Source organism: Phyllobacterium sp. TAF24 (assembly GCF_052113785.1).
In the GTDB taxonomy this organism is placed as follows: domain Bacteria; phylum Pseudomonadota; class Alphaproteobacteria; order Rhizobiales; family Rhizobiaceae; genus Phyllobacterium.
In genome coordinates this window covers 1-57,671 of the sequence record NZ_JBFRDN010000012.1, presented here as the reverse complement: position 1 = coordinate 57,671, position 57,671 = coordinate 1, and the positions used below count along the sequence as shown (strand labels likewise).

General features: G+C 54.3%; 46 protein-coding genes (1 of these 46 running past the window's edge). 21 read left to right on the top strand and 25 right to left on the bottom strand.

The genetic code is table 11. The annotated features are described in order from the left end of the window. The 3 genes from AB4Y96_RS12545 to tssH all read right to left on the bottom strand — a co-directional run. Positions 1-129, bottom strand: partial view of a Dyp-type peroxidase gene (locus AB4Y96_RS12545; RefSeq protein ID WP_441917815.1) — the start only. 855 nt of this gene lie to the left of the window's left edge; 129 of the gene's 984 nt are visible here — the first part of the coding sequence; its start codon is at positions 127-129; its stop codon lies off the left edge, out of view. 241 nt (positions 130-370) lie between these two features. Further along, the gene (locus tag AB4Y96_RS12540; RefSeq protein ID WP_113262909.1) at positions 371-847 is read right to left on the bottom strand and encodes an Hcp family type VI secretion system effector; all 477 of its coding nucleotides are present in this window, start codon (positions 845-847) and stop codon (positions 371-373) included. An 81-nt stretch (positions 848-928) separates the two neighbouring features. Continuing rightward, complete coding sequence (gene tssH, locus AB4Y96_RS12535; RefSeq protein ID WP_441917714.1) at positions 929-3,571, bottom strand: type VI secretion system ATPase TssH; 2,643 nt, start codon at positions 3,569-3,571, stop codon at positions 929-931. 281 nt (positions 3,572-3,852) lie between these two features. On the opposite strand from tssH, the gene AB4Y96_RS12530 reads away from it, so the two are divergent. The 8 genes from AB4Y96_RS12530 to tssG all read left to right on the top strand — a co-directional run bounded on the left by AB4Y96_RS12530 (position 3,853) and on the right by tssG (position 12,771). After that, entirely contained in the window at positions 3,853-4,968 is a 1,116-nt protein-coding gene (locus AB4Y96_RS12530; RefSeq protein WP_441917712.1) for an ImpA family type VI secretion system protein, read from the top strand. Between the two features lie 119 nt (positions 4,969-5,087). After that, on the top strand, positions 5,088-5,609 hold the full coding sequence (tssB, locus tag AB4Y96_RS12525; protein WP_441917710.1) for a type VI secretion system contractile sheath small subunit: 522 nt from the start codon (positions 5,088-5,090) through the stop codon (positions 5,607-5,609). Then, positions 5,610-7,091 (top strand): type VI secretion system contractile sheath large subunit, encoded by a 1,482-nt coding sequence (gene tssC, locus AB4Y96_RS12520; protein ID WP_091886552.1) that lies wholly within the window; start codon positions 5,610-5,612, stop codon positions 7,089-7,091. A 128-nt stretch (positions 7,092-7,219) separates the two neighbouring features. Then, positions 7,220-8,668 (top strand): type VI secretion system contractile sheath large subunit, encoded by a 1,449-nt coding sequence (gene tssC, locus AB4Y96_RS12515; protein WP_441917707.1) that lies wholly within the window; start codon positions 7,220-7,222, stop codon positions 8,666-8,668. Continuing rightward, entirely contained in the window at positions 8,665-9,477 is an 813-nt protein-coding gene (locus AB4Y96_RS12510; RefSeq protein ID WP_112530572.1) for a type VI secretion system accessory protein TagJ, read from the top strand. The genes tssC (AB4Y96_RS12515) and AB4Y96_RS12510 overlap by 4 nt, the downstream gene beginning before the upstream one ends. Positions 9,478-9,480: 3 nt before the next feature. Beyond that, complete coding sequence (tssE, locus tag AB4Y96_RS12505; protein ID WP_091886546.1) at positions 9,481-9,972, top strand: type VI secretion system baseplate subunit TssE; 492 nt, start codon at positions 9,481-9,483, stop codon at positions 9,970-9,972. Then, the gene (gene tssF / locus AB4Y96_RS12500; RefSeq protein WP_441917704.1) at positions 9,965-11,767 is read left to right on the top strand and encodes a type VI secretion system baseplate subunit TssF; all 1,803 of its coding nucleotides are present in this window, start codon (positions 9,965-9,967) and stop codon (positions 11,765-11,767) included. Before tssE ends, tssF begins: the two co-directional genes overlap by 8 nt. Continuing rightward, positions 11,764-12,771, top strand: a complete 1,008-nt coding sequence (tssG, locus tag AB4Y96_RS12495) for a type VI secretion system baseplate subunit TssG (RefSeq protein WP_441917702.1) — start codon at positions 11,764-11,766, stop codon at positions 12,769-12,771. Before tssF ends, tssG begins: the two co-directional genes overlap by 4 nt. A 6-nt stretch (positions 12,772-12,777) precedes the next feature. Here tssG and AB4Y96_RS12490 read toward each other — a convergent pair whose 3' ends face one another. From AB4Y96_RS12490 to AB4Y96_RS12480, 3 genes are read right to left on the bottom strand one after another with little or no spacing between them, the layout of a single operon-like run. After that, entirely contained in the window at positions 12,778-14,742 is a 1,965-nt protein-coding gene (locus AB4Y96_RS12490; RefSeq protein WP_441917700.1) for a protein kinase domain-containing protein, read from the bottom strand. After that, positions 14,742-15,524 (bottom strand): PP2C family protein-serine/threonine phosphatase, encoded by a 783-nt coding sequence (locus AB4Y96_RS12485; protein ID WP_441917698.1) that lies wholly within the window; start codon positions 15,522-15,524, stop codon positions 14,742-14,744. The genes AB4Y96_RS12490 and AB4Y96_RS12485 overlap by 1 nt, the downstream gene beginning before the upstream one ends. A gap of 56 nt (positions 15,525-15,580) precedes the next feature. After that, complete coding sequence (locus AB4Y96_RS12480; protein WP_227988483.1) at positions 15,581-15,955, bottom strand: DUF1036 domain-containing protein; 375 nt, start codon at positions 15,953-15,955, stop codon at positions 15,581-15,583. 194 nt (positions 15,956-16,149) lie between these two features. Here AB4Y96_RS12480 and tagH point away from each other — a divergent pair, with 194 nt between their 5' ends. After that, a complete protein-coding gene (gene tagH, locus AB4Y96_RS12475; RefSeq protein WP_441917696.1) occupies positions 16,150-17,247 on the top strand; it encodes a type VI secretion system-associated FHA domain protein TagH in 1,098 nt (365 codons plus the stop codon). Between the two features lie 15 nt (positions 17,248-17,262). Here the strand turns inward: tagH and AB4Y96_RS12470 are convergent, their stop codons facing one another. Next, a complete protein-coding gene (locus AB4Y96_RS12470) occupies positions 17,263-19,545 on the bottom strand; it encodes a peptidoglycan DD-metalloendopeptidase family protein (RefSeq protein ID WP_441917694.1) in 2,283 nt (760 codons plus the stop codon). 74 nt (positions 19,546-19,619) lie between these two features. Then, the gene (locus tag AB4Y96_RS12465) at positions 19,620-21,020 is read right to left on the bottom strand and encodes a caspase family protein (RefSeq protein WP_441917692.1); all 1,401 of its coding nucleotides are present in this window, start codon (positions 21,018-21,020) and stop codon (positions 19,620-19,622) included. A gap of 226 nt (positions 21,021-21,246) precedes the next feature. Here AB4Y96_RS12465 and AB4Y96_RS12460 point away from each other — a divergent pair, with 226 nt between their 5' ends. The 6 genes from AB4Y96_RS12460 (at position 21,247) to tagF (ending at position 31,025) form a co-directional block, all read left to right on the top strand. After that, complete coding sequence (locus AB4Y96_RS12460) at positions 21,247-22,602, top strand: type VI secretion system-associated FHA domain protein (protein WP_441917690.1); 1,356 nt, start codon at positions 21,247-21,249, stop codon at positions 22,600-22,602. A gap of 111 nt (positions 22,603-22,713) precedes the next feature. Further along, positions 22,714-23,232: a type VI secretion system lipoprotein TssJ gene (gene tssJ / locus AB4Y96_RS12455; RefSeq protein ID WP_441917688.1), complete on the top strand. Its 519-nt coding sequence runs from the start codon at positions 22,714-22,716 to the stop codon at positions 23,230-23,232. A gap of 18 nt (positions 23,233-23,250) precedes the next feature. Then, positions 23,251-24,588 carry a type VI secretion system baseplate subunit TssK gene (tssK, locus tag AB4Y96_RS12450; RefSeq protein WP_441917686.1) on the top strand — a complete coding sequence of 446 codons (1,338 nt, stop codon included), beginning with the start codon at positions 23,251-23,253 and terminating at the stop codon, positions 24,586-24,588. 4 nt (positions 24,589-24,592) lie between these two features. Then, the gene (tssL, locus tag AB4Y96_RS12445) at positions 24,593-25,972 is read left to right on the top strand and encodes a type VI secretion system protein TssL, long form (protein WP_441917684.1); all 1,380 of its coding nucleotides are present in this window, start codon (positions 24,593-24,595) and stop codon (positions 25,970-25,972) included. Beyond that, positions 25,969-29,547: a type VI secretion system membrane subunit TssM gene (gene tssM, locus AB4Y96_RS12440; protein ID WP_441917682.1), complete on the top strand. Its 3,579-nt coding sequence runs from the start codon at positions 25,969-25,971 to the stop codon at positions 29,545-29,547. Before tssL ends, tssM begins: the two co-directional genes overlap by 4 nt. Positions 29,548-29,627: 80 nt before the next feature. Beyond that, positions 29,628-31,025, top strand: a complete 1,398-nt coding sequence (gene tagF, locus AB4Y96_RS12435) for a type VI secretion system-associated protein TagF (protein ID WP_441917680.1) — start codon at positions 29,628-29,630, stop codon at positions 31,023-31,025. Between the two features lie 57 nt (positions 31,026-31,082). On the opposite strand, the gene AB4Y96_RS12430 is transcribed toward tagF, so the two are convergent. Beyond that, positions 31,083-31,901: a hypothetical protein gene (locus AB4Y96_RS12430; RefSeq protein WP_441917678.1), complete on the bottom strand. Its 819-nt coding sequence runs from the start codon at positions 31,899-31,901 to the stop codon at positions 31,083-31,085. Then, positions 31,898-32,917, bottom strand: coding sequence for a hypothetical protein (locus AB4Y96_RS12425; protein WP_441917676.1), 1,020 nt, complete (start codon positions 32,915-32,917; stop codon positions 31,898-31,900). Before AB4Y96_RS12425 ends, AB4Y96_RS12430 begins: the two co-directional genes overlap by 4 nt. A gap of 345 nt (positions 32,918-33,262) precedes the next feature. Between AB4Y96_RS12425 and AB4Y96_RS12420 the strand changes: the two genes are divergently transcribed. Next, a complete protein-coding gene (locus AB4Y96_RS12420; protein ID WP_441917674.1) occupies positions 33,263-33,634 on the top strand; it encodes a DUF3592 domain-containing protein in 372 nt (123 codons plus the stop codon). A gap of 227 nt (positions 33,635-33,861) precedes the next feature. Here AB4Y96_RS12420 and AB4Y96_RS12415 read toward each other — a convergent pair whose 3' ends face one another. The 7 genes from AB4Y96_RS12415 to AB4Y96_RS12385 all read right to left on the bottom strand — a co-directional run bounded on the left by AB4Y96_RS12415 (position 33,862) and on the right by AB4Y96_RS12385 (position 43,452). Continuing rightward, on the bottom strand, positions 33,862-34,848 hold the full coding sequence (locus AB4Y96_RS12415; protein WP_441917672.1) for a bifunctional helix-turn-helix transcriptional regulator/GNAT family N-acetyltransferase: 987 nt from the start codon (positions 34,846-34,848) through the stop codon (positions 33,862-33,864). A gap of 111 nt (positions 34,849-34,959) precedes the next feature. Beyond that, positions 34,960-36,975, bottom strand: coding sequence for a putative 2-aminoethylphosphonate ABC transporter permease subunit (locus tag AB4Y96_RS12410; RefSeq protein ID WP_441917670.1), 2,016 nt, complete (start codon positions 36,973-36,975; stop codon positions 34,960-34,962). After that, positions 36,959-38,128, bottom strand: coding sequence for a putative 2-aminoethylphosphonate ABC transporter ATP-binding protein (locus AB4Y96_RS12405; protein ID WP_441917668.1), 1,170 nt, complete (start codon positions 38,126-38,128; stop codon positions 36,959-36,961). The genes AB4Y96_RS12410 and AB4Y96_RS12405 overlap by 17 nt, the downstream gene beginning before the upstream one ends. 69 nt (positions 38,129-38,197) lie before the next feature. Continuing rightward, positions 38,198-39,220 carry a putative 2-aminoethylphosphonate ABC transporter substrate-binding protein gene (locus AB4Y96_RS12400; protein WP_091886570.1) on the bottom strand — a complete coding sequence of 341 codons (1,023 nt, stop codon included), beginning with the start codon at positions 39,218-39,220 and terminating at the stop codon, positions 38,198-38,200. A gap of 272 nt (positions 39,221-39,492) precedes the next feature. Continuing rightward, on the bottom strand, positions 39,493-40,950 hold the full coding sequence (phnY, locus tag AB4Y96_RS12395; RefSeq protein ID WP_441917666.1) for a phosphonoacetaldehyde dehydrogenase: 1,458 nt from the start codon (positions 40,948-40,950) through the stop codon (positions 39,493-39,495). Between the two features lie 18 nt (positions 40,951-40,968). Continuing rightward, positions 40,969-42,225, bottom strand: coding sequence for a phosphonoacetate hydrolase (gene phnA, locus AB4Y96_RS12390; RefSeq protein WP_441917664.1), 1,257 nt, complete (start codon positions 42,223-42,225; stop codon positions 40,969-40,971). A 27-nt stretch (positions 42,226-42,252) separates the two neighbouring features. After that, a complete protein-coding gene (locus AB4Y96_RS12385; protein ID WP_441917662.1) occupies positions 42,253-43,452 on the bottom strand; it encodes a 2-aminoethylphosphonate--pyruvate transaminase in 1,200 nt (399 codons plus the stop codon). A 167-nt stretch (positions 43,453-43,619) separates the two neighbouring features. Here AB4Y96_RS12385 and AB4Y96_RS12380 point away from each other — a divergent pair, with 167 nt between their 5' ends. Then, positions 43,620-44,492: a LysR substrate-binding domain-containing protein gene (locus AB4Y96_RS12380; protein WP_441917660.1), complete on the top strand. Its 873-nt coding sequence runs from the start codon at positions 43,620-43,622 to the stop codon at positions 44,490-44,492. Here the strand turns inward: AB4Y96_RS12380 and AB4Y96_RS12375 are convergent. The 8 genes from AB4Y96_RS12375 to AB4Y96_RS12340 form a co-directional block, all read right to left on the bottom strand. Then, positions 44,489-46,966 carry a GcvT family protein gene (locus AB4Y96_RS12375; protein ID WP_441917658.1) on the bottom strand — a complete coding sequence of 826 codons (2,478 nt, stop codon included), beginning with the start codon at positions 46,964-46,966 and terminating at the stop codon, positions 44,489-44,491. The genes AB4Y96_RS12380 and AB4Y96_RS12375 overlap by 4 nt on opposite strands. An 86-nt stretch (positions 46,967-47,052) precedes the next feature. Further along, on the bottom strand, positions 47,053-47,847 hold the full coding sequence (locus AB4Y96_RS12370; protein ID WP_441917656.1) for a DeoR/GlpR family DNA-binding transcription regulator: 795 nt from the start codon (positions 47,845-47,847) through the stop codon (positions 47,053-47,055). A gap of 116 nt (positions 47,848-47,963) precedes the next feature. Next, positions 47,964-49,037 (bottom strand): ABC transporter ATP-binding protein, encoded by a 1,074-nt coding sequence (locus AB4Y96_RS12365; RefSeq protein ID WP_441917654.1) that lies wholly within the window; start codon positions 49,035-49,037, stop codon positions 47,964-47,966. 8 nt (positions 49,038-49,045) lie between these two features. Continuing rightward, positions 49,046-49,858, bottom strand: coding sequence for a carbohydrate ABC transporter permease (locus tag AB4Y96_RS12360; RefSeq protein ID WP_441917652.1), 813 nt, complete (start codon positions 49,856-49,858; stop codon positions 49,046-49,048). A gap of 11 nt (positions 49,859-49,869) precedes the next feature. Then, positions 49,870-50,772 carry a carbohydrate ABC transporter permease gene (locus AB4Y96_RS12355; protein WP_441917650.1) on the bottom strand — a complete coding sequence of 301 codons (903 nt, stop codon included), beginning with the start codon at positions 50,770-50,772 and terminating at the stop codon, positions 49,870-49,872. Between the two features lie 66 nt (positions 50,773-50,838). Next, positions 50,839-52,050 carry an ABC transporter substrate-binding protein gene (locus tag AB4Y96_RS12350; RefSeq protein ID WP_441917648.1) on the bottom strand — a complete coding sequence of 404 codons (1,212 nt, stop codon included), beginning with the start codon at positions 52,048-52,050 and terminating at the stop codon, positions 50,839-50,841. Positions 52,051-52,172: 122 nt separating this feature from the next. Further along, on the bottom strand, positions 52,173-53,069 hold the full coding sequence (locus AB4Y96_RS12345) for a sugar phosphate isomerase/epimerase family protein (protein WP_441917646.1): 897 nt from the start codon (positions 53,067-53,069) through the stop codon (positions 52,173-52,175). 11 nt (positions 53,070-53,080) lie between these two features. Then, positions 53,081-54,103 (bottom strand): Gfo/Idh/MocA family protein, encoded by a 1,023-nt coding sequence (locus tag AB4Y96_RS12340; protein ID WP_441917644.1) that lies wholly within the window; start codon positions 54,101-54,103, stop codon positions 53,081-53,083. Between the two features lie 164 nt (positions 54,104-54,267). Between AB4Y96_RS12340 and AB4Y96_RS12335 the strand changes: the two genes are divergently transcribed. The 4 genes from AB4Y96_RS12335 to AB4Y96_RS12320 form a co-directional block, all read left to right on the top strand. Beyond that, positions 54,268-55,296 carry a LacI family DNA-binding transcriptional regulator gene (locus tag AB4Y96_RS12335; protein WP_091886457.1) on the top strand — a complete coding sequence of 343 codons (1,029 nt, stop codon included), beginning with the start codon at positions 54,268-54,270 and terminating at the stop codon, positions 55,294-55,296. A gap of 508 nt (positions 55,297-55,804) precedes the next feature. After that, positions 55,805-55,981, top strand: a complete 177-nt coding sequence (locus AB4Y96_RS12330) for a DUF4167 domain-containing protein (protein ID WP_441917642.1) — start codon at positions 55,805-55,807, stop codon at positions 55,979-55,981. Positions 55,982-56,451: 470 nt separating this feature from the next. Continuing rightward, positions 56,452-56,760, top strand: coding sequence for a hypothetical protein (locus AB4Y96_RS12325; protein WP_175540750.1), 309 nt, complete (start codon positions 56,452-56,454; stop codon positions 56,758-56,760). A 489-nt stretch (positions 56,761-57,249) separates the two neighbouring features. Next, positions 57,250-57,671: histidine kinase dimerization/phospho-acceptor domain-containing protein (locus AB4Y96_RS12320; RefSeq protein ID WP_441917639.1), on the top strand; the 422-nt coding region annotated here is incomplete at its 3' end.

The window sequence follows — 57,671 nt, the reverse complement described above, 5'->3', positions numbered from 1 at the left end:
TGAGAATGTTTTTGCAAGAGCGGTGGGATCGCTCGCAACGGTGACTACAAGAAAGACTGCCGCCTGTGACAGCGGTGCGTCGATACTCTGCGCGTCGATTGGCACTCTGTCCCAACTCTTGTCCGACATCCAAGACTCTCCGCTTTCTTGTTTAGCGGGTCTGATTATCAAGAAATTCCGATAATTGCACTACGCATGGAGTGCGAATGACAAACAAGATTTCTATCTGCCTTTTGAAAAGCCAGGGGGTGATCCATCGCCTTTGATGAATAGTGGAACAACGTCTATTCAGCACCGGCCTAAAGTGGATGATTTGTCCTCTGAAGAAGCGAAGCGGACACAGGTCCGCTCCGCTTTCTCGTGTCTGTCTTTACGCAGCTCGTGTTGTGGCGAGATCGTAAGAAGCAATCATTGGCGACTGCGGGCTCTGGTTTGCRTCGTATGGTGTGTACTTCACTTCCAATTTGGTGAAGTTYAGACGCACTGTTTCAACCGGACGATCACCATTGGAATCGATCGAATAGTTGGCGATCAACGTGTTGGTGAGCTTATATTCGATATAGGTCTGACCAGGATTGCCCGTTGTAACCAAATGAATGGTTGCAAGCTTTCCTGCGCTGCCGGAAACGGCTTCCTGAAACAACTTCGTTGAAGAAGAATCACTGACCTTGGTCAGGACAACTTCACTGATCGTTGGTTCAGATGCTTCGCGGTTCGCTGCCGAACCAGCCGAAGTGCTCATTCTACGGCCCACGTTAAAATGAATGGCTTCGATGTCCATCCACTGTTTATGCGTTTCCTGGGTCGCATCACCCTTGATTCCGTCAATCTGCAAGTAAATCGGCATTGTCTAAGCTCCTTGAGTCAGTAGGACTTGCGGGATATACCCTCTCTCTGGAATTGCCCAAGTAGAACGCGGGCAACATATTCACCCCCTACCATCCTTTTGTGACGGATGTTCAGGCGGATCCTGCAATAGTTTCACCGGGTCAATGGAAACAAGAAACCCCCCGGCATCATCTGTATCTACATGTACAACTTCCGGATGTAAATTCTCCAGTGTCAATTCCAATATATTGCGAGAAAGTTTTGGAAGCAACTCACGTGATATTGTTGATTCAATCGCTCTCGCACCAGTTTCCACAGCCTTGGAACGCGCAATGAGCGCCTCTGTCGCTTTGTCGGAGATGGAAAGCTCAGCCTTGTAAGAATCACGCAAGCGTTTGCGGACCTTGTTGATCTGCAATTTCGCAATCATGGCGAGAACTTTATCATCCAGAGGCTTATACGGCACGATTGTTACCCGGCCAAGGAATGCCGGCTTGAACTGCCCAAGTAACTCAGGCTGCAACATATCAACCAAAGCTTGGCCTTCCGGCATCGTATCGGGATCAGCGGCAAGAGCTGTCAAAGTATTCGTGCCTGTATTGGCTGTCATCAGGATGGTCGTATTCTTGAAATCGATGTCCCGGCCTTCACCGTCCTTCAACATACCTTTGTCGAAGACCTGATAGAAAATATCCTGAACGCCCGGATGTGCCTTGTCGATTTCATCGAGAAGCAAGACACCATACGGCCGTTTGCGCACGGCTTCGGTGAGTATGCCGCCCTCTCCATAACCCACATAGCCGGGCGGCGAGCCAAGAAGAAGTGAAACTTTATGCTCTTCCTTGAACTCCGACATGTTGATGATCGTCAGATTCTGGTCACCGCCATAAAGCATCGTGGCAAGCGCAAGAGCTGTTTCAGTTTTACCAACACCTGACGTTCCGACCATCAGGAAGACACCTGGCGGGCGCCTGTCGTCACCAAGATTGGCGCGCGCTGTGATCATTGCATCCGAAATGAGGGCAATAGCCTGATCCTGCCCGACGACGCGCTCCTGAAGGCGCGCTTCAAGTGTCTGCACGGCTTCAACAAGACTGCGCACAAGGCGGCCCACGGGAATGCCGGTCCAACGGGCAGTCACGGCGGCAACCGTTTCGCGGTCAACCACGCGATGGATCAGCGGTGACTCTCCCTGCAGCAAGCGCAGTTCCTTCTCCAGCAACCCAAGCTTTGGCCTGTTTCCCGGCTCGTCAAAGGCATTTTCGACCTTGTCGGCGACATCAACGAGAGACTTCTCCTGCTCAAGCCGCGTGGTAAACGTCTTGGCTGTTGCCTCCAAAGTCGCAAGCTGGGTCTCAATCTCCACAAGACGTTCACGACCGGTCGTTGTTTCCGGTTCAAGCTCTAGCCGCTGTTTCTCAAGATTCAGCAGATCAATCGCCCGATTTGCATCCTCGATCTGGGCTGGCACAGTGGCGCGGGAGATAGAGACCGCTGCGGCAGCCGTATCGATCAAACTAACCGCTTTATCAGGCAACTGCCGCCCTTGAATATAACGCATGGACAGCGAAACAGCCGCCCTTATCGCCTCATCGCGGATTTTGACCTGATGGTGCTTTTCAAGCGCAGGTACGAGACTGCGGACCATGCGCACCGCCGTCTCTTCGTCAGGCTCATCAACCTTGACGACCTGAAACCGGCGGGTCAGCGCCGCATCGCGCTCGAAATACTTTTTGTATTCTGCCCATGTGGTTGCCGCGACAGTGCGAAGCTCGCCGCGCGCCAGAGCAGGCTTCAACAGGTTGGCAGCATCGCCCTGCCCTGCCTGACCGCCCGCACCAACCAGACTATGTGCCTCATCGATGAAGAGAATCACGGGAACAGGCGAGGACTTGACCTCTTCGATAACGCCCTTCAACCGGCGCTCAAACTCACCTTTGACACCGGCGCCCGCTTGCAGGAGACCAAGATCAAGCGTCAGCAATCGAATATCACGCAGCATTTCGGGAACGTTGCCAGCAACCACCTCAAGGGCGAATGCCTCAACGATTGCTGTCTTGCCCACACCTGCTTCACCAACGAGAATGGGATTGTTCTGTCTGCGGCGAACCAGAATATCGATCAACTGGCGCAATTCTGCCTCGCGGCCAACAACCGCATCAATTTCGCCGTTGCGGGCCTGTTCCGTCAGATCAATGGTGAAGGCTGACAGGAACTCTTCGTCTCCACCACGCGCCTGTGCCGTGTCCCCCGACTGGGCTTTTGGTGCCAACGGCTGCTCTGCGCCGCGCTCTTCCATCTGGCGTTCCAGCTCGCCAAGCCTGATATCTCGGGCCGAGGGCAAGGAATTGATGGTCGTGGCACGCAACGTGCTGTCGGACAGCAATGTGTGGAGAAGATCGAGTATCCCGATGCTCGTACGTCCGCTTTGCAGCGATGCGGCAATCCAGGCCTCCCGAATAACGTCAATAATGCTGGTGGAAATGGCAGGAGCAGCGGTGTTGTCTCGCGGATATCGCCCGAGAGCACGATGAGCCTCGGCTTCCAACGACGCCAGATCGCCTCCGCTACGCTGAACAACCTCGCGAAAACGATCGCTCTTGTCATTCAAGGCAAGCAGCCAATGTTCGATCTCGACATTGGAATGATTATTCCTGACCGCAATAGCAACGGCCTCTTCCAGCCCGACAACCATATCGCCATCGAGCTTTTGAACCAGCCGCCTCAGATCCAGTTTTGGCATGAATTACAACCCTGCTCCCGCTTTCGTCGCATGCACAATAGAAAAATCCACAGCAGGAAATCAATCGCCAAAGCGCGATAACTGGAAATGCCAACCATGAAATAACAATGCCCCACGATATATGACATATCCATATCACTAGTGCATTATTGTTCGCACATCGGCACTATGGGCCTTTGAAACCAGTGGCGATAGCTGTCATATGCCAATGTTCCATTTGACATATTCTTCCCTTAAGGTCCAAAACGACGTTACAGAGTTTGTGTATTTGGGTTTTGCGAATGAATAACTATGAAATTCTCGGCGTGGCGTTCGCAGGAGACAATCCTTGCGGAGTTAATTTAAGAACTGACAGTACACTTGTCTCTGTCTATCAAGCCATCCGGGATGCCCGCTCAACAGCCCGCTCCGAAGACAGGACAATCGAAAACCCCGCTATCATCAGCCAGGATGATGAGCGCAATGTGAGAAACGCTGCACCTTTTGTCCATAAGCCATCGAGCCAATGGCGCAACGTCCACGACCTCTCTTTCGAAGCCTTATCCCTGCATACGAAAGATATAGAAGTATTCTCGTGGCTCATGGAGGCTGCTGTACGCGTCGAAGGGATCAACGCTGTCGCCGAAATACTTGTTGCATTCGACAGGGTGATCAAGGAGCATTTCAACCAGATCCATTCTATTGATGATGAAGATATATCGGACAAACTCGCCCCGTTGACCGGCCTCAACGGTAGTCAGGATGACGGAACGCTTGTGCGCCCGCTGCGGCTGGTTTCACTGCTTCCAAACGAGAGTTACGGCAGACTCAGCCTTTGGGCATATGATCAGGCCTTCCGCGATCTTTCGGGACCCGATTGGGGTGAATTCCGCGACGCGCTCGAACATGTGGATGTGCACGGCTTCAGCCGCAACAAGAACGATGTGCTGCGCTCGCTCGCAGCTCTGGCCTCGATTGATGAATTTCTGACGCAGGAAAGCGGCAGCAATGTCGGCGCATTTTCCGTTTCCAGGATACAGTCGGTTCTGGACTCTATCAGTGGAGCTTATCACGAGATGGAAAAGTTCATCACGCAAGCGATCCCAAGTACATCCGCGGTTCCAGAGGTCTCGGCTTCAGCGCAGCCGGCCAAATCCGGCGTACAAGCACAGGCTCCTGTCGCTGTCGGCGTCATTCAAAACCGCGAACAGGCTTTTGATCAGCTCTTGCAGATTGCTTCGTTCTTTCGCACGAGCGAGCCAAATTCAGCTATTCCGCTTGCCTTGGAGACACTCGTTCGCCGAGGACGGATGGACTTTCTGCGCCTTCTGGAGGAACTTATCCCCCAAGATGACCTGCGTCGCGATGTTCTTCTGCGCGCTGGCATAGACGCCAATCAAAGACGAGAAGGAAATTGATTGGTTAAGCTGTCAAAGTATAAGCCGCATCCATTGGTTGAGAAAATAGTTGCTAACTCGAAATGGTTTGCAATAATCCCCCCACTTCTTAAGAAGCACACATAGGCAGGAGGCATCAATTGGCCAGCGTTCACGACAAACTCGAAAGAGTCCGCAAGCCGAGGGTACACATCAAGTACGAAGTTGAAACCGAAGGTGCCGTTGTCGAAAAGGAACTGCCTTTCGTTGTTGGCGTTCTTGGCGATTTCTCGGGCAATCCATCGGAGCCGCTGAAACCATTCGGCGAGCGCAAATTCGTTCAGATCGATCGCGATAATTTCGACGATGTGATGCGCCGCATGACCCCGGGGCTGAATATCCGCGTGGAAAATACCATCGAAGGCACGGGCCGGGAGATGCCGATCTCGCTCAAGTTCGAAAAACTTGACGATTTTGAGCCCGCATCCATTGTCGATCAGGTACCCGCGCTCAAATCCTTGCTGGATGCGCGCAACCAGCTGCGCGATCTTCTGACCAAGGCTGACCGTTCGGAAAACCTGGAAGTTCTGCTTGAACRCATTCTGCAGAACCAGGCGGATCTGAAAAAACTTGCTGCAGAGCTCGACGAACGTAAGCCTGACAGCGAAAAAGGGGCGAAATAAATGGCGACCTCCAAGAGCGCACCGCAAGGGACGACAACGACCGTTGTGACGGAGAGCCTGCTTGACGAAGCAATCTCCGCAACCAAGCAGACGTCCGCAGATCGCACGGAGCAATTGCTGCGTACCCTGACGAGCGAAGCTTTGAAGGGTACGGTTTCCTACAACCGCAATCTTTCTGTTACGATCAATAACGCGATCAAAAAGATCGACGAACTGCTGTCAACGCAGGTCGCCGAGATCATGCACAATGAGGCTTTTCGCAAACTTGAGGGCAGCTGGCGTGGCTTGCGCTATCTCGTTTACAACAGCGAAACCAGTGCAAATCTCAAGATCCGCGTATTGAACGCCAGCAAGCGTGATCTGTCCCGTGATCTATCCAAGGCGGTTGAGTTTGATCAGAGCAAGATCTTCAAAACCATCTACGAAAGTGAATTCGGCATTGCCGGTGGTGAGCCGTTTGGCGCTCTCATTGGCGATTATGAGTTTGGCAATTCGTTTGAAGATATCGAAACACTGCAGAATATGAGTTCTGTTGCTGCGGCAGCATTTGCTCCGTTCATTGCGGCAGCTGGCCCGACACTTTTTGGCTTCGACGATTTCACGGAACTGTCCAAGCCACGCGATCTGGAAAAGATTTTCCAGACCAAGGAATATATCAAGTGGCGGTCATTCCGCGAGAGCAGCGATTCCCGCTTCGTCACGTTGACGATGCCGCGTGTTCTCACGCGCATGCCTTACGGCCCGGCAACATTGACCATTGATGAATTCGACTTCAACGAAGCCATCAAATTCGGTGACAATGCGATGGACCACGGCAGCTATTGCTGGTCGAACGCCTCCTATATCCTTGGCTCACGCCTTACCGATGCGTTTGCCAAAAATGGCTGGTGTACAGCTATCCGCGGCGCGGAAAATGGCGGCAAGGTCGAATCCCTGCCAGTTCACGTATTCCAAAGCGATGACGGCGACACGGACACAAAATGCCCGACTGAAATCGGCATCACCGACCGTCGTGACGCTGAACTCGGAAAGCTGGGCTTCCTGCCGCTTTGCCATTACAAGAACACTGATTATGCCGTGTTCTTCGGTGCACAGACGACACACAAGCCTGCAAAATATGATCGTCCGGAAGCCACGGAAAATGCCGCGATTTCGGCTCGCCTGCCTTACATGATGGCGACGTCCCGGTTTGCGCATTATCTGAAGGTCATTGGCCGTGACAAGATCGGCTCCTTCATGGAAGCGGAAGATTGCCAGGCATGGCTCAATCGCTGGATCAACAACTACGTGAATGCGAACGACGATGCCGGCCCGGAAAATCGTGCGGCCTACCCGCTGCGTGATGCCCGTGTTGAGGTCAAGCCCGTTGCCGGCAGCCCCGGTTCCTACGAAGCAATCGCATGGCTTCGTCCATGGCTGCAGATGGAAGAGCTGACAACCTCGCTGCGCATGGTCGCGCGTATCCCGAAGGCGCGCAACTAAGCAATATCCCGGCGCACACACATTCGCGCCGGGAACCATGGCATTGAATGAATCGGCCGCCTTGCACAAACGGTGTACAGGCGGTCTTTCTTCCCGCGCATTTGGAAGAATTCAGGAGTGATGATTTCGTGATATCCGAGAGTCTGACACCGGATTCAAAACGATATGAGACTCGTCAACCATTTTCGGATGCCGCCGCGCCGGTTGCGACCGCTACACCTGATATTCGCTTTCAGATTGACAGCCTGATTGATGCCATCGATCAAACTTTGACCGCGCAGGTCAACCGGATCATCCACCATCCCGAATTTCAACGATTGGAAGCGCTTTGGCGCAACCTCTACCAATTGATTCAGCAGCCAATCGGTATAAGCCCGGTGCAAATCCGGGTTTTTTCCGCCAAATGGAAAGAACTTGCCCGCGATATTGAACGGGCTGCGGATTTTGATCAAAGCCGTTTGTTCGAACTGATCTATTCGCAGGAATTCGACATGCCGGGCGGCCAGCCTTACGGCCTCCTGATCGGGGATTATACGATTGCCGCAGGTATCAATCCGACAACCGGCACTGACGATATCGCCATTATCGAAGGTATTTCCAGTGTCGCCGCTGCCGCGTTTTCTCCATTCATTTGTGCGGCTGATCCATCGCTTCTCGAAATCGAGAGCTTTGCCGATCTCGACCGCCTGCCTGATCTCTCCTTCCTGCTCAAACCACAACGATCCGCCCGCTGGAATAGGCTGCGCAACGCATCCGACACGCGATTTCTTGGGCTGACATTGCCCCGGATTTTGGTCCGCCGACCTTATCGGACCAACGATATTACGCGTAAGGATGGGTTTTTCTTTCGTGAGGAGATTGACCCGAAAGGCAATAATCTGCTCTGGGGCAATTCCTCCTTTGCCTTCGCCTCGTTGGTCCTGAGAGAATATGCCTCGTCGGGCTGGTTCGCGGATCTGCGGGGGGTGCGGGAAGATGAGCTCAATGGCGGTCTGGTGGATTCGCTACCCTACATTTCGTTCCCCACGGACAAGCATGATTTTGCCGCCCAGCCGCCGGTCGAGCAGCGCCTCAATGCCGAGCAGGAGCAGATATTAAGTGAAGCCGGCTTCGTGCCGCTTGCCACTGTACCCTACACGCCGCATCTGGTGTTCAATTCCAATCAGTCCGTCCACAAGGCGGCAAGATATGAATCCGAAATTGCCAATCGCAATGCGCGCATAGCTTCCATGTTGCAATATGTGCTGTGTGCCTGCCGTTTCGCCCATTATCTGAAAATGATCATGCGCGAAAACGTCGGCCAGATTGCAACGTCCAACAGTTTGCGCGACACGCTTGAGAAATGGCTGTTTACCTATTGTATCGGCAACGACGATGCCGACAGTGTCGTCAAGGCGCGGCATCCGCTGCGATCAGCCTCCGTTGAAGTCCGGGAAATACCGGGGCGCCCGGGTGTTTACGGCTGCGTTATGCGGCTACAACCGCATTTTCAGCTCGACGACGTAACAGCAAGTTTCCAGCTTCTCGCCGATATGAACAGCAAATCTGACCAGTCCAGTAAGGGTAAAGCACAATGACGAACGCAACAGGAAGCGTTTCCAATCTCATCGAGTCCGGCGACCTTCAAGGCGCGATAAACGTAGCGCTGTCGATCGCCAAAATACGACCGACGGATGATGCTGCCCGGCGACTTCTGATCGATCTTCTGATCGTGAGCGGCGACTTTGAACGCGCCGATAAGCAAGCCGACATTCTTTCAAAAACGATTCCTGATTTGGCTATGGGACTGGCCCTTCTGCGCGGCCGCCTGCGCGCATCCGATGCACGCGCCGCCTGGTTTGAAACCGGTGCTGTACCGGCGTTCCCCGATGGCCCAAGCGAACATGATCAGCTGGCAATGAAGAATGCACTGGTTCTCGAAAAAAGCGTAACGGGGACAAATGGCGAGGCCACCACCCCCTTTCCTGAAAATGTCATTCACGGTTCGGTCAAAATCGATGGCCGCACTGCAACGTCCTTCCGGGACCTTGATGATCGCATTCCGCATGCCATCGAAATTCTCAATACGAACGGCACCTATATGTGGATCGATTTCAACCGGATCAACCGGATCGAATTTCAGCCGGTTCAGAGCGTGCGCGATCTGACGTGGCGACAGGCCTTGTTGACCCTTCGCGATGACTCTCAGTCCGAAGTCATCATGCCAGCAACGTATTTCTCACGCGATGTCAGCGATGCGATGAAGCTTGGACGGGAAACCGACTGGGTAGAAGCCGGTGGCGGCCTGTTTGCGGGCAAGGGTCAGAAGTGCCTGCTTGTCGATGATGATGTCATTGGACTGCTTGATATCATGTCGATCGAATTCATTCCTGAGCCGGCGAACTAGAATATGGCCGTAAGCAGCAGGATATCCTTTGAATCTGTTCTCGATCGGCTTATGGATCACGACCCTGATATGACGGTCGATCAACCTTTGACGCCGCGTGAACAGATCAACCGCGTGCGGGAGAATATCCGCCGGGATATCGAAGCGCTGCTGAATGCCCAGCAATGGCCCCGCAGCATCGAAAAGGAATTCGAAGAGCTTCAGACCAGCCTTCTGCGTTTTGGCACGCCGGGATTCCATGGACTTATGCTGGCAACGACCCAGCAGCGTCTGCATCTTGCCGAAGCGATCAGAAAAGTCATCGTTGCTTTTGATCCGCGATTGGCGCGGGTGCGCGTTGGTCTCGGCAAGAGCCGCGGCGATCAGGATCGGGTTCTCGATTTGCGCATAGAAGCGGAGATGCTGCTTCCTGACGGTGTGGAAGCCATTGTTTTCGACACGTCGCTTGATCCGGCCACGCGGCATTTCCTGATTGGCGGCGCACATCATGGCTAACCGCTTTCTCAATTGGTACAACAGTGAACTTGGTTCCCTGCGCAAACGTGCAGCAAGATTTGCACAGCAACATCCAAAGGTGGCCGGACGTCTTCGTCTCACGCCCGAGGCTGTTGACGATCCGCATGTGGAACGCCTTATTCAAGGCTTTGCCTATACCGCAGCCCGTATCCGGCAGAAGATTGATGATGACTTTCCGGAACTGACCGAAACGCTGCTTGAAGCCCTGTATCCGCATTATCTGGCGCAGCTTCCTTCAATGTCGATTCTGAAATTTGACCCTTCCGCTCAACAGGATGAGTCAATTGTTCTGCCGCGGGCGATGGTCGTCGATTCTGAACCGGTTCGGGGGGATACCTGCCGCTTTTCCACGACACAGGAACTGACGCTAAGCCCCGTCGCAATAACCGATTGCAAACTTGCGCAACCGCCATATGTTGCACCGCCCGTGCAAGATCTGTCTCCCATGTCATGCCTGTCAATCAGTGTAGCGACAACGGGACCGGTGGATAGCGTTGCAAGCCTTGATCTGGACCGGCTGACATTCTTTATCCGGGCGCCTTTTGCGACGGGGGCCGCTCTTTACGAACTGTTGTTCAACCACACCATAGGCATAGCAGTCGGACGGCACCGCGAAGACAAAGCAGCCTTGCGCCTACCTCCCAACGCTCTGAAGCCAATCAGCTTTGATTACGACAAACGGATGCTTCCCTATTCCAAACGAAGCTTTCCGGGTTTCCGATTGCTGGCCGAATTCTTTGCCCTGCCTGAGAAATTCCTGTTTTTTGAGCTGAGTGGATTGAAGTCTTTTCTCTGCAGTATACCGGGAAAAGAGTTCCACCTCTTTTTTTACCTCGATACACCGGCAAATACGCTTGTTAATGCGGTGGATTCGACGAGTTTCGATCTGCACTGCACACCCGTGATAAATCTGTTCGAGCAGCGTGCTGAACCGATTTCTGTCAACCATATGCTTGACGAATATGATGTGCTGCCTGACGCCCGCTACAATTCAACCCGCGAGATATACGCCATTGAGCGCGTTGACATTGCTGACCAGAAGGGCCAGCGCAAGGAGGTCCCCCCCTTCTTCGGCCGCAAGAAACAAACCAATGAAAGCCGGGCAGACATATTCTGGCAGTATAAACGCGACATTGGCGAGGACAATAAATCGTTCAAGGCAAAGCTGCGGTTTGTCGATATGAACCTCAACCCGGCTATGCCGGAGGATCATCTCGTAGCCTCCGTCGATACATTATGTATCAATCGCGGTTTGCCCGAGCTTCTGCCATTTGGCGGCGGACAACCCTATTTCAAGACGCAGGCAACAATCAGTGAAATCGGCAAGATCAATTGCCTGCTTCCTCCGACGCATACACACCGGTTTGAATCAGAGGGTGAATCCTACTGGAAACTCATATCGCATCTATCCCTCAATCATCTTCCGCTCACCAGCGGTGATCCTGAAATCCTGAAGAGCATGTTGCGGCTCTATGATTTCAGGCATGCCCCTGAAATGCGCTCGATGATCGAGGCGATATCCTCTGTGACCAGCCAGAAGGCAACCGCACGCCTGAAGGACGGGACCATTGCCAGCGGCGTCGACGTGACGATCGAATTCAACGAGGCCCTGATGGATCGCGGTGTCGCCTATCTTTTCGGATCAGTCCTGTCGCACTTTTTCGGGCTCTACGCATCAATCAACACATTTGCACGACTGACGGTGCGGCTCACCGGTCTTGCATTGCCTGTTGTTCGCTTCCCGCCCCGCACAGCCGATGAGGTGCTGTTGTGACAGACGCACAACCGGGATCTCTTCTTGATCGGCTGAAAGCAGATCCACATCTTTTTGACCCAGATGCGGCGCATCTGCTTCTCGAATTGGCGGGCGAGAAAGCCACGTCCACAATCTCGCTGACATCCCACGCAACCCATAATCATGCCGCAACGGCACTTTCGGGGGCTGAAAGCCGGGGCGAAACGGTGAGTATTCATGCAAACTATATCGGACTGGTTGGTCCGGTAGCAGCATTGCCATCGGTCTATACGGACCGGGCCCTAGACGAGAAGCGCCGACGCAGTTCGAGCTATTTCGATTTTCTCGAGGTTTTTGCGGCCGAGCTGCGCGGCATGTTCTTTGCTAGTTCGAGAAAATACCGGCTTTCCAGCCTGATCCAGCTCTTTGGTATCGGTTCGAAAAACAAGGTTACACGAAGCATTTACTCGCTTCTGGGGCTTGCAGCGCCAAAGCTGATCGAAGGGTTGAAGATTGAACCCGAAGTACCGCTGTATTTCTCCGGTTTCTTCGCCAATCAGCGGCGAACAGCGGTCAATCTCAGACTTATGCTGTCCGAATTCCTTGGCTACGAAGTTGCCGTTCATCAATTTCAAAAGCGTTGGCTTGCGGTTGACCCCTCGGAGCAAACGCAATTAGGCAGCAACAGCCGGGATAATGCCCTGCTGGGCATCACAGCAATTGCTGGTTCTTCCTATGCGGACCGCAGAAGTGCGATCCGGATTTCCATTGGTCCGTTGCGATACGGCGAATATCTCTCGCTTATGCCAGCCCGGAAGAAGTTTGCCGAATTGACTGAATTGGTGCGCCTGTATTGCGGACCTTCCCTGTCATTCGAAATTCAGCTTATTCTGGCCAAAGAGGATATTCCCGAGGCACGCTTGCAAGACGGATCACCGGTTGGCCGGCTTGGATGGGATTTGTGGGTCAGACAGGCCCCGGCCGCCAAAGACAGCGCAGATGCAGTATTTGATCCTGATAAAACCCTCCAGACATCAGCCTAATACGGCTCATCCCTGCTGGCGGAAATATTTTACAGTCACAGCAGGCTTTCCGGATTGTTGTTGCAACTTCGCCGCAAGCCCTTTGAACGTGTCCTTGCCGCCGATCAAGTCGAGCTTCTCATCGGATTGAATCGCAATGAGCATATAGGGAACGGAGGCGTCCTTTTGCGGCGCAGCGAGATTGAGATTGATGACCGTATTATCTCCGCGACGCGTTGTGTTGATTGTATCAACAGTACCGTCTTGGCGCACGAGAAGCACCTGAACGTTTTTCTGCTCGATTCCGCCAAGGGTTGCGGCTAACGGATCAGCAGGCCCCAGAACCTCGTTTTTAAGGATGAAGGCCGCTTTGCCCGCATTGACAGGCACGGCAGCCAGAAATGCCAAGGCATCACATTGTGCATCCGCAATCTGCCGCACATTGATCGTCGGCTCGTAACCAAACTTGCTGATGAAAGCGCGCTCCATCTCGACGAATGGGCCAACCCTCTGTGCAAAACCTTCAATATTTATTGTTCGGGGTGCGGCAATTGTGCCGTGGGCAAAGAAGCAGGGGCCACCGGCAAACTGTTTTATCCAGTCCGCTTCCGTCATGGCGAATTGCGGCTGCGAGCCACCGCTGCCTGGTGGTGGTTCGTCATGCTTTTGCTGCTCACCGGACGCCAAAGTTTCTGGCTTTTGCCCCGCTTCAGGAAGCGTGTTAACCGGCTTTTCGTCGCCTGCACTCTTTACATCCGGCTTGGCTTCCACTGTAGCCGTTGGCGGTTTTTCCGTCGTGGTTCCAATTGGAGCTTCCGGCTCTTTTACAGGTTTCACCTGATCGGCTTTTGGTTCCGGTTTAGGTTTGACGCTGTTGGGATCGGCATCAAGCTTGAATTCGGATTTGCCTGATGGCGTTGCGGGCTTGCTCGTCTTTTGCGCCGATAAATAGGCTTTAATTTTCTCCTGATTGACATAGCTGTACCAGCCTGCGCCACCCAAGGTGACCAGCAGGCAAGCAAGAACAACCCATTTACTGGAGGTCCCTTTGGCACCGGCCTGACCGGAAGGTGTTTGTCCACGTCCGTCTCTCAACGATGCTGAAATCTGCGAGCGCCGTGAGTAGGTATCTTTTGTTGTTGGAATCATCGGCCGCAACGCGTCGATGATTTCATCCTTCTTGGGTCTGAGCGCAGGACTTGGCTGCAACATTCGTTGAATGATGGAACGCGCTGCAGGGTGGATTGTCGAAAGGTCCGGAACCGATTGACGTTTTCTGACCACATCGGCATGGGTACCGCTCATATCGAGCGGGGTGCCACGAAGGGCTGCGGCAAAGACCAGTCCCAGACTGTAGATATCACTCGGCTCGTGTACATCGCCGCCGAACAATCCCAACTGCTCGGGCGAAACGTAATTGTACTTTCCGGCAAAGCTCCCGGCCAGAAGCGTGCGGTCTCCGCCAATGCCGAGCCTGGCAATACCGAAATCGATGAGTTTGGCGCCCTCGACATTCCCGCCGGACAAAATGATGTTGTCGCAGGAGATATCGCGGTGAATGACGCCGCGTTCATGGGCAACCTTGAGGCCCGAAGTGATGCGACTGATCAGCTTCGCAGCTTCAGCCAGGCTCAAGGGCCGATCCCTTATGCGTTCATACAGGGATGGCCCCTCCACGAGTTCCATCGTGAGATAGGCGGTATTGGAAAGCCTATCAATCGAGAAAACGTGATAGCGAACAATTGCATYATGCCCAAGAGAATTGAGAATAGAGGCTTCCTGCTTGAAGAGCGAAATAACCTGCTCGTCACTGGCAAGGTGCGGCAGAATAACCTTGATGGCGACCTCATCGAGTGTCTGGATGTTATGGCCTTTATAGACCTCCGACATACCACCGACTGCGAGAAGTTCTGTCACCTCGTAGATATCGTTCAGCCGCGTTCCGGGCTTGATGCTTCCGGATTTTTGACCGGATTCGGTTTGTTCACGCATTATGGCCGACCATCATGGGCTGGGGCTACACGATAATTGACAACCACCACCGTAACATTGTCGCTCCCTCCCCGCTCAAGCGCACTGTTTATCAGTGAATTGCATGCAGTTTCTGGCTCTTGCGACAGGATGATGTCCTGAATTTCCAACGCGGAGAGATGCGCAGTAAGGCCGTCGCTGCAAAGGATGAATGTATCTCCATCCTTCAATTCACCGCTGAGCAAATCAAGATGAGGAAGCTCGCGAACACCTATGGCATGCAGAATGACATTCTTGCGTTTGAAACTGGCCGCCGCCGCTGGATCAAGCGTACCATCGTCGATCATCTGTTGTACTTCCGTATGATCCTTGGAGATCTGGGTCATCCGGTTGCCGCGGTTAAGATAAAGACGGCTGTCACCTGACCATACGACCGAAAAATGCTGGCCCGTAACAAGCAATGCAACCAGCGTCGATCCCATGACACCCAGTCCATGCTCGCGTGCCAGATTGCGGATATCCTGATTGACACTAAAAATGTGATCGTGGAAATCCTGAACTTTTGCCTCGTGGACTGCATGATGCCCGACGCGTCCAGCCGCTTGCACGATCATTGACGCCGCGACATCGCCGTGTGAGTGGCCACCCATACCGTCGGCAACAAGCCATACCCCGTTTAGCGGCTTTGAAAGAAAGCGATCTTCATTGACCGGCCGCACGCGACCCGTATGGGACATCGCATGGGAATCAAACCACCCGGCTGAATCCTTTGCTTTGGTCTTGTTGCGCGTTGGAATGGTCATGTCTCTCGCTTGATAGCAGGTCATGGGTTAAAGGGCATTCTACCAATAATTTTCTTCTAGGGCCGGTCAGTCAGAAACAATGTCCAGTTATCAGATGATTGGGTGTCAACTTCCTTGAATACGCCTCGCAAATGATTGCGCTGCCAGCAAGCGTCTTTACCGGTAATCTGAAACTTTTTCGTATCAACACACAGAGTAACGGCGCCGTCCAGAATGGGCCTGCCCTGAACATCAATGGCATGAACATAGATATACCGGTTTGAAAGTTTTGACTTTATGACATCCGCACAGCGATTGGCGGCTATGGCCCACCAACCTTCTGTCCGCATATCCCCGCCCACCTGCTCGCCGATTGCAACATTGGCAACGTCGGCAGTCTGGTTGCACACGGTGAAAGCCGCTTGCGCAGCTCTGGGGGCTGCGAGTAACAATGGGGCAGTCAAAAATACAACAAACCAACTCGTCATTCCGAGATTGAAACGATGTATTCCTTTGCTCTTGCCGCAACCACCGTATCGAATTTGGTCTATCATCAAAAAAGATCCGCATCCAAATCGCTATACTCTTGGTATCCAACACTTTATTTGAATAGTCTATGGCCAGACAACAAATGCCGGAGAAGCGGATGCGACTTGTGCTGAGGTTGGAGAATCGTTCCCTGCATGGAGACGATATTATTCCGGAGTTCATAGCAGACCAGCGCTCCTTCATCATCGGTCGTTCGGAAGATGCTGACTGGTCCCTGCCTGACAGAAGCCGTTTCGTTTCGACGAAACATTGTCAGATCTTTTACGACGACAATGAGTACTGGGTAGAAGATCTGTCGGCGAACGGCCTTTTGGTCAATGGCGACGAGTTGCAGAAGGGTGCGCGGCGCATCCTGTTAGCGGGTGATCTTGTTGAAATCGGAGCCTACCAGCTCCGCGTATTTCTTGAGCAACCACGGCCTTCCGAGCCATTGCTTACAGCGGAACAAACCGTCTTTATTCCCCGGGGCGCCGAAAGTCCGCTGCGTGAGATGGAAGATCGCACCATGTTTCTCGGGGCGGTGCAAAGTCCACCCACACAGCCAACCCGTTCAGTTCAGGCCGTTCGCGAGCCTCCAGCACCCGTCAAACCGCGACCATCCACCGGGCCCTCCCATTCGCGCGAACGGTTTATCGAACATTTTGCCATTGGAGCAGGAATTGATCCCGATGTGCTCGCAGGCCGCCATGATGACGAATTTGCCGAACAATTGGGCCAAATCTTCAGGGCTGTGGTACCCGGCCTCACCCAGTTGCTCACCGCTCGCGCCCAAATGCGTGCCTTGATCCGCAGCACCAAGCAGACCGTTCTGAAATCCGACGGCAACAATGCGCTGAAGTTCATTCCCGAAACGTCGGCTGCACTGGCCGCTTTGTTTGCAGCAAACAAACGTGAATATCTGGATGCAACGAATAGCTTCAGCGAGGCCGTTGACGATCTCAAGCAGCATGAACAGGCGGTATTCCAGGCCATGCAAACCGCTCTCTTCCGCTTGCTGAACGAGCTGTCACCCGACGCAATCGAAGCATCAGGGAAAAGCTCGTTTCTCTCAGGAAAAGGTGCCCGTTGGACTCGCTATGTCAACGCCTGGAACGAACGGAACGAGCCTTACGAGAATGGCATTCTCGATGTTTTCCTGCATTATTTCGGTGAGGCCTATGACGAGAAAATCGGCAAACAGAGAACAACCGACTGAATAGCGAATGCCATCTCAACCTTGCAGCTTGGCAAGCATCTCATTAATCCCTGAACTATAGGAACGGAAGCGCGATGCCTTGATCCGTGCTTCCCGATAAACTGGCGAAGCCTGTGCGCCTCCCTGGCCAGACATCTTCCGGTTGGACCACTCAACAATCCATCCAGCGGTCTTGCCATAAAGGAAGGGGTTGGCACCGAAAACCGATGTATCCAACAGGGAACTGAGCTGCGTGTCAGGCGAGGCTGACAGCACCGATACGGCACCGCCACCGCCAAGAAAGTGAGCGAGATAGAGATTACCGGCAGTACCGGCAATGCCTGAGGCTTTCAGCGTTGCTTCGTTCTCATTGGCAAGGTTCATCACCATTTCCGTTGCCAGAGTCGGGTCCGACTTCAGGGCCAGCAACTCACTTACGCTCATTTTCGAAACAAGATCCGCCCTGTAGGAACTCATCATGCGCAACCAGGTGCTATTGATGAACTGCCCCAGACCGCTGGCGGATGATAATGGGTTAGCAGCGTTGGGATTGCCGCCGCTTTCCACATGAATAATCCGCTGTACGAGTTTTTCCGCTTCGCCATCCAGACCGATTTCGCTGTAGCCATAGCCCAGCGGGTCTACAAGCCCGCCATTTGCCAGCAACTCGAAATGCAGATGCGGTCCGGTGCTGAGGCCCGTCGAGCCCACAAATCCGATGGTCTGCCCTGCTTTGACAGCCTTGCCGACGGCAATCCCATTCGCAAACCCTTGAAGATGCGCATAATGCGTTTCCCGATTTCCCGCATGGCTGATCTTGATGAAATTGCCAAAGTTTCCATTGGTACCGGCAAAACTGATTGTGCCGTCAAAGGAAGCGTAAACCGGCGTCCCTGCGGGCGCCGACCAATCCACGCCTTCATGGAACTTGACCGATCCAAGGATGGGATGAACGCGTGGGCCAAAGCCCGAGCGGAAAACGCCCTTGACCGGCAGGATGAAACCTTCAGCACCTCCCAATCCGGATGTGGTATCGCCCTCGGTCATACAGGCGTAATCGCCACCGCGCTCCGGGCGCATCAAATAGCATTCCAGATTTTCGCCACCGCGTCGGACCGACACATACAAAACACGTCCGCTCTCGCTGGCCTTGTCACGCGGCGTTTCGGAATAAAGCAAGGATACTTTGTCCTCCGGAGAAATGAATTTCCCCAGATCATAGAGCCGTGACATCCGCATGATGGTCTCAGTGATGACATTGATCGGAATATCATTGCGAATACCGGCACTATAGATGCCGTCCATAATGCGGAAGTTTTGATCGAGCTTCGATCCGTCTCCACCATTGGTCAGATCGTTCCAGCTTTCACCCTTCCAAGGATCGTCGATCTTCACATAGTTGCCGTCATCGGCACGGGCTAGACTCCCGATCAACCCTTCGCTGCCATAAAGCGATATCTGAACCGGCGCCGTTGCTCCATTCAGTGGATCAACGAGCGCCGTTCGCCAGACCGCAAGATAACCCGGACGAAGCACCTGAATATTCAGCGATCTCGCTACCGCCTCGGCGACGCGCGCTGTTTCGGCTTGCGTTGTGTGCCCATCCGCAAGAACATCCTTCACATTGCGTTCCGCAAGGACCTTGATTACGAACTGCTGATTCTGCGGCGGGCGCTTCTTCTCACTGATAATGTCGACGCTGTTTGAACTGCCCGGCGATGAAGCACCAATCTGGGCTGTCTCACTGGGTGTTACGCCGCCCTCCCACCCAGCGTCCGATGACGCGGTATCGCTTGAAGGAACGGGTTGTCCGGGAGCTTGCGGCACAACTGGCGGTGTCGTCGATATCTCGGGCGCGGATTGCATAAGAGCAAAGTCCTGCGGGGTGGCGGGCAGCGCCGTCATTAATCTTACGGAACTCGACAGCATCGTGTCCGATACAAAATAGACCGAACCGTCGATTTCTGAACCGCTATTGTTCTTCTGAAAACGTATTTCGCTTTTGTGCGGCCTTGGTTTTTCATTGTTCACAGACTGAAGCAGAAGCGCATCACGCCGGTCATCTGTCGCCGACAATTCAAACTCGCCATCCTTGCCGGGCAGTTGAACTTCACCCTCAGGGATAACCAATGTCTCGTTTGTCAGGTCATCGGGCATACCAAGAAACTTTGGCAGGTAAAGAAACGCTCCGACTGCCACCCCGGCGAAGGCGACAAGAGCAAGCCCTTGCCATATGCGGCGCCTATTGCGACGCTGCCGTGCCAGTTTCTTGGCGCGCTTGAAATCCTGACTTAGCGTATGGAGCTCTTCTCCACGCATGGATCAACAACAAACGGAACAGGGTACCCGATATGCGGGCTGGGCTCCCCGATCTTTGATGTCGAGTTCAAACATCAGCGATAGACACCACCAATAAGACTTCCACGCAGGCTTTTCTTAGGAGGAGCGGCAGGTTCGACAGGTTTAAAAACGCGTTGCGGCTCGGGATCAGAGTCAGCTACGACACGGGCTGCGCGCGGTTTGACCGGAATCCTCGGGCCTGGCTTGGCCGGAGCAACGGCCTGACGCGGCGGCTCGTAGACACAGACGGACGATGGTTCGCGCTTTACGTTTTCATAGAGAAACTGAGTGGGGCCTGTATCGGCGGTCTTCATCTTTTTGGTTGCCCAATAGCGCTGCGCTGCTTCGCGCGAGCTTCCGCCCCACACGCCATCAGGATCAGACGTGTAGCAACCTACCCGTTGCAATTCGTTCTGAAGCGTAAAAACAAAATCTTCCTGACCGAAGATTTCAACGGGCGCCTCCGGCATAATGATGATGGGATTCATACCGGTCTGCGGATTGATAGCGGACGGATATCCGGGATCAGGTGTAAGATTAGCTGCCGGGGCCCGTGTCGCATCGCCTAAATCGGTCCGGCGTGTCAATCCCTGATCAGCCTGCGAGCCTGACTGATCCAGTGCTGCGACTTGCTGTTGACCTTCCCCTTTGATGCCGCCCGACGGCTCCGAAAAATAGAACTGCTGCTGCAGCGAAGACTGTTCCCAGGGAATTTGCTTATCAAGCGTCGCCACCTTCACATCATTTCGAACCTTGATCATAAGGTCGGAGATGCTAAGGCCTGGTGTCTTGATGTGATCAACCAGCGCCTTGGTAAAAGGGCTGTATGAACTTTTGCCATCGTAACTGATGTTGCCGGGCTGGGTGGCAAAGGCCACATACACACCTGCACCCGCTGTAACCTGAGCCAGACCGGCATTGACCGACCCACCATCGGGAAGAGGATTGTTGCGGCATGCGTCAAGGAAAACAAGCGTCTGGCGCGTGCGTTGCTGGATTTCACCAATCACTTTGTCCAAGCTGATTGTTTCATCCAGAATCCGGGATCTGTCATTCAGACGTGCATCAACTGGCACCAGATAGTTGACGCCATTCAATTGAAACCCGTGTCCGGAGAAATACACAAGCGCGACATCCGCTGTTTCGGCCTGCGTCTTGAATTCATTGAATATCCGGTCAAATTCATCGCGCGTCGTGTCGTTTGCGGGAAAAACGTCAAAACCCTCATCGCGCAATGCAGCCGAAATTGCCTGAGAATCATTGGCCGGATTGACCAGCTTCTCGACATATTGATAGTTTGTATTACCAACAACGAGCGCAATGCGCTTGTGCCCGCTAACAGCGATTATCTCTGCGCGCGCAATCTGCGTAACGAAAAGAAACGCAAGGCAAGCCAAAACCACACGCAAAGCGTGCGGAAAAAAACTGCGTGGGGTTGGCGCATAAGGCGTCAATCGACTATCTCTTCAGCTCATTGGGCTTGACCGGACGGGCTTTGTCCAGCTTACTCCGGTTGCTGATCTGATCACTTGCAGATCGTTCTGGATACGCAAAAATAGCCTATTTCCTGCTATACTTGCAACTATGTTGTGTTGGAAACTAAAATTGCAAGGCTTCAATATTTGCTAGTGATCGGGCAAATAGAGCGAATACTGTGATGGCTACCTGCAGGAATAAACCATGCGAATTGAACTTCAAGCCCTGAGCAATCCCAACGATACATCATTCAGCGGTTCAATGGTGGTTCAGGATGCGCGATTTACCATCGGCCGGGGTGAAAATTGCAGCTGGGTAATCAAGGACAGTCGCCGCGTCGTCTCCAAACATCATTGCACGCTGGAGCAGCGCGACGATGGTGTTTTTCTGATCGACAAGAGCACCAACGGGGTCAGTGTTGGCGGTATTGCCGTCGACCGCCAGTACGGACAGCGGCTTTCGGATGGCGACACCATTGAAATCGCCGATTATCGTTTTCGCATAGCAATCCAGAAGGCCGGGGCGGTTCGGCCCCAACAACAGACAAATAGTGCGGATCTCCTGTCCGGACCGAGCCTGACATCTATCCTGTCTGATATTGCGCCGGGCGGCGTTAGTGCCACGAGTAAACTCCCCGGCGAAAGTCACGACGAACTTTTTGATGGTCCGGCAAAACCAACGTCGCGCGAAGCGCTTGGCGCGGTCGACATAGGGTGGGATGGCCCTCCCGTTACCGAAGTCGACATTGTCAAGCCATATCGTGCTAGCCGTCCATCCGCGCTCGCGGATCGAATCGAACAGACGCCAACGGCCAATTCGCTGTTTGATCTGCCGATTGTTCGTCCGATCCTCCCCGATAATTGGGACAGTGATGACGAGGAGCCTCTTTCCACCGCACCCGTGACGCCTCCGGCTTCGCATACTGCACCTCAGCAACAATTCGTGCCTGCTCCCGTCGAGAAGCCGGTTTATGCGGTTCAAATCGAACCACAACCGATACCCTATTCCGATTCCAAACTTGTGACCGCGTTTCTTGAAGGTGCCGGGCTCGACACAACCTCCTTGCCGGATATCGACCACGACCAGCTCATGAGAAAAGCTGGTGCAGTGCTCAAGATAGCGTTTGTTGAGCTTTATGAGATGCATGTCGGGAAAAACGCCTCGGCGGCACGTCTGGAGCTGGAAGGCATTGTCGGGGAAACGCCATGGATTTTCTCATTGGCGGGACAAAAGAATGATCAGCTGATGGACGGTATTATCGAGTTTATCGGTGAAGCGGAGCCAGCCGATATGAAGCTCATCGAGCGGGATTTCCAATCGATTATCAATTATCAGACCGCCCTTTCAGCTGCAGTTCTCGACTTTATTGGCGAGATACAACAGGCCATCGATCCCGCGGCGCTTTCCACCAAAGCAAAGGCAAAAGCCATTCCAGCACTGCGCAAAGCCGCACTCTGGGACGAGTTTCTGGCATCTTCCACTCTTTTTGAGGGCCAGCAGTCAGGCAAGCCAAAGCCCGCCCTGATGAAACTTCTGCGTAAGTTCTTTCCCCAACCGTGAATCTTCACGATCAAGATTACGTTGACGTGATGCTGTGTTATCTGCAAGTTACAGCAGGTTCACAACCTTGGATTGGGCAAATGTCCAACTATAAAGCATTGGGAGATTAGTATGCGTTTTGAAGCGCTTGAGGCACTCGCAAATTTCCGTAGTCACTCGATGTTTCAACGCTGTGTTTTTCAGGCAGCAACCATAGGGATGGGCCTATTTCTGGCAGCCTGCACATCCACCCCCGAAGCAAGCGGGCCCAAATATCAGGACCCCATTTCGACGACCGTGTCGGCCAGCGCAACCGCAAATCCTTCGCCGTCAGGCTCGCCTACTCCGACAGCAGTCGAGATTTTCGTTTTGAAATCACCCGGACGCTTTCAATCCATGGATTACTTCCAGCTGAAGGGCGGTAGCGCACTTGGAGATGATCTGGTTGAACGCAAGACGGTTTCGGTGCGGCCGGGACAGTCGACGGAACTGACTGTCAATCCAGGCACTGAGGGTGCATATGTTGGGGTAATTGCCGGGTTCCGTGATATCGAGAACGCACGCTGGCGTGCGCTGACACCGATTTCCGGCGCAAGCCGATTGACTGTTTCGGTTGGCAAGCTCTCCGTCAGCGCGTCCGCAGGCCATTAACCAGTACGGTGTTTATTGATGGAACATGACAATCGCGTCGTCTGGTCGGAAGGCATGTTCCTTCGGGTACAGCATTTTCAACAGCAGGACCGCTGGACTGAAAGGCTTGTCAAATCGGTCGTTCGTGAACTCGTCAAATTCCCTTGGGGTATTTCGCGTATCACGATCAACGAGCAGCTCCTCGGCAATGGAATGTTCGCGCTGTCGAGCGTGCGCGGTGTCATGCCCGATGGAAGCGTGTTCGAAGCGCCCGGCCCCGTAGACCTTCCCCCCGCATTGAGACTGGAGGAAGGCACGAAGAATGTCTTCGTCTATCTTTGTCTGCCCATGCAGCAGCCGGGACTTGCTGAAATTGGTGGTGAAACCGCCCCCGGACGCAGCGTCCGTTATGCGCGCCAGAAATACGAGGTGCAGGATACGAACGAGGGCAGCTCCATCGCGGCCCTCTTGGACGTCGGTCGTTTTCGTTTGAGTTTTCTTTTGTCCGATGAAGAACTGGCTGGATACGACCGTATCGCTGTCGCGCGGATCGTCGAGGTCCGGCAGGATCAATCCGTTGTCCTTGATGACACCTTTATCGCACCATCGATCAATTGCGCAGCGCAGCTTCAGCTTGAGAATATTGTTACCGAGCTTCTGGGCATTATGTCTCATAGGGCAGAAGCAATCGCCGACCGCATGGGCGATCCATCAATCCGCGGTACGGCAGAAGTCTCGGATTTCCAGTTTCTTCAGGTACTTAACCGAAACGAGGCAGTCTTTCGCCACCATCGCGAGAATCTGAGCTCCCTGCATCCCGAGACACTCTATGTACTATGTGCACAGCTTGCGGGTGAGCTTTCAACATTCACCAAAGAGCGGCGTCGCGGATCGGTGTTTCCCGGATATCGCCATCTCGACCTGCGCGGTTCATTTGATCCGGTTCTGTTTGATCTGCGCGAATCGCTTTCCTCTGTTCTGGAACGGTCTGCGATCGAAATTCCTCTCGATGAGCGCAAGCATGGTGTGCGGGTCGGTACGATCACCGATCGCAGTCTTCTGGTCGGCAGCGGCTTTGTATTGGCGGTGCGTTGTGACATGCCATCGGAGGCTCTGCGCAGCACCCTGCCCCGGCAGATCAAGGTCGGCCCGGTTGAACGGATCGCAGAACTCGTCAATGTCGCCCTGCCGGGTATAGCGGTTCGCCCGCTGCCGGTTGCACCGCGCCAATTGCCCTATCGCCCCGGAACAAGCTATTTCGAACTCGACCGCGATGGCGCCTTGTGGAAGCAACTCAGCACGTCCGGCGCTATCGCAATGCATCTTGCCGGTGATTTTCCGGCCATTGAATTTGAACTCTGGGCAATAAAGTCGTGATGCCATGAGCGACGATAAATTCTGGCGCAGTGAGCCAACGATCATCAAACCCAAGCCGGGCGGTGAGCGTGGACGCGCGGCACAGGCTGGCTCGAGCGATGCTGACGGCAACGAAACAACGACACTCCAGTCAGCGCTGCGTGAAGGCGGCGTGGATACAATCGATACCAGCCCGAAAGGGTTGCCATTTCTTGTCGCCGCCGCTCGCCCGCAGCTTAACCTGCTTTACCACCTTCGCGGACTTCACGCAGAGCCTGATGCAGAACAGCTTCGCACGGCCGTGATCGACGAAATGCGGGCTTATGAGCGTAAGGTCGCAAATGCCAATGTGGACACGCAACATGCCCGCGTGGCGCACTACGCCCTCTGCGCCACCATTGATGACGTCGTTCTGAGCACACGCTGGGGCGGCGCCAGCAATTGGGCGAGCAACAGTATTGTCTCGACATTTCACCGCGACGTTCAGGGCGGTGAACGCTTTTTCGAACTGCTTGAGCATTTTCACAAGGACCCGGGTCGCAATCGCGATATCCTGTTGTTGCTCTATCTTTGCCTGTCTCTTGGTTTCAAAGGCAGGCTGCGCGTCAGTGCCCGCGGTGCTCTCGAACTCTCGCAGATAAGGGATAGTCTCTATCGTACCCTCCAGTCATCCATGGGTGACATTGAACGGGAAGTATCGCCGCATTGGCGTGGTATCAATGCGCGCTTCTCCAAGGCACGGTTCAAGAACCTTTATCCAGCACTGCTCGGAATGCTCGTTCTCCTCTGTGCCTTCGGCTATGTGGGCATCCTGCGCCTTCTCAATACGGAGTCGGACGGCATTATGATTGCGATGGCCGCCGCTCCGCCGCAAGGCAATCCATCAATCAAGGTTGAGCAACCGGCACCGCAACCGGTTGAACAGGTGGACAGGCTGCGCGACTTCCTCACCTTCCTCCAGCCGGAGGTGGATCGCGGCCTTTTAACCACAGCGCGAGATGGAAATCGCGTGCTCGTACGGTTCCGCAATACCGGGTTTTTCGCGTCGGCAAGCGCGGACGTCAACCCGCAATTCCAGGGCCTGATTGATCGGATTGGCCGCGCCATCGCTGACGAAAAATTCTCTGCGCTCGTCGTGGGCCATACCGACAATCGTCCGATCCGCGGGGTACGCTTTCCGTCGAACTATGATCTATCCCGGGCTCGCGCCGAATCGGTCGCCACCATTATCGGCAAATATGTGCCTGATAACCAGATTCGCTTCGAGGGGCGCGGCGAATCCGAACCCATAGACACCAACGACACGGAAGAGGGCCAGACCGCGAACAGGCGAACAGAGATTATCGTCACCGCAAATCCGCGGTCTGAAAAAGACACGACAACCGGCGCAGGCAATCAACAGTGAATATCCTCAACTGGATCTATACGATCCGCTCCTACATTGAGAGCTATCTGGGCTTCCTGAAGGGCGGCCGGTTCTGGTCATTGATCTGGGTCGTCGCTATCGCCGTGATGATCTGGTTCTATGGCGACAGCATCGCCTTTGGCAAATGGCGCCCGCTTGAGTCGCAGTACAACCGCATCATCGCAATCGGTGTGGTTGTTCTCGTCTGGCTGATCTATGCAATTGTTTCGGCTGTCCGCCGCCGCCGTGCCGAAGCTGCAATGATCGACGCGGTTGCCGAGGATGGCACCGATTCCGAAACAGAAGCAAAGGAAGAAGTTGCACTGCTCAGGCAGCGCCTGAAGGACGCTCTCCTGCGCTTGAAGTCGATCAGCAAAAAGCGGTTCGGCTATATCTATGATTTTCCCTGGTATATGATCATCGGAGCGCCTGGCTCCGGCAAAACGACTGCTCTCGTCAATTCCGGACTGTCGTTCCCCTTTGCTGAAGAGATGGACGAACACAGCATTCGAGGCGTCGGCGGTACCCGCAGTTGCGACTGGTGGTTTACCGATGAAGCCGTGCTGATCGACACGGCGGGCCGCTACACGACGCAGGACAGTGATGTTACTGTCGACAGCACGGCGTGGCAGAGTTTCCTTGGCCTGCTCAAACGGCATCGACCTTTGAAGCCGATCAATGGCGTGCTGGTCACCATCAGTATGGAAGACATACTGACCCAGAGCGCTCAGGCCCGCTTCAAGGAAATCAGAATCATCAAGCAGCGCCTGCGTGATCTGGAAGACAATCTGAAGGTCCGGCTGCCCGTCTATCTGATCTTCACCAAGGTGGACATGCTTGCAGGTTTCGGCGAATTTTTCGACAACTTCAACAAGTTCGATCGCGAACAGGTTCTCGGTGTTACGTTCCCTCTCGGTGTCAGCCAGTCAAAAGGCAAGATTGCCGAAGCTTTTTCCGGCGAGGTCGATCTTCTTCTCGAACGCATGCACCGCATACTCCTCGAGCGCATGCAGCAGGAACCTGATGATCTCCGACGCAGCAGTGTGTTCAGGTTCCCTGCACAATTTGCGTCAATCAAGGGCGTTCTCGTCGAGCAAATCGGCGAGCTTACGGCAAGTTCCAAACTGGTCAGCGCGCCACTCCTGCGCGGTGTCTATTTCGTCTCGGCCACCCAGACCGGCGCTGTTTATGACAAGGTCGGGCGTTCGACATCCGAACGTTTCTCGTTTTTGCAGGAACCCAACACGACTGGCACAGTCTCGCAGAAGGCATTCTTCCTGTCGCGATTGTTCAATGAGGTGGTGTTTGGTGAAGCCAATCTTGTTACCACCGATATCAAGGTGCAGCGCCGCAAGCGCATCATGTCCACCATATTCTATCTTGTGCCATTGATCATTGCCGGCGGGCTTTTTGCAGGCTGGTCCCATGCCTATTTCACCAATCAGAGCACGATGAGCGCGGTCAATGAGCGCATCGCCTCCTATAATCGTGAAGCCACCTCGATTGCTATCGAAGACATCACAACCGATGATCTGAACCGGATACTCTCGCCGCTCAACACGTTGCGCAGTGCCATCACCGACGACATTGCCGGTAAAAGTCGCTGGTATCACTTCGGCACGGATCAGGAAGCCAAGCTAAGCGAAAGCATGCAGGCGACCTATGCCCGGGCGCTGAACGGTTTTCTTCTCCCTCGCCTGCTTGTCCATCTGCAGAACCGGATGAATGATCCCCAGATCACAACCGGACAGCTTTATGATACGCTAAAGCTCTATGCGATGCTTGGTGGTCTTGGACCGCTGGACGAGCAGTTTGCCGCACAAACCTTGAAGGCAAATTTCGATGCTTCCTTGCCCGGTGCAGGGCGCGCGCAGGCGCGGGAAAGCCTGCTTGCACACAGCCGTGCGCTCCTGTCACGGCCATTGATTACGGTCAGCCTTGACGACAATCTCATCAAGAAGGCACGCGCAAAAATCAATGCCATTCCGCGTTCGCAGCAACTCTTCGAACTACTGCTTACCTCTCCGGATGCCATGGCATTACCGGAGTGGCGGCCTGTAGACAAAGCGGGCTCGGGGGCGGAACTCCTGTTTGCCCGCGAAAGTGGCACGGATCTTCGCCAAGGCATACCGGGGGTTTTCACCCGGGATGGCTATTTCAACTATTTCCTGCCTCGCCTGGCCCAGATGTCGGAACAGTTCGCACAGGAGGGCTGGGTCATTGGTGAAGACAAGGCGCAGGCGGAATCCAGCGACAATCTGAAGACCGATGTCCTGCGCATATATTTCAACGCCAATCGCCAACGATGGGCAGCGCTGCTGAATGACATGGGCATACGTCCGGCTCCTGATCTCATTCAGGCTGCCGACATTGTCCGAATCCTGGCGTCTGCTGATAATCCACTGCGGACCTTTGCAACTGCCGTAGCCGAGGCAACCAATCTGGACCCCCAGCAGTTCTCCGCGCCAGCGGCCGCCGCCAAACCGTCCCAGAAGGAAGGCGACGTTGACGAGGCGCAACGCAAAGCGGCCGAGGAACTGGCCAAGGTGAATGCAGAGCGCGTTCAATCCATGCAGGCTTTGACCGACGGCTTTGAGACCACAATGCTTGACCCTTATGCCGCGCTGCGCAAATCCCTCCAGCCTCCGGAAGGGCAGAAGTCCCAGTTTACCGATCTTTCGCCGGTTCTTGAGGAACTATCGCTGCAACTCAGCCGCGCTGCCACCAATGCGGGTGAGGTCAACACGATTTTTGGCGTCGAGAGCAAGCTGGTATCGGCCAATCAGATGCTGGTGACACAAGCACAACGTTTGCCCGAGCCGGTCAGCCGTTGGATCGGACGTCTTGCCACCGACATCGCCCGATTATCTGCAACGGGAGCACGACGGTCCATTTCTGATTTGTGGCAGAGCAACAGCGGACGCTTCTGCAAGCTCGCCATTGCAGGACGTTATCCCTTTGATCCGAATGCCAATAATGACGTTGCCATCAATGACTTTATCCGGATGTTTAGCCCATCTGGTGATTTTGCAACGTTCTTCCAGTTTCAGCTCAAGCCATTTGTCGATGTTTCGCAAACACCGTGGCGTCTGGTCGGTATGAATGGTGCTGAAGCGATTGCGAGCGACGCCCTTGTGCAGTTTGAGAATGCCCAAACCATTCAAACAGCTTTTTTCTCAAAAGGCGGCAACGACCTGAGCCTTGATCTCGATATCACACCCAATGATCTCGACAGCAATTCGACCTCCGTAGCGCTCGATATCAACGGTGAAGCGATCAATTATGATCACGGGCCAGTTCAGACCAAATCATTCAAGTGGCCCGGCCAAGGCAATCGTTCCGCCCGCATCGCCTTCAATCCACCAGGCCCAAATTCAAGCGTCAGCAAGACGGGACCTTGGGCGATGTTCCGGCTGTTCGACCTTGCCCAGAAAAAAGTATCAAGCGAGGATCAGTTTACTGCCTCGTTCCGCATGGGCAGCCGTACCGCAAGCTTTGATGTTCGGGTTGGTTCCGTGCTCAATCCGTTCGCTTTGAAGGCACTGCGCTCGTTCCGTTGCCCTGAAGGGCTTTAAGACATGAATTTCAAGGAACCATCGCAGCAACAGGATAGCATCCGTCACCGTTGGACATACGACCGGAAGGGATGAACCCGATGCAAGCAAGAGATACGGTTCTGGCCGGTTATTTCGGCAAGGTACCGTCAAAAGGGGATTTCATCAGCCGGCGGCTCGACCGGGATGTCCGCTTGCAACTCGACCAATGGCTGCAACCCGCGCTTCAGTCGAGTCGCGAGATGTTGGCGGATGAGTGGATGGACCTCTATCTCAACGCTCCGATCTGGCGCTTCTACCTTGAAGCCAGCATTTGCGGCCCTTACCCTGTTGTCGGCATGATGATTCCGAGTGTGGACAAGGCCGGGCGCTATTTCCCTTTTCTTGTTGCCGCTCAGATACCGGACTTTCCCCTTTCTGTCGTATCCATTGCTCGTGCCGATGAATGGCTGCACTCGCTGGAAGACGTTTTGCTGAGTGTTCTGGAAGACGAATTTGATATCGATTATTTTGATCATCAACTGGCAAAGAAAGCGTTTGATCTTGAGGTTCTTCCTGCAAACCTGAACCCGCTGGGTGAACCGTCAGCGGACGCGGGAGCTTTTGCGCCCTTGGCGGCTGCTTTGGCTGGAAGAAAATCCAAACCGCAATCGGTGTGGTGGACATCGGGGTCGGACCGCCGCAAGCCGGGTATGTCCTTATACCCCGGTTGGCCTGCTGTGACGGCCTTCGCATCGTTCTTCAAGGACGACACGGCATCGTCTGCTTTCAATGATGAATTTGCCCGGGCACGGCAGAGCGGCCAGTCCCTGCACAATAACGGTATGTTTTCTGAAGCTCAAACCGTTGGAAATATTTCTGTAGCTGGTCGCTCCCATCGTGGCACGCTTGCCGAGCAGAACACGGAGAGTTTTGTCTTCAAACTTGATAAAGGTCTCATATCCGTCGCCGATGGCACATTTGGCCTGAGCCGCAGCGCCACCATTTCGCGCTTTCTGCTCGCCTCGCTCGACAGCATCCCGTTGCCCGACAATGTCGAAGATGCACTTGAGCTTTTGGCGGAGCGCCTTGAAGGAGCCAAGCGCGCCTTGACGGAACGTCTCGACATTGCCGTAGCGGGGCTTGCATTACAGGCTGGTTCGCTGAGCCTTGTCTTCCGTCAGAACAGGTTCGGCCTGCTTGTACAGGGAAACGTGCATTGCCTTTTGCTGCGCGATGGCACGTTTACGGAACTGACGGACACCGCCCTTAGCAAACGCTCCAGCTCGACACTCAAACTGCAATTGCGTGCAACATCGGTCATGATCACAGGCGATCTTGAGCCCGGAGACCGCTTTCTTCTAATGACAGCAAATATTGCGCAGGCGGCGCTCGAAAACAGTGTTGCAAGCTTTTTCAGCACCAATCGAGTTGAGGCCATCATTGACAGGCTCGTTGACGACAGCCTGATCAATGGCGCGCAAGATAATCTCACGGTTGTGGCCATGGCCGTCGATTAGAGCATCGCACAGACCAAGCAGATATTAGAACCGGATCATTTGCACGTCACAGCGCTACTAGTCAGCCGCTATCTCAAGCAAGCCCATCCTTGAAAAGGTCTCGTGAAGGCGCGGATCAATTTCCATATACGCCTTGAGGACAAGATTGAGCTTTTTCGCGACCAAAGGCACTTTGCTGGCCATATCCTTCATGCGCGCTGGATCAGAAAAAATGACCTCGGCATAGGTATTGAAATCATTCTCCGCCGTTGTCGCCCCGTAAGCCGACAAGAAGCCCGTTTCTATAGGTGGATTAGCGCCCTGACCGCGCGCAACCTGCTCAGCGGCGGCGGTCTCAAATCGCCAATCAGCTGGCTCCTGTGCTTTGAAAGCAGCTTGAAGCGGCGAATTTCGCCACCACACGAATGAGCTTGTCTCGTGATGGACATCGAGTTCGGCGGTAAGCTGGCGCGTTTCATCAGGAAGATTGCGCGGCGATGCGACGAATATCCAATCCTGGCCATAGGTACCGCCAACCTCCGCACCGTTGATAACAATCTTTCCCGCAATAAAAATCGCCTTGATAATCCGGCCAAGGCACTTTTCCGGATAGGCCTCAAAAGCCTTGGCAAGGCCTTTCAATGACGCAGCGACCATAGCGCGATCAACGGGTTCAAAGGCAACACCCTGTATCTGCGCATCGGCAGCAATATAGGGAGGCATAAAAAAGGTATTGGGATCGCCAAAACCAATGGTCAATCCCTGCTGCTCGCCAAGCTTGCGTGCAAAGCCTTCAAGATCATCATTCTCGCCGCCGGCCGGCCTGTTGAGCAGATAGACCCCACCACCCGCCATCGCCAAAGCGGCGACCAGAACGACACGGCGAGAGAGTCTCAATGCGCAAGCTCGAAGGAGTTGCGCATCACAAAGCTGGCGGGCGCAACGGCAGGAAGCACCGCTGTTGCTCGGGAAAAGCCAGCCAGACCACGCGTAAATAAAGCGGCGGCGGCGGCAAACGATGCTGGATCATCGGCAATGCCCGCGCCAGCTGTAAAGAAATCCTCTACAACCGTGGCCACGACAATCACCCCGGCTGCGGTGATCAGGCCAACGCCGATCACTTTCCCCCAGTTCGTACCGGATTCGGGTCGGGCCTGCGGAACAGGTGACGGCAATGGCAACATGCGTGGTGAAGGTCCCGTAGGCGGCTGGGGCTTCGGCGTGACGAGGATGACAAACTTGACGTCAACAGCGGTGTAAAGAAAGCCGTTGATGCGGCCGGTAAGTTTCGGCAACCTCAATTCAAAGCGCAATTTGGGGACTGKATTGAGCGGGCTCAATTCGAAACCAACCGCCGTGGCGACAGTCGATACACCGGGCGAATTGCTCTGGCTGACAAGCATCGAGCGCACAGTGCATTCATTTTTCTTCGGGTCAAAAATGAAACGGTTATCACTGACGAGTTCACCGAAAGCGTGATGCATCGTGGATGTCATCTTGAGTTCGGTTTTCTGATCACTGATGTTGTAACTAAGCGCCGCATTTGTACTGGCCATCAGAAAAACATCACCGGTCAGTTGAAACTCAACTGTCGCAGTGGGCGTCTCAAGCGTTTGTTGCTGTTTCAATGTATATTTAAGAGCCGCTGGCAGTTTGATATCCTTCAACGTGCTCTTCAGATTTCCACCATCAGCCGATGAGGGCGCGGCCGGTGATGGAGTGGTCGGTGATGAATGCCTTGGGCTCTTAGGCGTTGGAACAGGCGGCGTTGATGGCAATACGGGATGTGCAGGCGCGGTTCGCGTGTCAGCAGTCCGCACAGGTCGTTGGCTTGGCAGAACCGGAATAAGAATGGTGCGCCCGGCATGAATGAGATCAGGATCAGGTATGCCATGACCCGTACTGCGAACCACTTCACGTCGGTTGTTATAACGCCAGATCCGGGGCCACTGCCCACCGCCACCTAACTGGTCGCGAGCAATAGACCACAATGTATCACCAGATTTAATTACGTATCGCGTGCCGATCATCTGCGTTCCCCCCGGCCTTTTGAAGGCTGAAAAAGACTTGCCGTCCGGAGTGAAGAAGTCAACATGTTTTGACTACAAAGCTGTGACACTTTGGGAGAGTTGCAAACTAATTCTGACTTGGACAGAAGAGTGCTTCCTTTTGGATATACTCTGATTGCCACGCGCCATCTTGAAAAGGTGGCATTCTGCGCACTATGATTTCCGGCTTGGCCGACTGAAGGGGCGTTCATGACCAAAATGACTATTATCACGATAATCGGGGTAGCATTTTTGGTTGCTGCCGCAATATCAACGGGAATGACGCTCCGTTTCATCAGGTCCAGCATTGTGGTTCCCGCCGATGTCGTCGCACTCAATGCAGGCGGAAGTCATCCGCAGATTGCCTTCGTCACCCGAAATGGGGAGCAGATTTCCTACCCGCAGGGCGGACTGGTTTTCAGCGCGAAAGTCGGAGATCATGTGGAGGTCCGCTATCTCGCAGACAGCCCCAAGCAAAGTGCCACGCTCAATCAATTTGGCGCGATCTGGTCATTGACCATCCTGCTTGCGGGTTTGGGAGTGGGGTTTGTCTTTACCGGTTTGTCGAACCTGCTGTCCTGATAATCCAATAAATGAGCGGGTGGCGGTCGCGATAGCCGTGCGTATGGCAGCGTTGCGCATCACCCGCGCATGCAAACGATACTGATCCACCATCTCAGGCGTTATTGATAATGCCGCATTCCCCTGGCCGCGAGCAGGAATATTGTCCCAGACTTTATCGCACTCAGCCCCCTCACTCGTCGCATCCGCTGCGCTCGCAAAACGATCCGGCAGCGGGGCGGGCTCATTCATCTGGCACCAGCCGTCTGCCCGGTGGATTGAACTGCCTTTGCTCGGCGAACGAACCGCTGTTCGGTGACTTCGCCGCCCCATTGCAGACCTACATATTCCTCTTCAAGTTCGAAACCAAACGCCTCATAAAGCCGCCGTGCTGCATCCAATCCCTTGAACGTCCAGAGCTGGATTTCGGCAAATCCTTCCCGGTCACAAAAGGAAACTGCTTCACCAAGCAATCGGCGTCCTACACCGCTGCCGCGTCGTCCATCTTCCACGATGAACCATCGCAAATGCGCACAATCGCCTCCAAGGTCTTCACCGTCGATTGCAACAGTACCGACGATATTGCCTGCCTCAATTGCGGTCCATAATTGATTAGACGATCTATCAAGGCGTCCGGAGAATTCTGCCAATCCTGACGCAACCTTGCTTTCGAAGAATTGCCCGAAGCCGACCGTGCGTGCGTAATATCGCCCGTGCATTTCGGCGGCGCGGCCAATCACGCCCGGACGATAGCCGGTCTCAATGGTGATCGGATGAGCCACCAATGACTTGACACCCGTTCGACTGGATTCCAATGCATTGGCATAGAATGCAAGCCCATCCCGAACTGTCGCATGGCTATCCGGGGACAGATTGCTCAGCGCAGCATTGACTTGCTCTTGCGCGAAAGTGTCGATCGCCGCCAAAGTCTGCCGCCCTTTCGCGGTGAGCGACAAAGGTTTTATGCGGCTGTCAGCATCACTTACGCTTTCCATCAGCTCGCCTGCATCCACAAGTTTGCGCACGAGCCGGCTCACACTGGACTTTTCCAGATTGAGAACGTCACTCAGTTCACCTGATGTCAACGAACCCCTGCCGCCAATTTCAATCAACGTATGGACAGCGGAAGCTGAAAACTCGGTTCCAGCAAGAGTGGGCTTCATGAAACCCAGTTCGCGCACGAGCCTGCGCGATGCATCACGGATCGGTGTCACGGTGTCATCAAGCTTGGTCATTCAAGACAAATCCATATAGTTGTATCATACAACAATATGGACCTGCGTTGACGTTTTGACAACAGGTGAACAAGAATTTTCTCAACAACCGATGCAGTGAATTGAAAACAGTCAGCCGCGCCTGCGCCACGCCTGCGTTCGGGCAAGCACTGTCCGCGACAAACCTGCGTGAACAAGGCGCGCCAGAAGATTGGTGTAGAAGATCATCATGCCCATAGCCGCCGCTGGCGCGATGTCCCCGGCGTCATCCATATTCAGCACGGCAACGGAGGCAAGCGCCGTATCCGCCGAATAGATGAAAACCACGGCAGAAACCGTCGTCATGGCGTTGACGAAGAGGTAGATCGAGATGTCGAGAATAGCTGGAAGACAAACCGGCACGGTGACACGCGCGAATAATTTGTAGAAGGGCTGCTTCAGGGAAGCGGCAACAGATTCAAACTCCTGATCGATCTGTTTGAGCGCCGTCAAAGCCGTGAGATGACCGACGGTGTAGAAGTGCGTGATGGTACAAACGACCAGAATGGCCATGGTGCCATAGATGGAATGGAGTGGATTGGCCGGGTTGTTGAAGAAGAAAATATAGGCAAGACCGAGAACCAGACCCGGCACAGCCATCGGCAACATCGCCAGAAAATGAAACAGAGCCCTGCCCTTCTGGAACCCTTCCGTCTTTTCCACCATATAAGCGCCGGTGAAAACAATGATCGTGCCGAATATGGCTGTCAAAGCTGCCAGCTGGATCGAGTTTTTATATGAACCCCATCCGCCGCCATCCATATGATTGAAGGCGAAATTCTTCAGGCTGAGACTGAGATCATAGGGCCAGAATTTCACCAGCGCCGCCATTTGGCAGACCAGCATGATACCGATAATGAAAGCTGCCACGAGGCTACACCATGCAAGACACAGCATATCGAACCGCCGGTTCGGTTTGGGCTCGTAGGGCACGGAGCGGGCGGAAAGCAATGCCACCTGTTTCTTTTGCACCAGCCGGTCAACCACAAAGGCTGCGAGCGCCGGCACAAGCAGGATCACCGAGACAACCGCACCCATTTCAAAGTTCTGCTGACCGATGACCTGTTTATAAATATCGACGGCAAGCACATTGTATTGACCACCGATTACTTTCGGCAGGCCAAAGTCGGTGATCACAAGCGTAAAGACCACAAATGCTGCAGAAATCAGCCCGTAGCGAGCACCGGGTACAGTGACAACCCAGAAGGTGCGCCAACGGCTGGCGCGCAAGGATGCAGCGGCTTCGTAATGACGCTGATCGGAAATGGCGAGCGCTGTCGAAATAATGATCAATGCATGGGGGAAAGTGAAAAATACCGAACCGACGATGATCCCGAGCGGTCCATAAATCGATGCGCCGAAAAGAACATCCCGGATCATTCCCTGATTGCCGAAGAGGTAGATCAGCGCAATGCCGGGCAAGAGCGATGGGACGAGAATGGGCGCCATCGCGATCATGCGGAATGTGCCTTTGAATCGCATGCAACTCCGGCTGATCGCATAGGCAAAACCGAAGGCAATAGAGACGGTCAGAACAGTGCTGATAACAGCGATGAACAGCGAATTCTCGATCGAGCGGAACAGTGACGGCGTCGAGAAATAGCTGACATAATTATCAAGCCCCGTAGACGCTGTGGATCGCAGCATGACGCGCCGGAACGTGTTGGAATCCACTTCCTGCCATGCGGTGCCACGATGCATGTCCGATCCGATCAAATAGACCGTGCCATCGGTTGTTCCGCGTATCCGGTATTTGACCGGACTGCGAAAACTGAACTCGGGAAAGAAACTTGTCGCCGCCAGCCTGCCATCGGCATTGGTTGCAAGCTTGTCTTTGGGAACCACCAACAGCCGGTCGTTAAGCGCGGCGGCGCTGACCGTTTCGCCAAATTGCCCGGAGGGACCGCTGACCTGAAATTCGTAGGTACTCAAATCAAAGCTATATGTCGAAAAGGATTTTGACAGCATCACATAGAGCGGCGCAGCCAATGACACGATCAGATAAAGCGAGATGAGGACCATGAGACCGCGCTTGATAATATCGTCCCGGTCGAGCCGTTGCCGCGGCAACCGGCCTGATGGCATCATCGTATCAGTGACCGCTGCCATGATAGCCTCCCTGCGGAAACACCAGAAGGCGATCAGCCGGTAGTTCCACAGTCAATGCACCACCTTCTGTCAAGCCAAGGCGGCGGGTGGCATTGATCGAGAAATCGGCAATGAGCACCTCATTGCCAAGCTTTTCGCCGCGCAGGCGGGTGCGCCAGAAAGATCCGAGAAACTCCATCTCGCCGATCACAACATCGAGCACGTTGCGCGTATCGACGGACTTGGAACCTATTTCATGCGGGATCACATCTTCAGGGCGGATCGCGGCAATAACGGCTTCGCCAGAGCCAAAACTATGCGCCGCGCAGCGCAGTTCGCCCGTACCAAATGCCACACTGCTTTCACCTGTCACGCGGGCTTGCAGCTTGTTGGTTTCCCCGATGAAATCGGCAACGAAAAGGGTCCGGGGATGCCGGTAAATTTCCGTGGGCGTGCCGACCTGCTCGATGACACCATGGTTCATAACGACGATACGATCCGCCATGGACAGCGCTTCTTCCTGATCGTGCGTGACCATAATCGTTGTGACACCAAGCTTGCGCTGCAATTCCTTGATTTCATGCCGCAGATGCACCCGTACTTTTGCGTCAAGCGCTGACAACGGTTCATCAAGCAGCAACAGCCCGGGGGAGATCGCAATCGCCCGGGCAAGCGCGATACGCTGTTGCTGGCCACCGGAAAGTTGCGATGGATATTTGTCGGCCTGATCGGAGAGCCCGACGAGTGCCAGCAGCTCTTTTACACGCGCGTCAATTTCGGCCCGTGGTCGCCTGATGTTCTCAAGCCCGAAAGCAATATTTCTGGCAATCGTCAGATTGGGAAACAATGCATAGGACTGAAAGACAATGCCGTAGTCACGCTTTGAGGGCGGCAAGGTGGAAATATCCCTGCCACCCTGACGAAGCGTGCCGTTGCTTTGCAGATCAAGCCCGGCAATGGCCCGCAGAAGGGTGGTTTTCCCGCAGCCGGATGGTCCGAGGAAACAGATGAACTCACCTTGATTGATATCGAGAGAGACATCTTTCAATGCGTGGAACGCGCCAAATGCTTTCCACAAATTCGTGATCTGCAGATAGGCTGGGTCACTGGCTGATGGCATTGCGTGCACCTCAGTGGGCATTGCCGCAGAACGAGCAGGAATTTCGTGTCTCATCGGGGCACCTCGCAAGGGAGTGGTGAAAGGCACCGCCGAGGCGGTGCCCGGTTCAATTGCCAGTCGCCCTTAGCTCTTTGGTTCCGATTTGGAATCGTACCGCGTATTCCATTCCTTGAGGATGGCATTGCGATGGGATGCCGCCCACTCGAAATCATTCTTGATCATCTTGGAGGCAACGTCAGCGGGCAGATTTTCCACCTGCTTTGCAACACCCGGCATGGCCACGACGGCATAGCCGACATTGTACATCTCATTGGCCTTTTTGCTGATCGACCAGTCCAGCAACACTTTTGCCGCATCGATCTTGGAGGTTCCGGCCATGATCGCCGCAGCTTCCGCTTCCCAACCCGACCCCTCCTCAGGGAAAATAATATCGATGGGAGCACCGGCAGACTTGGCTTTGGCGCCGGGGAATTCGAAGGAAACCCCGATCACCGTCTCGCCAGCGCCAGCCATCTTACAGGGTTTGGAACCGGAATGGGTATAGCTGGAAATGTTCTGATGCAGTCCATCCATAAAGGACCAGGCGTCTTTTTCACCGAACATCTGCATCCATGCGGACACATCAAGGAAACCGGTGCCTGAAGAGGCCGGGTTCGGCATGACAATATGGCCCTTATATTCGGGCTTCGTCAGGTCTTTCCAGCTTTTCGGCGGCGTCAGTCCGAGCTTCTTGGCCTCGACGGTGTTGTAGCAAAGCGCGGCAACATAGGCATCCATACCAACCCAGCTTGGCGGGGTGGAACTATCGACAAATTTCGGATCGAGCTTCTCGACACCAGCAGGTGCATAGGGCTCCAGCATCCCCTCGCCCTTCAGCAGAAGCAGCGATGATGCGGCAACGCCCCAGACCACATCGGCCTGCGGATTGTTCTTCTCCGCAAGCAGCTTTGCGGTCATGACACCGGTGGAATCGCGCACCCAGTTGATCTTGATATCCGGGTGATCAGCGTTGAACGTATCCGCATAGCGCTGCAGGTCCACCGCCTCAAAGGCGGTATAGACGGTAAGCTGTGTCTCGGCATAGGCAGCCGATGAAAATAGCGTAAAGGCAAAGGCGGCCAGCGCCGCGGCTTTGTGCGTGTTCATGATTTTGGTTCCCATCTTTTGAGGTCGGCTTATGCGCTTTTTGCTTGGGAAAGGTTCGCCGCCGCCAATTGAGAATGCCTCAGCTTGGGGTCACACGCCCGGTCCATACTGCGATAGTGGGGAACGGCGATCGATAAGTAAAATCTATTTATCTTATATTATCATTGGAAAAGTCGATGATGTGACGAAGATGATTCACGCTGAAAATGCCCATCCAATATGAGAAAAGGGAGCATTGAAGCTCCCTTTTTCAAGCAGCGTGATGCATCCCCTCAGGACCAGGGAAGTGAATAGGTTTTCACATTCGTGTAGCTCTTCATGGCTTCGGATACACCCTCTTTGTAACCATTGCCGGAATCCTTGATCCCGCCGAAGGGCGACATTTCGATCCGGTAACCCGGCACTTCCCATATGTTGACCGTGCCAACCTGAAGACCGGCAATATATTTCTGCATGCGGCGGAAATCATTGGTGCACACACCGGATGAAAGGCCAAAGGCAGTAGAGTTGGAAAGCGCAATCAAAGCGTCGTCATCATCAGGCGCGCGGATGATCGGAATGATCGGCCCAAAGGTCTCTTCCATGACCAGTTCCGATGCGTGCGGCACATGATCGATAACAATGGGCGGCAACAACGCGCCCTGACGACCGGGATTATAAAGAATATCCGCCCCCTGCTCTGCCGCCATATGCACGCGGGCTTCGAACAGGGTGGCGGCCTTCTCGTGCACCACCGTGCCAAGATCAGTTGAGCGATCCATTGGATCACCAAACCGCAGCTTTTTCGCCCGTTCCAGTACCAGCGGCACAAAACGGTCGGCGACTTTTTCCTGACAGAGAATGCGTTTGACCGCCGTGCAGCGTTGTCCGGAATTCTTGGTGGCCCCGGCAACCGCCAGATCAGCCGCCTTGGCCAGATCATCGTCACTCAAATCGTTGAGAATGATCAAGGGATCATTGCCGCCAAGTTCAAGCACGGCGCGCTTGTAACCGGCCGTATTGGCAATCATCTTGCCGACAGGCACGCCGCCGGTGAAGGTGATAAGCTCAATGTTCGGATTGGTGATCATTTCCATGCCAATATCCGCTGGCCAGCCGGTGACAACCGACAACATCTCGGGCGGAAGACCGGCTTCGTAAAGAATGTCAGCCAGAACCAGCGCTGTCATCGGCGTCAATTCCGTCGGTTTGCAGACGACGCAATTATTGGTGGCAATGGCAGGTGCAATCTTGTGCGACACCATGTTGAGCGGATGGTTGAAAGGCGTAATTGCCGAGATCGCCCTTAGAGGTTCGCGCATGGTGAAAATCTTGCGCGCCTTGCCATGCGGGGTCAGATCGCAGGAGAAAATCTGGCCATCATCCTGAATGCACATCTGCGCCGACAGGGTGAACACGTCATAGGCGCGGCCCACTTCATAAAGCGAATCGGCTTTGGAAATGCCAAGCTCCAGCGTAATCAGATCGGCGATCTCTTCCCGGCGGCTGGCAAGCGCTTCGGCAGTGCGGAACAATATCTGCTGACGCTCGTAGCGCGTCAGCTTCGGCTGATAATTGGCGGCAATCTCGAAAGCCTGCCGCGCATGTTCAGCGCGGCCGGCTGGCACAGTCCCCACCACCGCATTGGTATAGGGGTAGTGAACGTCGATCACGTCATCCGCATCGACTTTCCGCCCCGCGATACGCATCGGCTCGTGCCGCACTTTGAATTCCGCTTCTGCCTTGACCATGATCGTGTTCTCCGCTGCCTAGACCAAGGCCGCGGCCATCGCCGCATAATGGAAGGCATCAAAATTGCGCAGTTCCGGCGCGTTGGGCAGATCAGGCAGTTTGCGATTGACGATGAATGGAACCACCTGCTCCGTCAGCCCGCCATGCGAGCGCAATGGCTCATTGAGCGCAGCCAGATCATGCCGGTGCTCGCTGGTGCCGAGTGTCTTGTTTTCCGTGGAAAGAAAAACGATGTCGCCAATGCGATCATTCGGCAGTTCGAAGCGCTCGCAGGCAGCGGCATTATCCAGAACAACGTCGATCCCTTCAATTTTTGCCAGCCGCGCCATGATATCGGCCTGATCCGCACCCTCTGGAAGATAGGCAGTGGCGAACGACCCAAGCGCACCGTGATGCACCACATATGGGTCAGTGATCGGGAGGATGACACGGGCCGCGTCCTTGCCGAGCCACTCGTCAAGCAGGTCCTGAACATAGATCACATCTGGCGATCCATCGGCCTTGTGCTTGGGCTTCATGCCATGATCGGCTGTGACAACAATAGCTGCGCCCAGCGCATCAAGCTCTGCCAGATATTTGTCGAACATTTCGTAGAAGGCATTGGCCTCAGGAACCCCCGGCGCATATTTGTGCTGCACATAATCGGTCGTGGTGAGGTACATCACATCCGGTCTGAACGTCTCAAGCAGCTTGACACCGGCAGCAAACACGAACTCCGACAGTTCAGCCGAATAGACTTCCGGCACCGGTCTGCCCAGCCAAGCGGACGCATTGTCGATGCCGTGCTCCGCTTTGGTTGACGTATCTGATTTCTCCGAGGAGAAGCAAATCGCGCGATCTTCATCGAATGACAGACCTTGGCCAAGCAAAGCGCGCAGCTTGTCCTTGGCTGTCACCACAGCGATGCGGGCGCCAGCATCGTAATAGGCCTTGAAGATGGTCGGTGCGCGCAGGAAGCGCGGATCGTTCATCATCACTTCCTTGCCGGTTTCGCGTTCATAGAGATAGTTGCCGCAAATGCCGTGAACTGACGGCGGGCGTCCTGTCGCAATCGACATATTGTTGGGATTGGTGAAGCTTGGAATAACACTATGCGCCATGCGCACCGTGCCCTTTTCCTTGATCTTCACCAGAGCGGGCATCAGACCAGCCTTGATCGCCTCATCGAGATAGGCTGGTTCGCAGCCGTCAAGGCAGATTGCAATGGCCGTCACGCGCGGCCAGGCATAATTGCGGCCATTGACGCTGACATTGACAGGAGACATCTGGTTCATCGGGGTATTCCTTGTTTACGGAGCGGCTCAAGCCGCAAGTTTGGCGCGTTCAGCGATGGCAGTAGCGGGAGGTGCAGCGGTATCGACACCCATCTCGCGCAGGGATTCTCCGGCCGCATTGACCACGCGGCGCATGACATGCTCGTCCATGCGGCCGATGCAGCCGACACGGAAACTGTCAACGACGGTCAATTTGCCGGGATAAATGATGAAACCCTTGTCCTTCATCAGCCCGTAGAAGCGGTCGAATGCAAAGTTCGGATGAGCAGGGTTGAAGAAGGTGACGATGATGGGCGAAAGCCAGTGCTCCTTGAGCAACGTTTCAAACCCAAGTTCACGCATTCCGGCGACCACGACATCGCGGTTATGGGCATAGCGCCCGCCCCGTCCGGCCACACCGCCTTCGATTTCATGCTGGCGCAGCGCTACTAGAAACGCCGCAACCACATGGGTCGGCGGCGTATAGCGCCACTGCCCTGTCTTGTTGAGGTGCGCCCACTGGGCATGTACATCGAGACTAAGCGAGTGGCTGCGGCCCTTGGCGGCTTCAAGCTCGCTCTTGCGCGCAATGATGAAACCAAAACCCGGCACGCCTTCGATGCATTTATTGGCCGATGACACCATGGCTTCATAGCGGATTTCGTTCACATCCAGCGATATGGCCCCGAAGGCACTCATGGAGTCGATCAGTAATTTGCGACCCTTGGCATAAACCGCTTCCGAGATTTCGTGCACCGGATTGAGAATGCCTGAACTCGTCTCGCAATGGACAATGATAACATGGGTAATCGCCGGATCAGCATCCAGCGCAGCGGCAACTTCCAACCCGCGTGGTGGCATATAATCGCCCTTGTCGATGACCGAATGGGCTCGGCCAAGATAGTCAAGCGTCTGCACGATGCGCTGACCATAAGCGCCGTTTACAAGAACCAGTGTTTTGCTGTCACGCGGCAGAAGGCTGCCCAGCATCGCCTCAACGGCAAAGGTGCCGCTGCCCTGCATCGGCACGCAATCGAATTCGTCCTTTGTATCGCCTGTCAGGGAGAGAAGATGGCGGCGAAGCTCGGCAGTCATGGCGCGGAAATCACCATCCCATGAACCCCAGTCGCGCAGCATCGCCTGCTTGACCGCATAGGATGTAGTGAGAGGACCGGGTGTCAGGAGATAGGGTTCACCAAGCGCTGGTTCATCGAATGGCGCTGTCACAATCTGGTTTCCGGCCAACATTGTCATTTCCTCCTGACTGGCATGGTCTGCTCTTGCCCGCCATTTCACACGCGTGCGATATATATGTAAAATCGTTATTTTGTATTGATCTATAAGCTGAGGCGATACATTCTATAGGAGTTCGGCAACCCTGATATGACAAGGCAGGCCCGTCAAAGGAGATATTCATGCGCTATGTTCAGCTTCGCGCATTTCATCATGTGGCGGTTTGCGGCGGCTTTTCGCGGGCCGCCGAGATGCTTTTCCTGACCCAGCCCGCCATCTCGGATCAGGTCCGCAAGCTGGAAGAAGAATATGATATTCTGCTGTTCAACCGCCACAAGAAGCAGGTCACGCTGACGGAAGCCGGGCAGCGGCTGCTTGAAATAACCCACCGCATGTTCGATACCGAACAACAGGCTCTGGAACTGCTTTCGGAATCCCGTGCTTTACGGGCGGGCACCCTGCGCATCGTCGCCGATGCGGCGCACCATCTTCTGCATATTCTGGGCACGTTCCGTGAAAAATATCCGGGCATTCAGGTGTCGGTGCGTGCAGGCAATACGGAAACCGTTATCAGCAGTCTCTACAGCTATGAGGCCGATATCGGCGTTCTCGGCGAAATTCCAACCGGACGCGATTTCGAGATATTGAAGCTCAATTCCACGCCGATTGTTGCCTTCGTTTCCAATGAGCACCCGCTGGCAACAGCCCAATCCCTGACATTGGAAGAATTGACACGCCTGCCGCTGGTCATGCGCGAACGCGGTTCCAAAACGCGGCAGAAGCTGCAGGACCATGCCGCAAGTCAGGGCTTTGAACTCAAATCGGCAATTGAAGCGGAAGGCCGCGAAGCTGTCCGTGAAATCGTCGCCTCGGGCGCCGGTGTCGGTTTCGTCTCATCCGCAGAATTCGGTCAGGATACAAGACTTGTGCAAATTCCGATTGCCGGTCCCGAAGTGCTCATGGACGAAGCACTGATCTGCCTGCGCGAGCGAAGCGCAGGCAAACTCGTGCGTGTGTTTCTGGACATCGCAAAATCAATGGCACCGGCAGCCTAGGCTGCCGCTTGCACCTTGATTGTATCGGCCTTCACGCGGTCCGACTTTGGATCATACGGACTGCGCAAATGGGCGGTTGCCGGATAAAGCGCGCCGGCAAGATCGATCGCGAAATCTCCACTTTCGATGAATTCCCTGCTCACGCCTTCCGCATTCTCGATCAGCGCCAGCGCAACCGAACGGCCAAGGGTGTGCCCATAGGCAGCCGAGCGCACCTCGCCCACCGGTTTGCCATTGCGCAAAATCAGTTCGCCGCCCCACAGCATCGGCTCGCCATCATCAACGGTAAACTGCACGATCTTGCGATGCGGCACACCTGTTTGCTTCGCTTTAACGAGTGCTTCCTTGCCGATAAACGCACTCGATTTATCGAACGAAACCGCAAATGCCAGACCCGCTTCGAAAGGATTGATATCGGGGGTAAGCTCGCGGCTCCAGGCGCGGAACCCTTTTTCAAGGCGCAGCGCCTCCAGCGCATAATATCCAGCATCGATAAGACCGAGATCGCGCCCCGCTTCATGCAGGGTCTCATAGACACCGACGGCAAATTCTGTCGGGACAATCAGTTCCCAGCCGAGTTCCCCCACATAGGTCATGCGGTTGGCGTAGGCTGTGGCATAGCCAATATCGATCTCGCGGATCGTTGCAAAAGGAAAGCCCTCATTCGACAAATCCGCCGAGGTAACCTTGCTCAGAATATCCCGCGAATTGGGACCCATCAGCGCGAGAACGGAATAGGCTGATGTCACATCGGTCAGCGAAGCGTGCCAATCAGCGGGCGTATTCTTGCGGATCCAGTCGGCATCATGCACCGCCTGCGCGGAACCTGTCACAATCAGGAACCTGTCGGCAGCAAGCCGCATGACGGTCAGATCGGTTTCATATCCACCACGCTCATTGAGCATACCTGTGTAGACGGAGCGGCCAATGCCCACATCCACATCCGTAGCGCAGAGACGGTTAAGCAGTGTGCAGGCGTCCTGCCCCTGAATGAGCAATTTTGCAAACGATGTCTGGTCGAAAAGCGCTGCGGTTTCACGCGTCGCTTTCATTTCGCGCTTCACCGCGTCGTGCCAGTTCTGCCGACCAAAGGCGTATTGCGTTTCCGGCTTTTCGCCAGATATTGCGAACCAGTTGGCACGCTCCCACCCCATTTTCGAGCCAAAGCATGCACCCTTGGCAGCGAGCCGGTCATAAAGCGGTGAACGGCGGAATGGACGTGCTGTGTCCAACTCGCGGTTGGGCCACGGCATGGCATAGTGCAGGCCAAGCGTTTCCTTCACACGATCATGCAGCCAGCGCGGATTATTGTTGAAGGAAGCAAAGCGCCTGATATCCACGGGCCAAAGATCCATGGTTGGTGCGCCGTTGACGATCCATTCGGCAAGCGCCCTGCCCGCACCGCCCGCACTGGCGATACCCATGGAATTGAATCCCGCTCCAACAAAAAAGTTCTTCAGCTCAGGTGCCTCGCCCAGAATGAAATTGTTATCGGGTGTGAAGCTTTCGGGTCCATTATAAAACTTGCGCACTTCCGCATGTTCGAGTTGTGGAACACGGATAAGCGCATTCTGCATCAATATCTCGAACTGATCCCAATCGTCAGGCAGCAGCGCGAATTCGAAGTTCTCCGGGATGCCGTTCATCCCCCAGGGCTTGGCCTCCGGCTCAAAACCGCCCATCACCAGACCGCCCACTTCTTCCTTGAAATAGATATAGCCATCAGGATCACGCAAAACGGGAAGATCGGGATGAACACCCTCGATCTTTCCAGTCACGATATACATATGCTCAGCCGAATGCAGCGGAACGGACACGCCGCACATCAATCCGACTTGTCTTGCCCATTGCCCCGCACAATTGACGACAATCTCCGCAGTTATATTCCCTTGGTCGGTTTCAACACCGCAGGCCACGCCGTTTTTGACGGTAATACCCGTCACCTTGACGCGCTCGATGACGCGGGCACCGCGATTGCGGGCACCCTTGGCCAGCGACTGTGTCAGATCAGTTGGATTGGCTTTGCCATCTCCCGGAAGCCAGACTGCGCCGACGAGATCGTCGGATGCCATCACCGGCCAGATATTCGCGGCCTCTTCAGGCGAAATCACATCGACATCGACGCCCTGCGCACGCGCTGACGCCGCTGTCCGCTTGAGAACTGTCATGCGATCTTGCGTGCGGGCAACAGCGAGAGAGCCGCAATTTTTCCAGCCTGTCGCCAGCCCGGTTTCAGCTTCAAGTTCGCTGTAAAGCTTGGTCGAGTATTTGATCAGCCCGGTCATGTTGGCATGGCTGCGAAGCTGGCCCACGAGACCCGCCGCATGCCATGTCGTACCACCGCTAAGCTGACCTTGTTCCAGAAGGACGACATCAGTCCAGCCGAGCTTGGTCAGATGATAGGCGACCGAGCAGCCAATTATGCCCCCGCCAATAATGACGACACGCGCCTGTGTTGGAAAAGCTTTTGCCATGACGATCCACCCATCTGTAAGAGATGGCCGCCACCATAATCGGCAAGTCGCAACAAATCAACAATAAATATCACATTATGCAACATTCAATGGGCCGGTATGAAGACCTCCATACCCTTGGCCGAGAGCACAGCGGTCAGAATATCACTGGGGTTCCGATCGGTGATTATTCCCGTCGCATCGTGTGAATTTGGTATTTTGAGTGGCGTTGAGCGGCCAAATTTGGAGCTATCGATGACAAAATACGCCATTCGCGCCATTGAGATCATGCGGGACCGCAACAAAGTGCCACCTTTGGTGAAGTCGGTTATATCGCCCTCAGACGTAACGGCACCCGCCCCCAGAAATGCCACATCAATCCGAAAATCTTCTGCGGCCTGAAGCACATCCATACCCGAGGCGGCTTCTTCCTCGGGATTGATCTCACCGCCGAACACATGGGTGCGGACATTGGGCAGATGGCATGTGAAAAGTGCGATAGCCAGACTGGACGTACAGATTGTCAGGTTCTTGCGGGTCGCGGCCAGTGCATGCGCTACGGCGAGAGTCGTGGTTCCCGAGTCAAGGAAAACAACCATTCCCTCCTCAACCATATCAGCCGCAAGCTTCCCGATGATGGCCTTGCCCTGCGCATTTTCGCGCGAACGCTCACTTAATCCCGGCTCCACCGCGTCGGATCGTGCAGCGCCGCCGTGGATAAGCTCGAACAGCCCTTTATCGGCAAGCACTTTTAGATCACGGCGGATGGTTTCGCGCGAGACATCAAAAAATCTCGCCAGTTCTGCAATGCTTACAGAACCATCAGCTGCGACGCGCTTGAGGATTTCATCATGCCGACGAGGAGCAAGAGCCCGCGCCGCTGGGGTGGTTGATTCAGACATGCGCTCAATGTGTCTGAGCGCGGCCAATGTTGCAAGATGTTGCATCAAGCACATCGACTAAAATGGCAGCAAGATGCCCGCCTACGGTAATCATCTATCTTGCGCGCCCCCAATTATCACCGAATGGCAAGTTCTGTTTCAGCGTCGAACAGATGAACATTGTTTGGCGAGATATAGAAGATGATCTCGTTGTTTCTTCCAACACTGGGCCGACCACTATGGGCGGCAACAACCTGCTGCGATGCAACCGATGCGGTGACAAATGTCATGCTACCAGTGGATTCGACGGCTTCCACGACAACCTTGATCGCGAGATCTCCCGGTTCGCCCAAAAACGCAAGATGCTCGGGACGCAAACCGGCCAGCAACCGCGCACCGGGAACCAGCTTCCGGCCAAGCGGCAACGATTGGCTCTGATCCTTCTCAAGTACAAGTCTGTCACCCTCAGGACTGACGGTGACTGGTACGAAATTCATCGCGGGTGAACCGATGAAGCCGGCGACGAACTTGTTTGTAGGGCGATCATAGAGTTCGAGCGGACTGCCCTGCTGTTCGATCACTCCGGCACGCATAACCACAATATGGTCGGCCATTGTCATGGCTTCGACCTGATCATGCGTCACGTAGACCGATGTCGCTTTCAAACGTTCATGCAGCTTGCGGATCTCGCTGCGCATATGAACCCGGAGCGCTGCGTCAAGGTTGGACAGAGGCTCATCAAAGAGGAATACTTTTGGATTGCGGACGATAGCACGGCCCATGGCAACACGCTGGCGCTGACCGCCGGATAGGGCTTTTGGCAACCTGCCGAGCAGCGCACCGAGACCAAGTGTATCCGCCGCGACGCGTGTTCTGTCTGCAATCTCCTGTTTGGGACGTCGCTTCAGACGCATCGAATAGTTCATATTATGCTCGACATCCATGTGTGGATAGAGCGCATAGGACTGGAACACCATCGCCACATCCCGCTCGCGCGGCGGTTTGTTGACCACGCTTTCTCCGGCAATGCGCAAATCTCCCGAACTTGTCTTCTCAAGCCCGGCAAGGGTGCGCAGCAAAGTGGATTTGCCGCAGCCCGAGGGACCCACCAGCGCGACAAACGCGCCCTGTTCGATAGCAATGTTGATATCTTTCAGCGCGTGAAATCCGCCATAATGCTTGTTCAGGTGGTCGATTTCGATCTGAAGCATGGTTCACCTCATTTCAGCGCGCCAGCGGTAAGTCCGCTGACGATGCGTCGTTGCAGCAGCATGAATACGAAAAGGATGGGGGTCACGTAGATCGCCGCATAGGTCATGATCCCATTCCAGTCGCTGGCATCTGGCCCCATGAATGTCTGCAAGCCGACCGTCGCTACCTGCAGCTCATTCTTGGCAATCAACGACCGGGCATAAACATATTCACCGAAGGATTGCAGAAAAATCAGCACTGATGTGACAAGAATGCCGTTGCGGGCCAGTGGCAGCATAATGTTGAAGAACGCTCCGATGCGCGATGAGCCATCGACAAGCGCTGCATCTTCCAGTTCACGCGGCACCTGCACAAAGGTGGCCCGGCACAGGACAATATACAGCGGCAGCATTTTGGCCGTCTGTGCCAGAATGACCGCGACACGCGGGCTTGCCAGAAGACCGATCTGATTGAACATGACGAAGATCGGCGTCACCATCAGCGATGAGGGCAACACCTGCATCATGAGGATGGCGAAAAGAGCCATATCCATCCAGATATTGCGCACGCGGGAGAGGACATAGGCACATCCTGTTCCCATGAATGTGACGAGAATGGTGACGCCCACCGCAATCAGCAGCGAGTTCCAGATATATCGCCCCATGCCCCGGCTCTGCCAAACCTCGACAAAACTCCATTGAGGATCTTTGGGCCAGAATGTCGGCGGGTATTGAAAAATCTCCGAGCTGCCTTTGAAGGCCGTGAGATACATCCAGTACAGCGGAAAGAGATAGATCGCCGTGAACACAAGGCCAATGGCGAGGAGAATGTAACGTTTCACCGGCTCTCTCCTCAGTAGCTGTGTTCATGACGGGTGGAACGGACATAGACGGCGGCAACAATGATCACGAAGAGGATCATCATGACCGAGACCGCACTCCCCAGCGATATTTCGTAGGTCTGGAAGGACAATTGCCATGACCAATATTGCGCGACATTCGAACTATCGGCCGGCCCGCCTTGGGTCAGCGCGGCGATGAGATCAAATTGCTGCAGGGTGAAGATCACCCCGAGCGAAATGACGGCGCCGAGTTGCGCGCGCATGAGTGGCAGCGTGATTGACCAGAAGCGTTCGAAGGGTCCCGCGCCGTCAAGTTCCGCCGCCTCGTAAACATCACGCGGAATGCTTGCGAGCCCCACGGAAAGCAGGATCATGTTGAAGGGTATACCAAGCCACACATTGGCAATGATCACCGCATAGAGCGCAACATTCGGATCTGACAACCAGAAGACACGCTCGTCGGCAACACCAAGCGACATCAATACGTAATTGATGACCCCGAAATCTCCGGCAAACAGCCACTTCCAGATCGCGCCCACTACAAGCGCAGGCATGATCCAGCCTGCCAGAAACAGGCCGCGCAGATAGGTAGCACCCGGAAAGTCCTGCTGGAAGAACAGCGCCAGCCCAAAGCCGATCGACAATTGAAAGACAATCGACAGAACCACGAATTTAACCGTGTTCCAAAACACAGCCAGCGCAATCGGTTGAGACAGCACATCATAATAATTCTGCAAGCCGACAAAGGGGCGGTTGAATGATGTCACCGTGAACATGTCTACCGTCTGCAACGACATGATGATGTTGTAGAGGATTGGAAATGCGGAAAACGCAATGAGATAAAGCAGGGCCAGTCCGAGCAGCAGAATATCAAAGCCGCTTCCATCCCTGATGGTCCTGATAATGCCCTGCATAGTGCCCTCCCGCGCCATGTGGTTRTTGGCTGCCCTCGCCAACAGAAAGCGAGGGCAATGTGCGATCTACTTTTTCAGAACCACGTCGATCTGCTTCTGCGCTGTTGCCAGAGCCGTTTTTGGATCGCTCTTATGCGTCAGCGCCGACTGGATGGCGGTGTAGATAGCTTTGGAGATTTTCGGCCATTCCGGATGCGGGCCGCGATTGCGCGCATATTTCATGCTCTCTTCAAAGACAGCATAGATAGCCGGTATTTTGGGATTGTTGGACTGGATCTTGGATGCTGGAAGAAACCCAAACCGGTTCCAGACATCAGGCATCTTGCCATAGAGGAATTCGAGCAGGATGAAGGCTTCTTTCGGGTGCTTGCTCGTGGCAAGAATAACGTTATCACCCTCACCAAGAGCAGAAGCCCGAACAGCGCCTTCCTGTGGAACGGGTAGAAGTGCGGCGCGGAAGTCGAACTTCGCTTCCTTGGTCATGCGCGGCAATTCCCAAGGTCCGGAGATCACCATACCGGCATTCCCGGCATTGAATGTTCCGGTTGAATCATATTGACCTCGAATAAGTGTATCGGGCGAGGCCAGCTTTTCGTCGAGCAACCTGCTCCAGAATTCGAGAACTTTCACACCGCCTTCCGTGTCAACCTTGTTGTAGTCGCCTCCCGCCATCTGCAACCATGGCAGGAACTGGAACGTCCCCTCCTCCGTTGCTACAGCGGAAAAGGCCATACCATAAACATTCTTCGCCGGATCATTCAGCTTTTTGGCGGCAGCGTAAAGCTCATCCCACGTCTTGGGTGGATTGTCAGGATCAAGGCCCTTTGCCTTGAACATATCCGCATTGTAGTAGAGTGCCAGCGTATTGGCGCCGCGCGGAACGCCGTAAATCTTGCCATCCCATGTCACTGATGAAAGCGGCCCCGGGAAAATGTCGTCCTTCTTGATGACATTTGATTCCGCCAGCATCGGCGCAAGATCAAGGAGCAAACCGCGTGAGGCAAAGAGTGCCACCTCAGGGTTGTCGATATAGGTGACATCAGGCGATTCACCTGTCGCTGTGGCGCGTGCAAGGTCATTGACCATATCGCGGAACTGAACAGTTTTGATATTCAGCTTGATATCAGGATGTGACTGTTCGAATTCATCCTTCAGAAGGTAAATATATTGATCAGGCCGGTCGATGGTCCAGATATCAAGCGTCACCGGCTCGGCGTGAGCCGCAGCGCCAGACAGCACTAGCGTGGCGGCGGCAATCCAATGCGAAATGCGTTTCATAGGCTTCCTCCTCGTGTTGCTCGACACCCGCAGTGCGCTTCTTGGCGGCGCATATTGCGTGGTCGGTTTGAATCTCCATCATCGCCGGAACTCCCGTCCGGAGGCGGGCCCATCAGGGGAAATCAGGGATTGGCGACGAAATCGCCGCCACGGCTTTGCTTCAGATAATTCAGGGAATGCACCTGCCCGGTCATCTCAAGATCATCGCGATAAACGGGGTCGTGCCAACCTTCGATATCGATGGATCCAGACCAGCCAGCGAGACGCAGTTCTGATATGATATCTGTCCAATTCGTATCGCCAAATCCCGGCGAGCGCATGAACACAAATTTCTCCTTGCCGAAGACGCCGTGCTCGCGGATGACTTCCCAGCGGATCGTCGCGTCCTTGCCATGGACGTGGAAAATCTTCGGCGCCCATTTACGGATCTGCGGCAGCGGATCAATGAGATAAACCATCTGGTGGCAGGGTTCCCATTCGAGCCCGAGATTGTCAGCAGGAACCTCGTTGAACATCATTTCCCAGGCATCGGGCGTGTGGGCAATATTCCAGTCACCGGTCGCCCAGTTGCCATCCATGGCACAGTTCTCAAAGGCCAGTCTGACGCCCTTGTCGGCTGCACGCCGCGAAAGCTCACTCCAGACCTTTTTGAACTGGGGCAAACTGTCTTCAATTCGCTTGCCGCGAATACGGCCAGTGAAACCGGCAATGGTCGTCGCGCCAAAGAGATGCGCATTGTCGATCAATGCTTCCCAGCCCTTCAATGTCTCGCGATCGATTTCGGTATCTTCCAACGGATTGCCAAACATGCCGAGGGTCGAGATCGTGATGTCGGCGTCGCCGATCGCATCTTTCAACTGGGACGCCAGCGTTGGCAAATCCTTGTTCATTACCTGCCAGAAGAACGGCTCGATACTCTCAAAGCCATGCGGCTGGAGATTTTTGACATAGGTGGCCGGATCCGGAGCATTGGCTCGGATCATGGTGCCGATGCGGATCGATTTTGCCGGGTTGCTCATCTCGAGTTCCTTCAGATCGTGATTTCAATGCGTCGGCCAGTTTCGGCGCTTTGGATTGCACCAAACACCATGGCGAGGCTCTTTATATTCTCGTTTCCAGCAGTCTCCGGTGCGGAGCCGCCGCGGGTAGCAGCAATAAAATCCTGCATCACTCCGAGGTGACCGCCAATGCGGTGGGACGCATCAAGGGGAGGTATCTCGACGGCGGTCACCCCGGAGAACAGGCCATCTTTGCCGGAGGTGACGGCTTCGGCCCGTATGTCATCATGTCCGTCCCAGACAATCGTTCCTTTGCTGCCGACAATGCGCCATGCACTTTCCCAGCTTGTACGCATGCCGTCAGCACACCAGCTGCCGCGATAGGTGAAAATCGCACCATTTGAGAATTCGAAGATCGCGGCAGCCGACGAGCCCTGACTGTACCAGGAATTGCCGGGCTCCCATTCCCGGGCATAAACGGCATTCGCAGCTTCCCCGGCGAGAAAGCGCGCAGCATCGAACGTATGAATAGCCATATCCAGAAACAGCACATGGCGCATCTCTTCACGAAATCCGCCAAAATGCGGACCGAGAAAGAAGTCACAATGCAGGCTGGTCACATCGCCAATGGCACCAGACGCGACAAGCTGACGAATACGCCGTATCTGGGCGAGATAGCGTCTGTTCTGCACAACCGCATGGATACGCCCAGCGGCTTTGGCACGCCCGACAAGATCCCTCGCCTCGTCCATTGTTTCTGCCATCGGCTTTTCCGAAAGCACATGGCAACCGGCTGCAAGCCCCGCAGCAACAGTCGCATGACGGGCCGCCGGAACGACGATATCGAACAGGATATTGGGACTTGTCTTTGAGAGAATGTCGGAAAGATTATCGGATGCGATTGCCGAAGTAAGGCCGAATTCCGCAATGCGCGCCTCTGCACGTTCCTTTGCCAGATCGACAACGCCAACGATGTCAATTTCGCCAATGGTACGGGCTGCCTCAAACCATGCTTTGCTCATGGCTCCGCAGCCGACTAAAACGGCACGCTGCATTTCCTCTCCTCCCAACGAAATTCACCAGAAACCGCTTAAATCGGTTGCAAATGGCTTCCGTAAACGTTTACGATTTCATATCGGCAAATTATTTTTGTCAATCCCCCTTTCAATGTTTTAAGAACGAATGGGAGTAAGTGCCGAGTCGCACAGGGAGAAAACGCGTGAGCATTCGGGACCTTGCCCGCCATCTTGATATCTCGATCGGAACGGTTTCCCGTGCCCTTAACGGGAAGACTGACGTCAATCAGGAAACGCGCGAACGCGTACTCGAAGCGGCCAAACGTCTCGGCTATGTGCCCAACCAATCAGGTCGCAGTCTTCGGCAGGGCACCACCAACACGATCGGCTTCATGATCGAGTCGACCATTGAGACGGTTGACACCGGCGGTGGCTTTTTCATGCCAGTCTTCGAAGGCGTGCAATCCGTGTTCCGGCGCCATCACCTCGATCTTGTCGCCCTTCTATGCGGCACCGACGAAGAGCCAGCCGAATATCTCAATCGCGTGGTTGCACGCCGTTTTGTCGATGGGCTGATTATTTCGGCAACGACACGACACGATCCACGCATTGATTTTCTGCTGGAACGCAAAATTCCCTTCATTGCTCTTGGCCGTAGCGAGACGGCTGGCGACTATCCGTGGATTGATCTTGATTTTGAGGGTGTTGCGGCAACTGCGGTCAACCGGCTTGTCGGATTGGGCCATAGCCGTATCGCCATCGCAGTACCAGCCAGCGACATCAACCTCGGCTACGTTTTTCTCGACGGATATAAACGTGCGCTCGCCAATAAAGGGATTGCCTTCAATCCGGATTATGTATTCCGGTCCTATGCAAATGAAGAAGGCGGCTATCAGATTGCCAGCGCCGTCCTTGCCCAAAAGCCAACACCAACAGCCATTGTACTGGTCAATGAAAATATGGCCCTCGGCTTGTACAGGCGCTTCTACGAGTCAGATATCCGTCCAGGCCGTGACATTGCCGTGATAGGTTTCCGGGAAAGCACACAGAGCCGGTTTCTTTCGCCCACGCTGACCTGTTTCAGAATTTCCCTGCGCGATCTCGGTATCAAATTGGCCGAATCCTTGCTTTCAACCATGCCAGCCTTTGAGGATCACTACCCGCATGAGAAAGTGGAACTTATCTGGCCTATGGAGCTGGTCGCCGGCGAAAGCGATCAGGGCAAATTGTAGAATAGGCTCCTCATTTCATACTGGCCTTGAAATAGCCGCACAGCATGATCATATATGTATCAAGCCGATGAAAATATCTCGGCTGTCTTTGGAGCTCCCTGATGAGCTCGCGTTTTTCCCCATGAGAATGACAACATTTGCTGTGGCTGAATCTGCGGCTCGTTATGACAGTTTCCAAAAGACCTATTTTAACAGAAACGCTGCGCGACTTTATCGCGGCAGCCATGGACCAATATGCAAGAAATGATTCAAACGAAGGCCACAATCTTGCGGCCTGTACCAATGCACTTGATTAGCAACGATCAATCCGAAGGCAAAATCGCCAAACGCCGGGAAGTTACCACTTCAGGGCTCACGCGCGAGGAACTGCGCCGGATTGTAGCTGATCAAATCGATTGACCGGATTCCGGATTTATAGATCGAACAGGAGAGAGCCGCTTATGGCTCCAACACAACAATGAATATGAACCAAACAAAATCAAACCCATCGCGCGCTCGATCAGTACAAATGCCTAGGAACTCTGCTACTTCGCAGTCTGCAAATGACCAAAAGGCACAGCTCAGTTACGAGCGCTACCTCGTTCAAGCACGCGCAGCAGCGCTTGTTGGCAATCAGGTCGAGGCAGAAAACTACTATCAGCATGCCGAACACTATTTCCGTTCAATCCATGCGGACAATAATTGATGTAGAAACGCTGGCGGGCCAAACAACCGCTGACGGGCTGCTCTGTATAGCAACCATGTAACAAACTCATCAACTAGGTGGAACTACGGATTTTCAAACCGTGAAAGCTTGATAAAGTGACACTTGAAGATTTGATCTTCATGTAGTGCTGCTTTTTCAATGACCTATTGATTTAAGTTATTCAAACACCGGTCTGCTCCCAGACCGGTGTTTTTTATTGTCGATTTCTGATTGATCGATGCGCGGCGAGGTTCATTGCCGTCTGCCACATGACAGATAACCGCTGCTCAGCCCTCAACAGCCACGCGTCGGCTCTTCAATTTGACTAATTCTTGGAAATTGCCGCAAAACAAGAATATTTTTGAGTTTAGCAATAGCTAATATTCACTACACGAACTTCATTGACGCTGAGTTACTCCGTAATCTAGGGAAATAAAAGTATTAATTGCATATCGCAATCGGGGGAACTTATGAGAAATATAGTATTTATCAGCTGCATCGCTTTGATGCTGGCTGGGTGTCAGACTGCCCAGGAATCAGCCGTCGAAGCAAAAAACACATGCGACGCAGCGGGGTTAAAGCCCGGTTCAAAGGCGCATCGTCGCTGCGTTACAGCGAGCTACGACCAGAACCGGCGGCAGTCCAACGAGGCGGGCAACGCGGCCGCTCTTGGCGCTGCGGTGGGCGTTCTGGGCGGTGTCGCGCTGGGAGCCGCTGTCGAGCGAAACAATTATCCGGGATACTATCGGCGTTGCGGCCCCTGGGGGTGCTATTACTGAGAACGAATACTTTGAAAACCGAGTGCAACCACCATCGTTCAGTCAATCTGGATGACGGGGGTTGTACTTGCTGGACGATTTGGGCACAGCACAATCTGTGCGGGGTTAAAAAGTAAAATCCCGCACATTGTCATCACACCTTTTTTTATTTTAAATCTATACGCAATTCTCAGAAAACCACTTTTCGATAATCAAGATCGATATAAAGGGTCACCGGTTCTTATGGAAAGGAACGCCACTTTGGTAAACATACCCGCCAGATTCAGCGGGTTGTTTCAGCGTTATAAGCGGAAAGAGCAGGACACCGAACGCGCACAAGCTGTCGTTCGGCTTATCATCATCCCATTTTTTGTCAGTTATCTTGTGTATGTGGGACTATCTCAGGAGTTTTCCTCCCAGTTCAGGGCGATATACGTGTCCTATTGGGTGTATTATGTGATTTCATCGGCAGTCCTGTTCTTGTGTATCGTTGCCTGGCCGGGGACGTACTTGCTGCGCCGCATTTTTTCAATGTCGCATGACTATCTGGCGATGACATTTGCAATGTCCGCAGGCGGCGAGACTGCCCTACCAGTATATGCCATATTGTTATGGGTTACTGTCGGCAACGGGTTGCGGTATGGGCCGCGCTATCTGATAGCGGCCACTGCGGTTGCGCTGGTTGCCTTGGCAGCCACCACCTATTTCAACAGTTTCTGGCGCAGTGAACCCTATGTTGTCGTCACCCTTGTGATGACCGCCATTCTGGTTCCAGCCTATGTTTATATTCTGCTCACGCGCGTCCACAAGGCCTACAATGCAGCGCTGGAAGCCAACCTTGCCAAGTCGCGGTTTCTGGCACAGGCAAGCCATGATCTGCGCCAGCCCATCCACGCCATCAGTCTGTTCATCGCCTGCCTGCGCGATGCCAG

Bases quoted from the DNA above. Each gene is read 5' to 3' on its own strand.
- tssH (WP_441917714.1), bottom strand. From the start codon at position 3,571: ATGCCAAAACTGGATCTGAGGCGGCTGGTTCAAAAGCTCGATGGCGAT.
- AB4Y96_RS12530 (WP_441917712.1), top strand. From the start codon at position 3,853: ATGAATAACTATGAAATTCTCGGCGTGGCGTTCGCAGGAGACAATCCT.
- tssC (WP_091886552.1), top strand. From the start codon at position 5,610: ATGGCGACCTCCAAGAGCGCACCGCAAGGGACGACAACGACCGTTGTG.
- AB4Y96_RS12510 (WP_112530572.1), top strand. From the start codon at position 8,665: ATGACGAACGCAACAGGAAGCGTTTCCAATCTCATCGAGTCCGGCGAC.
- tssE (WP_091886546.1), top strand. From the start codon at position 9,481: ATGGCCGTAAGCAGCAGGATATCCTTTGAATCTGTTCTCGATCGGCTT.
- tssF (WP_441917704.1), top strand. From the start codon at position 9,965: ATGGCTAACCGCTTTCTCAATTGGTACAACAGTGAACTTGGTTCCCTG.
- AB4Y96_RS12485 (WP_441917698.1), bottom strand. From the start codon at position 15,524: ATGACCATTCCAACGCGCAACAAGACCAAAGCAAAGGATTCAGCCGGG.
- tagH (WP_441917696.1), top strand. From the start codon at position 16,150: ATGCGACTTGTGCTGAGGTTGGAGAATCGTTCCCTGCATGGAGACGAT.
- AB4Y96_RS12470 (WP_441917694.1), bottom strand. From the start codon at position 19,545: ATGCGTGGAGAAGAGCTCCATACGCTAAGTCAGGATTTCAAGCGCGCC.
- AB4Y96_RS12460 (WP_441917690.1), top strand. From the start codon at position 21,247: ATGCGAATTGAACTTCAAGCCCTGAGCAATCCCAACGATACATCATTC.
- tssJ (WP_441917688.1), top strand. From the start codon at position 22,714: ATGCGTTTTGAAGCGCTTGAGGCACTCGCAAATTTCCGTAGTCACTCG.
- tssK (WP_441917686.1), top strand. From the start codon at position 23,251: ATGGAACATGACAATCGCGTCGTCTGGTCGGAAGGCATGTTCCTTCGG.
- tssL (WP_441917684.1), top strand. From the start codon at position 24,593: ATGAGCGACGATAAATTCTGGCGCAGTGAGCCAACGATCATCAAACCC.
- tagF (WP_441917680.1), top strand. From the start codon at position 29,628: ATGCAAGCAAGAGATACGGTTCTGGCCGGTTATTTCGGCAAGGTACCG.
- AB4Y96_RS12420 (WP_441917674.1), top strand. From the start codon at position 33,263: ATGACCAAAATGACTATTATCACGATAATCGGGGTAGCATTTTTGGTT.
- AB4Y96_RS12415 (WP_441917672.1), bottom strand. From the start codon at position 34,848: ATGACCAAGCTTGATGACACCGTGACACCGATCCGTGATGCATCGCGC.
- AB4Y96_RS12410 (WP_441917670.1), bottom strand. From the start codon at position 36,975: ATGGCAGCGGTCACTGATACGATGATGCCATCAGGCCGGTTGCCGCGG.
- AB4Y96_RS12405 (WP_441917668.1), bottom strand. From the start codon at position 38,128: ATGAGACACGAAATTCCTGCTCGTTCTGCGGCAATGCCCACTGAGGTG.
- AB4Y96_RS12400 (WP_091886570.1), bottom strand. From the start codon at position 39,220: ATGAACACGCACAAAGCCGCGGCGCTGGCCGCCTTTGCCTTTACGCTA.
- phnY (WP_441917666.1), bottom strand. From the start codon at position 40,950: ATGGTCAAGGCAGAAGCGGAATTCAAAGTGCGGCACGAGCCGATGCGT.
- phnA (WP_441917664.1), bottom strand. From the start codon at position 42,225: ATGAACCAGATGTCTCCTGTCAATGTCAGCGTCAATGGCCGCAATTAT.
- AB4Y96_RS12385 (WP_441917662.1), bottom strand. From the start codon at position 43,452: ATGTTGGCCGGAAACCAGATTGTGACAGCGCCATTCGATGAACCAGCG.
- AB4Y96_RS12380 (WP_441917660.1), top strand. From the start codon at position 43,620: ATGCGCTATGTTCAGCTTCGCGCATTTCATCATGTGGCGGTTTGCGGC.
- AB4Y96_RS12375 (WP_441917658.1), bottom strand. From the start codon at position 46,966: ATGGCAAAAGCTTTTCCAACACAGGCGCGTGTCGTCATTATTGGCGGG.
- AB4Y96_RS12370 (WP_441917656.1), bottom strand. From the start codon at position 47,847: ATGTCTGAATCAACCACCCCAGCGGCGCGGGCTCTTGCTCCTCGTCGG.
- AB4Y96_RS12365 (WP_441917654.1), bottom strand. From the start codon at position 49,037: ATGCTTCAGATCGAAATCGACCACCTGAACAAGCATTATGGCGGATTT.
- AB4Y96_RS12355 (WP_441917650.1), bottom strand. From the start codon at position 50,772: ATGCAGGGCATTATCAGGACCATCAGGGATGGAAGCGGCTTTGATATT.
- AB4Y96_RS12350 (WP_441917648.1), bottom strand. From the start codon at position 52,050: ATGAAACGCATTTCGCATTGGATTGCCGCCGCCACGCTAGTGCTGTCT.
- AB4Y96_RS12345 (WP_441917646.1), bottom strand. From the start codon at position 53,069: ATGAGCAACCCGGCAAAATCGATCCGCATCGGCACCATGATCCGAGCC.
- AB4Y96_RS12340 (WP_441917644.1), bottom strand. From the start codon at position 54,103: ATGCAGCGTGCCGTTTTAGTCGGCTGCGGAGCCATGAGCAAAGCATGG.
- AB4Y96_RS12330 (WP_441917642.1), top strand. From the start codon at position 55,805: ATGCCTAGGAACTCTGCTACTTCGCAGTCTGCAAATGACCAAAAGGCA.
- AB4Y96_RS12325 (WP_175540750.1), top strand. From the start codon at position 56,452: ATGAGAAATATAGTATTTATCAGCTGCATCGCTTTGATGCTGGCTGGG.